Source organism: Pseudomonas sp. PI1, assembly GCF_000812405.1.
Classification (GTDB): Bacteria; Pseudomonadota; Gammaproteobacteria; order Pseudomonadales; family Pseudomonadaceae; genus Pseudomonas; species Pseudomonas citronellolis.
Genome location: NZ_JWMC01000060.1, coordinates 1 through 54,497, shown reverse-complemented (window position 1 = coordinate 54,497; position 54,497 = coordinate 1). Strand labels below are relative to the sequence as shown.

Sequence of the window (54,497 nt, the reverse complement as noted above, 5' to 3'; positions counted from 1 at the left end):
GAACCGCGCGCTGAAGCGCGAGGACTTCAACAACGACCAGGTCGACGCCGGCGAGATCGGCGCCGGGCACACCGTCACCGCGCTCTACGAAATCGTCCCGAAAGGGCAGAAGGGCTGGCTCGAGCCGCTGCGCTACCAGGCCGAGGCCAAGCCCGCCGGCAAGGGCGACGAACTGGCCTGGCTGCGGGTGCGCTGGCAGAAGCCGGAGGGCGGGCCCAGCCAGCTCGTCGAACGCCCAATCGCCGCCAGCGGCGCCGGCGACCTGGCCCGGGCCAGCGACGACCTGCGCTTCGCCGCGGCGGTGGCGGCCTTCGCCCAGCAACTCGACGGCGCGCGCTACACCGGCGGCTTCGACCTGGGCGATACTCTGGCCCTGGCCCGAAGCGCGCGCGGCGAAGACCCGTTCGGCCTGCGCGGCGAATTCCTCCAGCTCGTCGAGCTGGCGCGCAGCCTGCAAACCCCCTTGGCGCGGAACCCCTGACTTGACCACGGACGAAGACGACGCCGCGCTGCTGCGGCGCTACCGCAAAGGCGATGCCGAGGCCTTCGCCACGCTCTACGCGCGCCATCGCCTGGGCCTGTACCGCTTCCTCTGCGGCCTGGGCGGCGACGTTGCCCAGGCCGAGGAAGTGTTCCAGGAAACCTGGCTGAGCCTGATCCGCAGCGACAGCGAGCCCGAGGGCCGGGCCAGCTTTCGCACCTGGCTGTACCGGATCGCCCGCAACCGGCTGATCGACCACTGGCGGCGCAACGGCCGGCGCAGCGCGCAGCACGAGGCCTTCGACGAGCAGTTGCACGGCGAGGCGCTGCCCGGCGAGGCCGAGGACCCGCTGCGGCAACTGAGCCTGAGCCGCGACCGCGAGCGCCTGCAGCAGGCCCTGGAGGCATTGCCCGGCGAGCAGCGCGAAGTGTTCCTGCTGCGCGCCCACGGCGACCTGGAGCTGCAGGAGATCGCCGAACTGACCCGCACGCCTGCCGAGACGGTGAAGAGCCGCCTGCGCTACGCGTTGCAGAAACTGCGCCGGTTGCTCGCCGACCCGGCGGCGACCCAGGAGGTAGCCCCATGACCCGCCATCCGCAGCGGCCGGACGTCGAGGAAGCCGAGCTGCTCGAGCATTTCCGCCGGCACGGCGGCGAGCAGCCCCCGGCGCAGCTGGACGCCCGCATCCTGGCCGCGGCCCGCGCCGCCGTGCAGCCGCGCGCGAGCGCCTGGCAACGCCTGGGCCGCTGGCTGTTCGGCCGGCCACAGCGCTGGTCGGTGGCCCTGGCCGGGGTGGCGACCCTGGGCATCGGCCTGAGCCTGGCTTTGCGCACCTTCGAGGAAGCCCCGCGCTACGACGCCGTCGCGCCGGCCATGGCCCCGGCGCCCAAGGCCGAATCCATGGCCCGCTCCGCCCGCCAGGCCGCCCCGGCGCTGTACTCGGCGCCGGCCGCCCCCGCCGCGGCGCCGACGCCGCAGCTGGAGCAGCGCAAGCAGATGGCGGAAAGCGCGGTAGCCGCCGACGAGGCAGCGCCCATGGCCAAGCGCAGCGCCGAACCGGCCCCGGCGGAACCGCAGGCCAGCCTGCGGCGCCTGGCCGAGCTGCGGCGGCAGGGCGACCAGGCGGCCGCCAAGAGGCTGCGCGAGGACCTGCAGCGGCGTTATCCGCGCTTGGACATAGACGCCGAGCTGCGGCGCCTGGAGGCCCGCCCTTGAGAGCCTGAGCGCGTCTATCGGAATTGCCTTCGGATTGGTCCGAGCCTCTTGTCTTACAGATCAACTAAGGCGAGGATGGCGCGCCCCTGGCCATTTGCCTGCCCCGTGATGTTGCGACGCTTCGTTCTGCTGACCCTCCTGCCGCTGTTGCTGAGCGCCTGCGGCGATGCCGACAAGGCGCCGCCGGCCAAGGCCGAGGCGCCCGCGGTGGCGCCTGCCGCCCCGGCGGAAAAGGCCCCGCCGCCCGAACCCGCGGCGCAGCCCAGGCCGGCGCCCGCCGCCAGCGCGAAGCCGGCCGCGCCCAAGGCGGAACTGGGCAAGCCCCTGGCCCCCGAGCGCCTGCCGGTGGCCGACGCCAAGCCGAAGAAAGCCGCCGAACCCAGCGTGAACAAGCCGCTGCCGCCCTCCAAGCTCGACCTGCGCCTGCCCAGGGACGTGCTGCACGGCCTGGAACCGGGCCGCGCCCTGCGCGAGGACCTGGACAAGCCGCTGCTGCCGCCGATGTTCGAGGAGAAGGAGAGCCCGTTCCAGGTGGGTGGCCGGTTGATCCAGCGGGAGCGCGGGGAGCGTAGCGATCCCAGTGACGACAGCTGGCATTCGGAGATTCGTGGGGCGGAGGTGCAGTTTCAGTTTCGGAATTGAGTTGGGGGGCTCTTCGTAGGAGCGAGTTTGCTCGCGAACAGCCGAGTCAAGCTCGACTCCGGAGCGATGTCGAAGTCCGTCCCCTCTCCCCAGCCCTCTCCCTGAAGGGAGAGGGGGCTTGTTCGTGCCGAGAGAAGGAATGGCCTCAACCTGAAACCACCGGCGTGTCCGGCTAACTCAAGAGCATCCGCACACACCGAACGGTTCCCTCTCCCTTCAGGGAGAGGGTTAGGGAGAGGGCGCTCTTCAGAGCCAGCACCGAAGCCACCCGCAGCCCCCCTTCGCGAGCAAGCTCGCTCCCACGAAAGAAAAGCCTGTCAGAACCGATGTTCCCCGCGCTGGATGGCCCCGAACACCCCCTCATCCAGCAGCCGATAATCCACCTCCCCCGGCAACCGCACGAACAGCGCCTCGCCAACCTGCCGCGGATCGAACCCGGCGCTCTTCAGGTCCGCCTTCTTGTACTTGAAGGTCCCGGTGGTTTCCACCTGCTGCAGCAGGCGCAGGAACAGCGGCACGGCGTAGGCCGGCAGCTCGCGGTCCAGGTGTTCGGCCAGTGCCTGGCCGTCCAGCGCCTGGCCGGGCGCCAGGCGTAGCGCGGCCATGCCGCAGCGGCCGTCGGTGCCGGGGATTTCCACGCCGTAGACCACCGCGTCTTCCACGCCGGGGAAGGCGCCGAGGACGTTTTCCACCTCGGTGGTGGAGACGTTCTCGCCCTTCCAGCGGAAGGTGTCACCCAGGCGGTCGACGAACTGGGTGTGCTTGAAGCCCAGGTCGCGCATCAGGTCGCCGGTGTTGAACCAGGCGTCGCCCTGCTTGAACACGTCGCGGTAGATCACCGCCTGGGTCTTGGCCGGGTCGGTGTAGCCGTCGAACGGCCACTTGTCGCTGATCTCGCTGATCAGCAGGCCCGACTCGCCCTTGCCGACCTTCTCCATGAAGCCCTTGGCATCGCGCAGCGGCCGGTCGTTTTCCAGGTCGTAGCGGACGATGGCGTAGGTGGCCGGGGAGAAGCCCACGGTGTTGTCGAAATTGAACACGTTGGTGAAGCCGATGTTGCCCTCGCTGGCGGCATAGAACTCGGTGATGCGCTCGATGCCGAAGCGCGCCTTGAACTCGCCCCAGATGGACGGGCGCAGGCCGTTGCCGATCATGCAGGTCAGGCTGTTGTCGCGCTCTTCCTCGCAGGGCGGCTGGTTGAGCAGGTAGCGGCACAGTTCGCCGATATAGCCGAAGCAGGTCGCGTTGTAATGGCGCACGTCCTTCCAGAAGGCCTTGGCGGAGAACTTGCGGCGCAGGGCGATGGCCGCGCCGCCGGCCAGCACCGCGCTCCAGCACACGGTGACGGCGTTGTTGTGGTAGCAGGGCAGGGTCAGGTAGAGCACGTCTTCGCGGCCCAGGCCCAGGCCGGAGTGGCCGAAGCCGCCATAGGCCTTGATCCAGCGCCCGTGGCTCATGATCGAGGCCTTCGGCAGGCCGGTGGTGCCGGAGGTGTAGATGTAGAAGCAGGCGTCCTTCAGGCGCACCTGGGTGGTTTCCGCCAGGTTGTCGGAGCTTTGGGCCTGGGCCAGGCGCATCAGGTTGGCCCAGCCCGCCGGGGCCTGGCCGGGGTCGCGCAGGGTGTCGTCGTCGGCCACCCAGTACAGGCGTTCGGCGCCGCCCTGCAGGTTGGCGCGGACTTCGTCGAAGGCCTCGCGCAGTTCTTCGCCGACCACGAAGTGGCCGGGGCTGACCAGGTTCAGGCTGTGGGCCAGCACCTGGCCGCGCTGGGTGGTGTTGATCAGCGCGCCCACGGCGCCGAGCTTGGCCAGGGCGGCGAGGGTCACCAGCAGTTCGGCGCGGTTCTCCAGCATCACCGCGACCACGCTGGCGTGCTTCACGCCCTCGGCCTGGAAGGCGCGGGCCAGGCGGTTGGCCCAGCCGTTGAACAGGGCGTAGGACAGGCGCCGCTGGCCCTCCAGCAGGGCCGGGGCGTCCGGGTACAGGCGCGCCGCGCGCTCCAGGGCCCAGCCCAGGGACAGGTTCTTCTCGCGGTTGCGGATGCCGGTGTAGTAGAGCCCGCGCAGCATGCGCGGCACGCGCCCGAGGGTGGCGGGCAGGTGGGCGATGAAGCGGGTGGGGGTGATCAGGTCGGCATGGCTCATTGACGCGGGCCCTTGTTGTCGTTGTTGTCTGGCGTGTGCACGCCCGTTCGACTCTAGGACGCTGGCGAGGCTGGGGCTATGACTCTGGCGCGTTTTGCGGGGGGCAGTTGGGTCAAGGGGGAGCTGGAAGCTTGAAGCCGGAAGCTGGAAGTCAAAAGCTGCGACGCCTTCAGCCTTTAGCCCAGAAACAGATCCGGCACCAGCGGCCCGCCCTGCGGATCGAAGCGGTATTGCTCGAAGTCGCTCACGCCCTGTTCGCGGAGGATGTCTTCGTCGATCAGCAGGCGCCCGCTGATGCTGCGGCCCGTGCTGCTTAGGATGGCGTGGGCGGCGTCGGCCATGATCGCCGGCGTGCGGGCGCGCTTGAAGGCGTCGCGGCTGCCCAGTTCGAACTCGATGGCGGCGGTGGCGATCATGGTCTTCGGCCACAGGGCGTTGACGCTGATGCCGTACTTCCCGAACTCCTCGTGCATGCCGAGGGTGAGCATGCTCATGCCGTACTTGGTGACCGTGTAGGGGCCGTGCTGGGCGAACCATTTTTCGGCCAGGTTCAGCGGCGGCGACAGGCTGAGGATGTGGCCCTGGCTCTGCTTCAGGTAGGGCAGGGCGGCCTGGCTGCAGACCATCACCGCGCGGGTGTTGATCTGGTACATCAGGTCGAAGCGCTTGGGCTCCAGGCGCTCCACGCCCACCAGCTTGATGGCGCCGGCGTTGTTGACCAGCCCATCGATGCCGCCGAAGTGCTCGGCGGCGCGGGCCATGGCCTCGCGCACGGCGTTCTCGTCGCGCACGTCCAGCTGCAGGGCCAGGGCCTTGCCGCCGGCGGCCTCGACTTCCTCGGCGACGCTGTGGATGGTGCCGGCGAGCTTCGGATGGGGTTCGGCGCTTTTCGCCGCGATCACGACGTTGGCGCCGTCGCGCGCGGCGCGCAGGGCGATCTCGCGGCCGATGCCGCGGCTGGCGCCGGTGATGAAGAGGGTCTTGGCGTTCAGGGACATGGTTCGGCTCCGTGTTCTTGTTGTGTTCGGACTGCACTTCTTGTAGGAGCGAGCTTGCTCGCGAATGGGGTTTCCCGGCGGTTCTGGTGCGTTGGGTTGACTCCGTTCCCTCTCCCTAACCCTCTCCCTGAAGGGAGAGGGTTAGGGAGAGGGCGCTCTTCAGGCCCAGCACCGAAGCCACCAGCAGAACCCCCTTCGCGAGCAAGCCTGCTCCTACGAAAAGCGTTTCAGGCGTCTTCGGCCTCCACCTCCACCAGCAACTGGCGGCTCTTGACCTGTTCGCCCTTGCTCACCTGGATGCGGCGGATAATGCCGTCGACCCCGGCCTTGAGCGGATGTTCCATCTTCATCGCCTCCAGCACGAGCAGCAACTGGCCCTTGCTGACCCGCGCGCCTTCGCTGACCAGCACGTCGACGATGGCGCCGTCCATCGGCGCCTTGACCGTGCCGGACGCCGCGCCGCCCTGGGTGCCGGCGGGCTCGTGGGTGACGTCGCGCAGTTCCAGGTTGCCGCCGGCGCCATACAGCCAGACGCGTTCGCCTTGGGTGTGATGGGCGATGCGTCGGCGGATGCCGTTGACCTCGGCGACCACCCAGCGCTCGTCGATGGCGATCAGGCTCAGCGCCACCACCGATTCGCCGATGTAGGCCAGCAGCTTGGGCTGCGCGCCGGGCTCCAGCACGTCCAGCTCCACCGCGTGCTTCTGCTCGCCGTCGTGCAACTGGTAGCGCCAGGGCAGGCTGCCGGCGTTGCGCCAACCGGCCAGGCCGCCCTGGTGCGCGCGGGCGCTGGCCGAGGCCTGGTAGAGCAGGGCGGCGGCCAGGGCCAGTTCGGCGGGCTGTGGCGCCTGCGGGCGCAGGCTGGGGTCGTCGGCGAAGTGTTCGGCGATGAACGCCGTGGTGGCGTTGCCGGCGGCGAATTCGGGGTGCCGGAGCAGGTTGGCGAGGAAGCGCTGGTTGGCCTTCACCCCGAGCAGCACGCAGTCCTCCACGGCGCGCACGAGCTTGCGCCGGGCCTCGTCGCGGGTGGCGCCGTAGGCGATCACCTTGGCCAGCATGGGGTCGTAGAAGGGCGTCACCGCCTGGCCTTCCACCAGGCCGTGGTCGATGCGGATGCCGTCCAGCAGCGGCGGCTCCCAGCGCAGCACTTCGCCGGTCTGCGGCAGGAATCCGCTGGCGGCGTCCTCGGCGTACAGGCGCACCTCGATGGCATGGCCGCGCAGCGGGATTTCCTCCTGCTTCAGCGGCAGCGGCTGGCCCTCGGCCACGCGGATCTGCCAGGCCACCAGGTCCTGGCCGGTGACCAGCTCGGTGACCGGGTGCTCGACCTGCAGGCGGGTGTTCATCTCCAGGAAGTAGAAGGCGCCGCTGGCGTCCAGCAGGAACTCCACGGTGCCGGCGCCGACGTAGTTCACCCGCGCCGCCGCCTTCACCGCCGCCTCGCCCATGGCCTGGCGCAGTTCGGCGCCGAGCACCGGGCAGGGCGCTTCCTCGATGACCTTCTGGTGGCGGCGCTGCACCGAGCAGTCGCGCTCGCCGAGGTAGACGAGGTTGCCGTGGCTGTCGCCGAACACCTGGATTTCCACGTGGCGCGGGCGGATCACCGCCTTTTCCAGGATCAGCTCGTCGCTGCCGAAGGCGTTCAGCGCTTCGGAGCGCGCGGTGCGCAGTTGCGCGGCCAGCTCGTCGGCCGCCTGCACCAGGCGCATGCCGCGGCCGCCGCCGCCGGCGCTGGCCTTGATCATCAGCGGGTAGCCGATGCGCTCGGCCTCGCGGGCCAGGGTGGCGTCGTCCTGCTCGGCGCCTTCGTAGCCGGGGATGCAGGGCACGCCGGCTTCGAGCATGGCCAGCTTGGACAGGCGCTTGCTGCCCATCAGGTGGATGGCTTCCACGCCGGGGCCGATGAAGACGATGCCGGCGGCCTCGCAGGCGCGGGCGAATCCGGCGTTCTCCGAGAGGAAGCCGTAGCCAGGATGCACGGCGCCGGCGCCGGTGCGCTGAGCTGCGTCGAGGATGGCGGCGGCCTTCAGGTAGGACTGGCCGACCGGCGCCGGGCCGATGCACACGGCCTCGTCGGCCAGTTGCACGTGGCGCGCCTCGGCGTCGGCCTCGCTGTACACCGCCACCGTGCGGTAGCCCAGGGCCTGGGCGGTGCGGATCACCCGGCAGGCGATCTCGCCGCGGTTGGCGATGAGGATCTTGTCGAAGCTGGGCATGCTGGTTTCCCTCTCCCCAACCCTCTCCCTGAAGGGAGAGGGGGCTGTCTGTTGCGGACGGCGGCTACTGCGCCCACTGCGGTTTGCGTTTCTGCACGAAGGCCAGGGTGCCTTCGGCGCCTTCCGCGCCGGTCACGGCGGCGGCGAACTGTTTTGCGGCCTCGTCCAGCAGCGGGCCCAGGGCCTCGGTCTCGCTGGCCAGCAGCAGCGCCTTGGTCTGCGCGTTGGCGCCGGGGGCACAGCGGCGCACTTGTTCCAGGCATTCCGCCAGGCGCTGGCCGAGCGCATCGGCACTGGCCTCGCTGAAGTGCACCAAGCCCAGGCGCAGCGCCTCGCGGCCGTCGAAGCGGGCGGCAGTGAGCGCCAGGCGGCGGGCCTGGGTCAGGCCGATGCGCTTGACCACGAAGGGGGCGATCTGCGCCGGCAGGATGCCCAGGCTGGTTTCCGGCAGGCCGAACTGGGCGCCGTCGGCGGCGATGGCGATGTCCGACACGCAGGCCAGGCCGAAGCCGCCGCCGAGCACCGCGCCTTCCAGCACGGCGACCAGCACCTGCGGCTGCGCCTGGGCCTCTTCCAGCAGGCCGCCGAAGGCGCGGTTCAGCGCGGCGTAGGCGTCCGGGCCGGCGGCGCGGGCGCCGGCCATGTCCTTGATGTCGCCGCCGGCGCAGAAGTGCCCGCCGGCGCCGCGCAGGACGATGGTGCGCACTTCGCGTTCATCGCGCACCGCGGCCAGCACCGCGCGCAGTTCGCCGACCATGGCCAGGCTCATGGCGTTACGGCTGTCCGGGCGGTCGAGGGTGACGTGCAGCACGCCGCCTTCGCGTTCCAGCAGCAGGGTTTCGCAGTTCGGCAATTCGCTCATGCCGCAAATCCTCATACGATCGCTTCAGGCTTCAGGCTTCAGGCTTCAGGCTTCAGGCTTCAGGCTTCAGGCTTCAGGCTTCAGGCCAGGGCGACGCATCGCCTGCCGCCTGTAGCCTGCCGCCGCTCTCAGCCCTTCTTCTTGCCCGGGAGGGTGCCCATCAGCTTGCAGATGATGCCGAGCATGATCTCGTCGGCGCCGCCGCCGATGGACACCAGGCGGGTGTCGCGGTAGGCGCGGGAGATCGGGTTCTCCCACATGAAGCCCTGGCCGCCCCAGTACTGCAGGCAGGCGTCGGTGACCTCGCGGGCCAGGCGGCCGACCTTGAGCTTGGCCATGGAGGCCAGGCGCGTCACGTCCTTGCCGCGGATGTACTGCTCGGTGGCCTGGTAGGTGAGGGCGCGCAGGCACTCGATCTCGGTCATCAGCTCGGCCATGCGGAAGTGGATGACCTGGTTGTCGATCAACGCCTGGCCGAAGGTCTTGCGCTCCTTGCAGTAGTCGATGGTGGCGTTGACGCAGTACTCCATGCCCTTGATCCCGCTGGCCGCGCCGAACAGGCGCTCCTCCTGGAACTGCAGCATCTGCATCATGAAGCCCGCGCCCTCGGCGCCGATGCGGTTGCGCTGCGGCACGCGCACGTCGTCGAAGAACACCTGGGCGGTCTCCGAGCTGCGCATGCCGAGCTTGTCCAGGTGCGGGCTGACGCTGATGCCCTTGCTTTTCATCGGCACCATGATCAGCGACTTGTTGACGTGGGGCTTGTCGTCGGAGGTATTGGCCAGCAGGCAGATGAAGTCGGCCGACGGCGAGTTGGTGATCCACATCTTGCTGCCGTTGATGACGTAGTCGTCGCCATCCTTGCGCGCGGTGGTCTTCAGCCCGGCCACGTCGGAACCGGCGCCGACCTCGGAGACGCCGATGCAGCCGACCATCTCGCCGGCGATGGCCGGGCGCAGGAACTCCTCGCGCAGCTCGTCGGAGCCGAAGCGGGCGAGGGCCGGGGTGCACATGTCGGTCTGCACGCCGATGGACATGGGCACGCCGCCGCAGTGGATGGTGCCGAACTCCTCGGCGGCGACCACCGAGTAGCTGTAGTCCAGGCCCATGCCACCGAACTTCTCCGGCTTGGAGATGCCCAGCAGGCCGAGGGCGCCGGCCTTCCTGAACACTTCGTGGATGGGGAAGCGGCCGTCCTTTTCCCACTGGTCGACGTAGGGGTTGATCTCCTTGTCGACGAAGTTGCGGACGGTGCGGCGGAGTTCTTCGTGTTCCTGGGTGAAGAGCATTTGTTGTTTTCCTCCTGAGCCTTGGGTGTTCACTTCCCTTTCCCCTCTCCCCAACCCTCTCCCTGAAGGGAGAGGGGGCTGTTCGGAGCGGGCGGGAGGTTCGCTTTACGCCGGATCGCTTTGGCACCCTCTCCCCTGGGAGAGGGCGCCTGTATCAGAACCTCGCTACCCCGAAACTGTTGCCCTTGAGCGGCCGTACCGCCGCCTCCGTGCAGATGTCCAGCAGATAGCCCAGCAGCCGGCGGCTGTCGCGCGGGTCGATCAGCCCGTCGTCCCACAGGCTGGCGGTGCCGTAGAGCGCGGTGGACTGGGCGTCGAGCTTCTGCGCGGTCATCTGTTCGAGCATGTCGAGCATCTTCGCGTCGGCCTCCTTGCCCTCCTTGGCGTGCTTTTCCTCGGTGACGATGCGCAGCACCTTGCCGGCCTGGGCGCCGCCCATCACCGCGGTGCGGCTGTTCGGCCAGGCGAAGATGAAGCGCGGGTCCAGGCCGCGGCCGCACATGGCGTAGTTGCCGGCGCCGTAGGAGCCGCCGACGACGAGGGTGAGCTTGGGCACCGTGGCGTTGGCCACCGCCTGGATCATCTTCGAGCCGTGCTTGATCACGCCCAGGCGCTCGGACTCGGTGCCGACCATGAAGCCGGTGGTGTTGTGCAGGAACAGGATGGGCGTGTTGCTCTGCTCGCACAGCTGGATGAACTGCGCCGCCTTGGCCGCGCCCTGCGGGGTGATCGGGCCGTTGTTGCCGATCAGGCCGCAGGCGTGGCCCTCGATGTGCAGGTGGCCGCAGACGGTCTGGGCGTCGAATTCGTTCTTGAAGGCGAGGAAGCGCGAACCGTCGGCGATGCGCGCGATGATCTCGCGCACGTCGTAGGGCTTGCGGGCGTCCGCCGGGACCACCCCGAGCAGTTCCTCGGCCGGGTACAGCGGCTCGTCCCATTGCCTGGCCGGGCGCGCCGGCAGCTGGGCGTTCCACGGCAGCGCGGCGAGAATCTCGCGGGCCAGGCGCACGCCGTCGGCGTCGTTCTCGGCCAGGTACTCGGCGGTGCCGGCGACCTGGGCGTGCAGCTCGGCGCCGCCCAGTTCCTCGTCCGTGGCCACCTCGCCGGTGGCGGCCTTGAGCAGCGGCGGGCCGGCGAGGAACATCTTGGCCTTGCCGCGCACCACCACCACGTAGTCCGACAGCCCCGGCTGGTAGGCGCCGCCGGCGGTGCTGGAGCCGTGCACCACGGTGACCTGCGGGATGCCGGCGGCCGACAGCCGCGCCTGGTTGGCGAAGCCGCGGGCGCCCTCGACGAAGATTTCCGCCGCGTAGTTGAGGTTGGCGCCGCCGCTCTCGGTCAGGGCCACCAGCGGCAGCTTGTTCTCCAGCGCCACCTGCTGCAGGCGCAGGGTCTTCTTCAGCCCGGTGGGCGAGATGGTGCCGCCCTTGATCGCGCTGTTGCTGGCGCTGACCAGGCAGCGCACCCCGGCCACGTAGCCGATGCCGGAGATGATGCCGCCGCCGGCCTGGGTGCCGTCCTTGTCGTCGTGCAACTTGTAGCCGGCCAGGGAGCAGAGTTCGAGGAAGGGCGCGCCGGGGTCGAGCAGCAGGTTCAGGCGTTCGCGCGGCAGCAGCTGGCCGCGCTTGTCGAACTTCGGCTTGGCCTCGGCGGCCTTGTCCAGCACCTTCTGCTCGACTTCGCGGAAGCTCGCCACGGCGGCCAGCATGGCCTCGCGGTTGCGGGCGAAGTCCTCGCTCTGGGTGTCGATTTCCGACTGGATCACCGGCATGGCTTACTCCTGGTCCTTCAGCACGTCGGGCAGGTAGGCGCGGTGGAAGCCGTTGTAGGAGCGGCTCTGCCCGGGCTTGGCCTTGCTCAGCGGGAAGGCGCGGCTGCCCTGGCTGGCGGCGCCGTCGATGCGGATGGTGTTGCCGCTGATGAAGGCGGCGCCGGGGGAGAGCAGGAAGACGATGGCGGAGGCCACTTCCGATTCGGTGCCGATGCGCTTGAGCGGCACGTGCTCGCGCAGGGTGGGGATCACCGCCTTGAACGCGCCCTCGTAGGTGTCCATGCCGCTGGAGGCGATCCAGCCCGGCGCCACGGCGTTGACCCGCACCCCGGCGTGGCCCCACTCGACGGCGGCGGTCTTGGTGAAGTTCTCCATGCCGGCGCGGGCGGCGCCGGAGTGGCCCATGCCGGGCATGCCGCCCCACATGTCGGCGAGCATGTTGACGATGCTGCCGCCGGTCTTGCTCATGCTCTGGTTGAACACTTCGCGGGCCATCAGGAAGCCGCCCACCAGGTTGGTGCGCACCACCGCCTCGAAGCCCTTGAGGTTGATCGAGGCCAGCGGCGCGGGGTACTGGCCGCCGGCGTTGTTGACCAGGTGGTGGATCGGCCCGCGCTCGGCGAGCACCTGCGCCACCAGCGCCTTCACCGCCTCCTCGTCGCGGATGTCGCAGCTGTGCCAGCTGGCGCTGCCGCCGTCCTCGACGATCTCGCCGGCGGTCTTCTCCAGCTTCTCGGCCTTGCGCCCGACCAGCACCACGTGGGCGCCCAGGGCCGCCAGCTCATGGGCGGTGCAGCGGCCGATGCCGCTGCCGCCGCCGGTGACGATTACAGTCTGGCCGGCGAACAGGCCGGGCTTGAAGATCGAGTCGTATGCCATTGTTCTTGTCGTCCTGCTCAAGCGTTCGTTCTTGTCGTAGAAGAGCTGAGTTCATCGGCGATGTGCTGCGGCACCGCCACCGGGAATTCCAGCAGTTGCTGGGCGAAGGCCTTGCCCTGCGGGTCGATGCGCAGGCTGGCCACGCCGCCGCCGCCCAGGGCGTGCTCCAGCAGGAAGTTCAGGCTGTGGCTGGCCGGCAGGTACCAGCGGCTGACGCGGCCCAGCTGCGGGTCCAGCACGTGCTGCATCCACTCGGCCACTGCGCCTTCGCTCAGCGCCTCGGCGATCCACGGCAGGTATTCGGGCTTGCGCGCCATCACGCCGATGTTGCTGTGGTCGCCCTTGTCGCCGGAGCGCGCCACCGCCAGCTTCACCAGCGGCGCGCTGGCCGTGGCCTGGCCGGTGGCGGCAGGGGCTTGCGCGGCCTCGGCCAGGTTCGCCGGGTCGAAGTGCTCCAGCTGCGGCAGGGCGACGGCATGGCTGTCCTCGCCGATGCGCACCGCCAGTTGGCAGCGCGCCTTGTCCACCAGGAAGGAGAACAGGCGGATCACCGGGTAAACCGTGGGCCGCCCGCCGACGATGCCGGTCAGGCCCGGGGCCATGCCGGTGGCGGCCTGGGCGATCTCGCGGGAGAACAGCACCAGCGCCTCCTTGCGGGCGTGGCGCACGGCGAGCTTGACCACGATCTCGCGGCTGTCCTGGCGGCGGCCGTGGGGGCCGTAGGTGGCCTCGCTGCCGAGCAGTTCGATGCTGGTTTCGCGGTAGGGGCCCCAGCCGCGTTCGGCGAACATCTCCTCGGTCCTGGCGATGATCGCCCGGCTCACGCGCTCGGCCTTCTTCACAGCGTCGATGCCGGCGATCAGGCAACTGGCGGTGCAGCGGAAACCGTCGGGGTAGGTGGCGCTGACCTTGTACTGGCCGGTGGGCGGCAGGCCGCGGGCGCCGCTGAGGGCGACGCGGTCGGCGCCGGCCTGGCGCAGTTGCACGCCGGTGAAGTCGCAGACCACGTCGGGCAGCAGGTAGGCGCGCGGGTCGCCGATCTCGTAGAGCATCTGCTCGCCGACGCTCAGCGGGGTGACCAGGCCGCCGGTGCCCTGCGGCTTGGTGACCACGAAGTCGCCGCTGGCCTGCACTTCGACGATGGGGAAGCCGATGTGCTCGTAGTCCGGCACGCTTTCCCAGTCGGTGAAGTTGCCGCCGGTGCACTGCGCGCCGCATTCGATGATGTGCCCGGCCAGCGCGGCCTGGGCCAGTTTGTCGTAGTCGTTCCAGGCCCAGCCGAACTCGTGCACCAGGGCGGCGCTGACCACCGCGCTGTCCACCACGCGGCCGGTGATGACGATGTCCGCGCCCAGCGCCAGTGCTTCGACGATGCCGGGCGCGCCCAGGTAGGCGTTCATCGACACGCACATCGGCGGCAGCGGCGTGCCGCTGAACATTTCCACGGTCCCGGCCCTGGCCAGTTCGCCGGCCTGGGGCAGCAGATTGTCGCCCTCCAACACGGCGATCTTCAGCTGCACCCCGGCCTTCTCGCAGGCGGCCGCCAGGGCCTTGGCGCAGGCCTGCGGGTTGACCCCGCCGGCATTGCTGACGACGCGGACGCGCTTGCCGGCGATCTCGCCCAGCAGCGGCGCCAGCACCTCGACGAAGTCGGTGGCGTAGCCCGCCTCGGGGGTCTTCAGGCGCGCGCCGGCCATGATCGACAGGGTGATTTCGGCCAGGTAGTCGAACACCAGGTAGTCCAGCTCGGCGCCCTTCACCAGCTGGGCGGCGGCGCTGCAGGTGTCGCCCCAGAACGCCGAGGCGCAGCCGATGCGTACGGTCTTGGTCATTGTTCTGCCCGTGACGGTCGAGAGATGTTTCGACATTACCAAGCAAGCGCTTGGTTGAAAAGAGGGCATAAGCGCCAGACAACCCAACCAAGTGATGGCCAAGCGCTTGCTTGGTTGCCGCTGCAGGCATACATTTCACCTGTATGCACAAGTACTTGCGTGGCGATCATGGAATCGCCCTGAACAGTGGTGGCCGGATGGCGGACGAGGGGAGAGCAGAGCGTGGATGACCAGAAAGCGCGCGAAGTGATGCTGGAGCTGGTGGCGAACGGGCAGGTCACCGACCCGGAGAGCGCCCGCGGCAAGCTGCTGCAGACCGCCGCCCACCTGTTCCGCGCCAAGGGCTACGAACGCACCACGGTGCGCGACCTGGCCGGCGCCGTGGGCATCCAGTCCGGCAGCATCTTCCACCACTTCAAGAGCAAGGACGAAATCCTGCGCTCGGTGATGGAGGAGACCATCCTCTACAACACCGCGCTGATGCGCGCCGCCCTGGCCGACGCCGAGGATTTGCGCGAGCGCCTGCTGGCGCTGATCCGCTGCGAGCTGCAATCGATCATGGGCGGCACCGGCGAGGCCATGGCGGTGCTGGTCTACGAGTGGCGCTCGCTGTCGCCGGAGGGCCAGGCCTACATCCTCGGCCTGCGCGACATCTACGAGCAGATGTGGCTGGACGTGCTCGGCGAGGCGCGCGCCGCCGGCTACTGCGAGGGCGACCCGTTCATCCTGCGGCGTTTCCTCACCGGCGCGCTGTCCTGGACCATGACCTGGTTCCGCCAGGACGGCAGCATGACCCTCGACGACCTGGCCGAGCAGGCCCTGCTGCTGGTCTACAAGGTCGCCTGATCAGCCCAGGCCCAGGTGCAGCGGGTAGCTCAGCAGCAGCAGGTGCACGCTGTTGACCACCCCGTGCAGGAGGATGGGCACCAGCATGCGCCCGCTGAAGTGCAGCGCCAGGCCGTAGCCGAGCCCGGCGATGCCGGCCACCACGGCGAACTGGCCGCTGAAGGGCAGGTGCGCCAGGCCGAACAGCAGGCTGCTGACAATGATCCCGGCGGGGGCGCCCAGGCGCTCCACCAGCGAGGTCTGCAACAGGCCGCGGAAGATCAGTTCCTCGGTCAGGGCGATCACCGCGAAATTCACCAATAGCCAGATCCACAGGCCGTCGGGCCATTTCGGCCGCCACACCACCAGGCCCAGGGCGGTGGCCAGCAGCGGCACGGCGAACAGGGTGGCGACCACGGTGATGCCGGCATAGTCCGGCGAGGCCCCTGCCAGCGGCGGCCGGCGCAGCCACCAGGCGAGCAGGGTGACGCCGGCCAGCGCCTTGTCCCAGGACAGGCGCAGCGCGTAGGCCGGGGCGTCGGCGGAGAGCTGCCGCGGCGGCCAGAGCGTCCACGACTGGGTGCCGGGCAGCAGGTGCGCGGCCAGGGCGAAGCTCGCCAGCAGGCACACCGGCCACCAGAGCAGCCAGGGCAGGCGTTGTTCGCCGTAGAGTGTCCAGGCGACGAAGAGTGCGCCTATCAAGAGCCCCAGGGGTTGGACGAATCCGAGGGCGAAACCGCCGAGCAGGAGCAACCCTGGCAGCAGCGGGAGTAGCTTCCTGAGCATCGTGTCCTCCATCCACCGGCCGCAGTCTAGGCAATTCGCCCTGCCTGATCCATGCCTGCGGCGGTGAATGAGGGAAATGACCTCGGGCGCCGGGGCGGCCGGCGGCGCTCAGCGCTTGTCGTCGCGGGCGTCCTGGGCGTCCATTTCGGCGTTGCGCTGATGGATGCGCTTGAGCTGCTCCTCGGTCAGCGGCAGCTTGCGGGCGCTGTCGCGCAGCAGCAACAGGCCGCCGAGGATGGAGCCCAGGGCGAGGGCGATGATCAACCAGGCGTACCAGGGCATGGCGTTCTCCTTGGGATGCGAGCTTTCACCATAAACCCGCGCGCCCGGCTTGTCAGTGTGTGGCGGTGGCCGGACGCAGGCTTGTTGCCGGCGTATGACCTTCCCGTGAAGGATGCGTGGCGCGCGACCGCTGTCACATGATGGCAATCTGGACCTGATTGACTGGCGGACATTTCAGCCAGCGGAGTCCGCCGATGACCACCAGCGCCCTGCACGCACTCCTGCGCGCCGTGGAACCGCTGCAGGCGCAGATGAGCCTCAGCGACGTCGCCGACCGCCTGCTCACCGCCGAGCACCGCGCCTTCCTCTCGCTGCCGGTGGTGGACGGGCAGGGCCGCCCGCTGGGGCTGATCAGCCGCTACACCCTGCAGGACATCTTCATGCAGCGCTTCGGCCGCGACCTCTGGGGCCGCCGCCCGGTCAGCGAGATGATGAACGCAAGCCCCTTGCGGGTGGATATCGAATGGAGCCTGGAACAGGCGGCGCAGCAGGTCACCGCGCAACTGAAGTACCCGATCACCGAGGACTTCATCCTGGTCGACGGCGAAGGCGCCTACCTGGGCCTGGGCACCGTGCTCGACCTGCTCAAGGCCATGGAGGCGCGCATCGCCCAGCGCAACCGCGTGCTGCGCAAGGCCCTGGTCGACCTGCGGGAATCCCAGGCGCAGCTGGTGCAGTCGGAGAAGATGGCCTCCCTGGGGCAGATGGTCGCCGGCGTCGCCCACGAGCTGAACACCCCGCTGGGCTACGTGCGCAACAACCTCGAACTGATCCGCGAACAGCTCCTGCCGCTGCTGCAACTGGCCGAGAGCCAGGCCGAGCTGGCGGACTGCCTGAACGACGCGGCCTGCGACGAGGCGCGCCTGGCCCGCGCGCTGCAAACCGCCGGGCAGGTGCGCGCGGAAGCCGCCCTGGAGCAACTGCTGGGCGACCTCGACCAGCTATTCGGCGACACCACCTACGGCCTGGCGCAGATCGGCGAGCTGGTCGGCGGGCTCAAGGACTTCGCCCGCCTGGACCGCGCCATGAGCGAGGAGGTGGACCTCAACGAGTGCGTGAAGAGCGCGCTGCTGATCGCCCGCAACAGCATCAAGGACAAGGCCGAGATCATCCGCCAGCTCGGCGAGCTGCCGCCCATCGCCTGCGCGCCCTCGCAGATCAACCAGGTGCTGCTCAACCTGTTCACCAACGCCGCCCAGGCCATGGACGGCTACGGTCACATCCACGTCAGGACCTGGGCCGACGAGGCGGCGGTGTACGTCTCGGTGCAGGACAACGGCAAGGGCATGCCCGCCGAGGTGCTGGCGCGCATCTTCGACCCCTTCTTCACCACCAAGCCGCCGGGCCAGGGCACCGGCCTGGGCCTGTCGATCAGCTACAAGATCGTCCAGGACCACGGCGGCAGCATCCGCGTCGCCTCCGAGCCGGGGCGCGGCACGCGATTCCTCATCCGCCTGCCGCGCGCGCAGGCCAGCGACCTGAAACGGAGTGCCTGACATGACCCAGCCGCTCAAGGCCCTGCCGCAGTCCGGCCAGGCCCGGCCCACCGGCCTGACCCGCATCCTCTTCGTCGACGACGAGGAGCGCATCCTGCGCAGCCTGGCCATGCAGTTCCGCCGGCACTACGAGGTGCTCACCGAGAGCGACCCGCGGCGCGCCCTGGAGCGCCTGCGCAGCGAGCCGGTGCAGATCCTCGTCAGCGACCAGCGCATGCCGCAGATGAGCGGCGCCGAGCTGCTGGCCCGGGCCCGCGAGATCGCCCCGGACTGCCTGCGCATCCTGCTCACCGGCTACTCCGACCTGGACGCGGCGGTGGAAGCGCTGAACAACGGCGGCATCTTCCGCTACCTGACCAAGCCCTGGGACCCGCAGGAAATGGCCTTCACCCTGCGCCAGGCGGCGGAGATCGCCGGGCGCCAGGCCGTCGCGCCCGACCTGCAGGCCATCAGCCGGCTGGCCGCGCCGCTCAACGTCTTGCTGCTGGACGACGCCGCCGACACCCTGGCCTGCGTCGGCGACTTCTGCGCCGCCGGCAACCACCAGCTGCACCGCGCGCGCAACCTGGCCGAGGCGCTGTTGCGGCTGAACGCCGAGCCCATCGACATCCTGGTCAGCGACCTGAAGCTCGCCGGCGAGGACACCGCGCCGTTGCTCAAGTCCCTGGCCCAGGCCCATCCGCGCCTGCTCAGCCTGGTGGTGACGCCGTTCCGCGACACCCAGGACCTGCTGGCGCTGATCAACCAGGCGCAGATCTTCCGCTACCTGCCCAAGCCGATCCGCCGCGGCCTCTTCGAAAAGGGCCTGAAGGCCGCCGCCGAACAGGCCCAGCTGTGGCGCGCGCAACCGCAGCCGCAGGTGGCGCGCCTGGCCGAGGCGCCGCGCGAGGAACGCGAGCGGGAGAAGGTCGGCAGCCTGCTGGGCATGCTCGGCCGCCTGCGCGAGCGCCTGAGCGTATAGGACGGGCAATGCGTCGCCGGAAGCTGCCGGCGGCGGCGCTTTCTGCGACAATGCGCGGCGTTTTTCAGAATCCCCCCGCGAGAGAGCCCATGTCCGTCTGCCAGACCCCGATCATCGTCGCCCTGGATTTCCCCACCCGCGAGGCCGCCCTGGCGCTGGCCGACCAGCTCGACCCGAAACTGTGCCGGGTGAAGGTGGGCAAGGAACTCTTCACCAGTTGCGCCGCGGGTATCGTCGAGACGCTGAACGGCCGTGGCTTCGAGGTGTTCCTCGACCTGAAATTCCACGACATCCCCAACACCACCGCGATGGCCGTGCGCGCCGCCGCCGAGATGGGCGTGTGGATGGTCAACGTGCACTGCTCCGGCGGCCTGCGCATGATGGCGGCCTGCCGCGAGACCCTCGACGCCTTCGATGGCCCGAAACCGCTGCTGATTGGCGTGACCGTGCTGACCAGCATGGAGCGCGAGGACCTGGCCGGCATCGGCCTGGACGTCGAGCCCCAGGAGCAGGTGCTGCGGCTTGCCAGTCTCGCGCAAAAGGCGGGCATGGACGGCCTGGTCTGCTCGGCCCAGGAAGCCCCGGCCTTGAAAGCCGCGCACCCGGCCCTGCAACTGGTCACCCCGGGCATCCGCCCGGCCGGCAGCGCCCAGGACGACCAGCGCCGCATCCTCACCCCGCGCCAGGCGCTGGACGCCGGCTCCGACTATCTGGTGATCGGCCGCCCGATCAGCCAGGCCGCCGATCCGGCCGCGGCGCTGGCGGCGATAGTCGCTTCCCTGGCTTGAACGAGGGGGCTGTTCGTGCCACCGGGGTGTCCGGCGTGGTTGATGAACCAATCGCGGACGGAGTCCGCTCCTACGTCCGTGCTTCCCTGAACCCTGGGATGGGTTGAGCGAAACCCATGCTGCCGTGGTGATGGGTATCGCTTCGCTCAACGCCATCCTACGAAAAGCTGTGCTTCCTGGAACCGTAGGAGCGGACTCTGTCCGCGATTCGGACTTCCAGAGAAACCTCCGAGCGCACCGGAACGCCCCTTCAGCAGGCCGATTTGGTTCCTTTTTGCGGGGGTGGCCTTCCACCGATTGACAAAAGGGACTCGCCCGAGGGGGCGAAACAAGACGGTCGGGCAAACCCGGAGCGACGCAGAAACACCCAAGCCAAGGCAGCGCAAGCGCTGTTCGCGGGAATGACGAGGGTGGGAGGATGGCGCCTGACCGACGCATCGCTCAGGACAGCCCCCTCTCCCGCTTGCGGGAGAGGGCTGGGGAGAGGGTGCTCTCGAATTCAGCACCGAAAGTCCCCGGCAAACACCGTTCGCGAGCAAGCCGCCCCTCAACGCACCAATACCTCCCGCGGCCGCTCCACCCACCGCGCCCGCAGCGCGTCATACCCCCAGTTGAAGCCAATGGTGTACGGCAGGAAAAACAGAATCAGCCCGATATCCAGCACGAACGCCTCCACCAGACCGATACCCAGCCACCAGGCCGCCAGCGGCACCAGCATGAAGATCAACCCCAGCTCGAACAGCGAGGCGTGCAGCACGCGCACCGGCAGGGTGCGGGCGAACTGCAGGCGCCGCTGGGCGCGGTCGAACAGGGTGTTGTAGACCATGTTCCACAGCGTGGCGATCAGCGAGAACATCAGCGTCAGGGCGCCCATGTGGCCCAGCGGCTGGTCCATCAGCCAGGCCAGGGTCGGGGCGCAGATGGCCAGGGCGATGAATTCGAAGAGCAGGGCGTGGAACAGCCTTTCCTTCAGCGTCTTTTGCATGCTCATGGGTTTTCTCCAGATAAAGAGGGGCCCTACCGGGCCGGCTGGCGGCTATTCTCATCGGTTGAAGGGTTGTTTCGAAGTTGGCTAGCATCGGCAAAACCGATGGACGAGGCCCCCATGCAATATTCCCCCGAATCCCTCCAGGCCTTTGCCGAGGCCGCCTGCCTGGGTTCCTTCAGCGCCGCCGCGCGCAAGCTGGGCAAGAGCCAGTCCACCGTCAGCGAGGCCATCGCCCGCCTGGAGATCGACCTGGGCCTGGAGCTGTTCGACCGCAGCGCGCGCCAGCCGAAACTGACCGAGGCCGGCAAGGCCCTGCTCGGCCGCGTCGAGGAAGTGCTGATGGCCAACGACCGCCTCGGCCAGTTGGCCGGGCAGCTCTCGGCGGGAATGGAGCCGCGGCTGACCCTGGCGATGTCCGATACCTACCAGTCCGAACCCTTCGAGAAGCGCCTGGCGGAAATCGACCAGCACTTCCCGGACATCGAGTTCGAATGGCTGATCGCCGAGCACGGCGACGTCATCGACCTGGTCGGCCAGGGCCGCGCTTCCCTCGGCCTGCTCGCCGCGCAGCCGAACTACCCGCCGGACATCGGCTCGGCCACCCTCGGCGAATGCGCCGAGTTCGGCCTGTTCGTCAGCCGCGCGCACCCGCTGGCGCAGCTGGAAAAGGTCGAGCGCAGCGACCTGCTGGGCCACCGCAACCTGCGCCTGAACACCTTCATCGACGACGCCGAGCCGCCCCTGGGCGGGCGCTGCTGGTCGGCGCCGACCTACCTGTTGCTGCTGGACATGGCGGTGCTCGGCTTCGGCTGGGTGGAGCTGCCGACCTGGATGAACCAGCGCTTCGCCAACGGCCGCCTGCACCCGCTGCAGGTGCCCGGCTGGCCGCGCAGCGTGGCGGTCGACGTGGTCTGGTCGCGGCAGCGCAGCCTGGGCCCGGCGGCGCGCTGGCTGGTGCAGCGGCTGCTGGCCAGTTGAGCCGGCCCCGTCACAGTTTGTGGCCAAGCGGCCTGTTCGCTGCCGCGGCGGGCCAGTAGGATCGGACTTTTCGTCTGCACGGCACGAGGTGAGGATGCGCGGCAAGCTGGAGCAATGCCTGGAAGCGGTGGACCGGATCCTGCTGGGCAAGCAGGTCCAGGTGCGCCTGGCCATGACCTGCCTGCTGGCCCGCGGGCACCTGCTGATCGAAGACCTGCCGGGGATGGGCAAGACCACCCTCAGCCACGCCCTGGCGCGGGTGCTGGGGCTGAGTTTCCAGCGCATCCAGTTCACCTCCGACCTGCTGCCCGGCGACGTGCTCGGCACCTCGGTGTTCGACAAGGACACCGGGCAGTTCGTCTTCCACCCCGGGCCGATCTTCGCCGAGCTGGTGCTGGCAGACGAGATCAACCGCGCCACGCCCAAGGCGCAGAGCGCGCTGCTGGAGGCCATGGAAGAGGGCCAGGTGACCATCGAGGGCGCCACCCGGCCGCTGCCCGAGCCCTTCTTCGTGATCGCCACGCAGAACCCGGTGACCCAGGGCGGCACCTTCGCCCTGCCCGAATCCCAGCTTGACCGCTTCCTCATGCGCCTGTCCCTGGGCTACCCGGGGCGCGCGGCGGAGAAGGCCCTGCTGCTGGGCGAGGCGCGCCGCGACCTGCTGCCGCGGCTGGAGCCGATCCTCACCCCCGCCGAGCTGGCGGCGCTGCAGGCCGAGGTGCCGAAGGTCCACGTCAGCGACGCCCTGGTCGACTACGTGCTGCGCCTGGCCGAGGCCACCCGCAGCCAGCCGGCCTTCGCCCTCGGCCTGTCGCCGCGCGGCAGCCTGGCGCTGCTGGCCGCGGCGCGCGCCTGGGCCCTGCTGGCCGGGCGCGACTACGCCATCCCCGAGGACGTCCAGGCGGTGCTGCCGTCGGTGGCCGGGCACCGCCTGCGCGACCAGGCCGACCCTTCCGGGCACGGCGGCGGCGCCCTGGTGCAGTGGCTGCAGCGCGAAGTCCCGGCGCTGTGAGCGGGGCCAGGCCATGCTGGTGAAGGTCCGCCCGCTGTGGCAGAGCTGGATCGCCCGGCGCATCCCGCCGTCGCCCTCGCTGCAACTGAACCAGCGGCGCATCTTCATCATTCCCTCGGGGCAGGGCGTGGCCTTCGGCGTCGCCGTGGTCCTGCTGCTGCTCACCGCCATCAACTACCAGAACAGCCTGGCCTACGGCCTGACCTTCCTGCTGCTGTCGCTGTTCATCGTCGCCATCCTGCACACCTACCGTAACCTCGGCGGCCTGCGCCTGACCGCGCTGGGCGCGCTGCCGGTGTTCGTCGGCGAGCAGGTCTGCTTCCGCGTGCGCCTGGAAGGCGAAGGCCGCGAACGCCGGGCCATCGGCCTCGGCTGGTCGGAACAGGCGCTGCAGTACGCCGACGTGCGCGCCAATGGCGCCGAGGAACTGCTGCTGACGCAGCCAGCCGAGCGCCGCGGCTGGCTGCGCCCGGGCCGCCTGCGGGTGGAGAGCCGCTTCCCCCTGGGCCTGCTGGTGGCCTGGAGCTGGCTCGACCTGGACCAGGCCGGCCTGGTCTACCCGCGTCCGCTGCCCGCCGACCTGCCCCTGGAAGGCGGCCGCGCCGACGAGCACGACGAGGGCCTGCGCGCCAGCGGCAGCGGCGCCGACGACTTCCAGGGCCTGCGCCCCTACCAGAGCGGCGACTCGCGCCGGCGTCTGCACTGGAAGGCCTACTCCCGCGGCCAGGGCCTGTTGGTGAAGGACTTCGCCGCGCTCAGCGGGCGCGACCTCTGGCTGGACTTCGAGCTGCTCGGCGGCGACGTCGAGACGCGCCTGTCCTGCCTCTGCCACTGGGTGCTGCAGCTGTCCCTGCGCGGCCAGAGCTTCGGCCTGCGCCTGCCCGGCGTGCAGCTGCCGCTGGCCAGCGGCGACGCCCACCGCGGCGCCTGCCTGCGCGAACTGGCGCTGTTCGGAGTACGGCCGTGAGCCAGCAGCCGATCCCGCGTATCGCCCTGACCTGGCTGCTGGTGGCCCAGGCCCTGGTGATACTGCCGCACCTGGAGCACCTGCCGTTCTGGGTGGTGGGCTTCTGGCTCGGCTGCGCGGCCTGGCGCGTGCAGGTCTACCGCATGCGCGCGCGCTACCCCAACGGCCTGGCCAAACTGGCCCTGGTGATCGCCGCGGGCATCGGCGTGTGGCTGTCGCGTGGCTCGCTGATCGGCCTGGACGCCGGCGTGGTGCTGCTGATCGCCGCTTTCGTCATCAAGCTGGTGGAGCTGAAGACGCGCCGCGACGCCCTGGTGCTGATCCTGCTCGGCTTCTTCGCCGTGGCCACCAGCTACCTGTTCGACGCCAGCCTGCTGGCCGCGGCCTTCAGCCTGCTGCCGGTCACCGCGCTGCTGGCGGCGCTGATCGGCCTGCAGCAGAGCAGCTTCGCCGAAGGCCCCTGGCGCACCCTGCGCCTGGCCGGCGGCCTGCTGCTGCAGGCGCTGCCGCTGATGCTCCTGCTGTTCCTGCTGTTCCCGCGGCTGGGCCCGCTGTGGTCGCTGCCGCTGCCCGGCGGCCAGGCCACCACCGGGCTCAGCGACTCGATGATGCCCGGCGACTTCGTCGAGCTGAGCCAGTCCACCGAACTGGCCTTCCGCGTCAAGTTCGACGACGCCGCGCCGCCCCAGGACCAGCTCTACTGGCGCGCCCTGACCCTGGAGAATTTCGACGGCCAGCGCTGGACGCAGTCCTGGCAGGGGCGCAGCGAACGGGCGCCGGACTGGCGCAGGCAGGGGCCATCGCTGAGCTACCAGGTGATCATGCAGCCCAGCTCGCGGCCCTGGCTGTTCACCCTCGACGTCGCCGAGGGCGGCCCGGACGATGCGCGCATGATGAGCGACTTCCGCCTGGAGCGGCGGCGTCCGGTGCAGGACGTGCTGATGTACCGCGCCAGCTCCTGGCCCCGGGCCCTGCGCGAGCCGGACAGCAGCGCCACGGCGCTGCGCCGCGACCTGCAGTTGCCGGCCCGCGGCAACCCGCGCGCGCGAGCCTGGGCCGCAGAGCTGCGCGAGCGCTACCCGCAGCCCGAGGCGCTGGTGCAGGCGGTGCTGCGCCACTTCCACGACCAGCCCTACGCCTACACCCTGCGTCCGCCGGCCACCGGCGAGGAGCGCATCGACGGCTTCCTCTTCGACACCCGCCGCGGCTTCTGCGAGCACTACGCCGGGGCCATGACCTTCGTCCTGCGCGCGGCGGGCATCCCGGCGCGGGTGGTCACCGGCTACCAGGGCGGCGAGCTGAACCCGGCCGGCGACTACCTGCTGGTGCATCAGTTCGACGCCCACGCCTGGGTCGAGTACTGGTCGCCGGGCGCGGGCTGGCGCAGCGTCGACCCGACCTTCCAGGTCGCCCCCTCGCGCATCGAGCGCGGCCTGCAGGCGGCGCTGGCGGAGGAGGGCAGCTTCCTCGCCGACTCGCCCTTCGCCCGCCTGCGCTATGGCGGTTTCGGCCTGCTCAGCCAACTGCGCCTGAGCTGGGACAACCTCAACTACGACTGGCAGCGCTGGGTGCTGGGCTACCAGGGCGAGCAGCAGGCGGGCCTGCTGCGGGCCTGGTTCGGCGAGCGCGACAGCCTCTGGACCGGCGTGCTGCTGGTGGGCGGCGGGGCGCTGTCGCTGGGCCTGCTGGCGCTGCTGCTGTTCAAGCCCTGGCTGCGGACGCGGGATGCGCAGTTGCGCAGCTTCGAGCGCTTCGAACAGCTTCTGGCTGCCCAGGGCCTGCAGCGCCACGCCGGCGAAGGGCCGCGCGCCTTCGCCGAGCGGGCGATGGTTGCGCTGCCGGCCCAGGCCGCGAGCATCCAGGCCTACCTGGCGGCGTTCGAACGCCAGCGCTACGCCGGCGCCGCTTCCGCGCCGCAGGAACTGCGCGGGCAACTGGCGCGGCTGCGCCGGCAACTGCCCTGGCGGCTGACCCGGCGTGGCCGCTGAAACGCCTTGCGACCATCGGCCACGGGCGGCGGCTTGCCGCCGATGCGCCGCCAGCTAACCTCATAGATTCCAGGCCCCGACGGACGGAGTTCGCCGTGTCATCCTTCAGCGACTATCTGGTTTCCCATGTGATCGAGCAGGAGGTGGCCCTGTTCGCGGCCTCCGAGCGCCTGCGCGCGCGCTCCGACAGCGAGGCGTTGCACGACCTGCGCATCGCCGTGCGGCGCCTGCGCAGCCTGCTGCATCCGGCCCAGGGCATGCCCGGCATCGACGAGATCGAGGCGGCGCTGAGCGAACTGGGCCGCCTGAGCGGGCCGCTGCGCGACCTCGAAGTGCTGCTGCCGGTGCTGGAAGCCGAAGGCCTGGAAAAGGCCGCCGCATTGCGCCGGCCGGCACTGACCTCCGGCTACCTGGCGCTGCTCGCCAGCCCGCAGTGGGACCGGCTGATGCGCCTGCTCGACGGCTGGCCGATGCTCTGGCGCACCGCCGAACGCCACGGCGTGCTCGAAGGCCTGCACGCCCAGGTGCGCAAGCGCCTGGCCAAGCAGTGGCACAAGCTGCGCGAAGCCCTGAAGGACCCGGCCCACGACCGCCATCGCCTGCGCCTGCTGATCAAGCGCGTGCGCTACGCCCTGGAGGCCTACCCGAAGGATTCGCCGCTGCCGCAGAAGGTGCTGGCGCCGCTGAAGGAGGCCCAGTCCACCCTGGGCACCTGGCACGACTACGAGCAGTGGCTGATCCGCAGCGAGCGCGAACTCGACCTGATGCCCCTGCAGCCGCACTGGAACGCCCTGCACGACCTGGCCGAGCGGGATGCGGACGAGAGCCTGGAGCGGTTGCTCAAGGCGCTGGGCTGAGCGCCATCCGCCGTTTTCAGCGACGGATGATCGCGGACGGAGTCCTACCTTGCGCGGAGGTGCTCTTCGTAGGATGGGTTGAGCTTGCGATACCCATGCTGCCGTGGTGATGGGTATCGCTTCGCTCAACGCCATCCTACGAAAAGCCGTGCTTCCTGGAACCGTAGGCGCGGACTCCGTCCGCGATTGGTTCATCAACCACGCCGTTTGACCATGGCATCCGGCCGCTCCGGGCTCAGCCTTGGCGCGGTTCATGGCTTGGGTATCTCGGCGGATAACCGCCACAGGGTCATGCCTCACTCCCATGTATGAACGAACATTCGCCCCTTGAGTGGACCCGCGTTCAGCCCTAAGGATGGTTGCCAGCCCCGCCGCCTTTCCCCCTAAGATGCCCCCTGACCCAGTCAGCAGGAGGCGACGATGACCTTTCCCGAACTCATCCAGGCGGTGCGCAATGCGCCCGAAAAAGTGGTGATCCCCGCGCAGTGGGGCCAGGGCCGCGCCAGTTTCGGCGGCCTGGTGGCGGCCATGGCCTACGAGGCGATGGCCGCCGTTGCCGAGGCCGGGCGGCCATTGCGTTCGCTGGCCGTTACCTTTGTCGGCCCCGTCGAGCCGGAGGTGCCGGTGAGCTTCCAGGCCGAAGTGCTGCGCGAGGGCAAAGCGGTCAGCCAGGTGTTCTGCCGCGCCGTGCAGAACGGCCAGGTGCTGACCCTGGCCCAGGCCAGCTTCGGCCTGCCGCGCGAATCGGTGGTGCAGGTCGAGGGCCTGCCGGCGCCGGCCTTCAAGGCGGTGGACGACTGCCAGGAGCTGCCCTTCATCCGCAAGCTGATGCCCGAGTTCACCCGCCACATCGCCATGCGCTGGGCCGTGGGCGGCATGCCCTTTTCGTCGAGCACTTCACGGGAAATGGGCGGCTGGATGCGCTTTCGCGGCGACGGCGTGGGCGACGAGCCGATGGAGGTCAGCCACCTGCTGGCGTTGATCGATGCCTGGCCGCCGGCGACCCTGCCGATGCTCAAGACGCCGGCGCCGTCCAGCTCGCTGACCTGGACCATCGAATTCGTTCAGCCGCAACCGGCCCTGCCGGCCAACGGCTGGTGCCAGTACCTGGCGACCATCGAACATGCCCGCGACGGCTACGGGCACATCGCCGCCCAGTGCTGGACGGCGGACGGCCAGTTGCTGGCGATCTCGCGGCAGACCGCGACCATCTTCGGCTAGGGCTCAGCGCCGGCGGTTGCGCCAGGCGCGCCACCAGGCGCCGCTGAGGACGAAGCGCGGGAAGGTGACGAACTGCTCGGCGAGCAGGCGGCCCACGGCGTCCTTGCGGTCGCTGAACGGCTCGGGGGCCTGTTCCTCCAGCTTGTGTCCGCGGCCCTGGATGGCCAGCGCCGCGACCATGCCGATGATGCCCAGCAGGATGCTGCCCAGGCTCAGCTTGAACAGCCCGCCCAGCAGCACCAGGGCGGCGACCACGAACAGCGGCACCGCCACCAGGTGCAACGCCAGGTTGGTCGGGTTGCGGTGGTTGGCGGCGTAGCCTTGCCATTGCCAGGCGAACAGGTTGGGATGACGTTTGCCCATAGGCGGACTCCTTTTCCGGTCTTGCCCGTTTTCACGGACGCTTGCACAAAGTCTAGGTCTCTGGCGGGCGCGCGGCGAGTGACTATCGCCTATGGCTTCGATAGCCGGAAACGGCGCGGCCCGGACAATGCCGGGCCGCGTGGGGCAGGGCGGGGCGATTACAGGCGCAGCTGGCGGATCGCCCGGCTCAGCTCGCCGGCCAGCTCGGCCAACTGGTGGCTGGTGCCGGCCGAATCCACCGTCTGCTGCACGGTCAGCTCGGTGACGTCGCGGATGCCCACCACCGAGCGCGTCATCTCCTCGGCCACCTGGCTCTGCTGCTCGGCGGCCACGGCGATCTGCGTGTTGCTCTCGCGCATCAGCGCCACCGCCCCGGCGATGGCCGCCAGCGCCTCGCCGGCCTCCTGGGCCTGCTCGACGCAGCCGTCGGCCTTGATCGAGCTTTCCTGCATGAATTCCACGGCGTCGCGGGTGCCGGACTGCAGGGCGTTGATCATCTGGGTGATCTCGTCGGTGGAGTCCTGCACGCGCTTGGCCAGGTTGCGCACCTCGTCGGCCACCACGGCGAAGCCGCGGCCCATCTCGCCGGCGCGGGCGGCCTCGATGGCGGCGTTGAGGGCGAGCAGGTTGGTCTGCTCGGCGATGCCATGGATGACGCTGACCACGCTGCTGATCTTCTGGCTGTCCTCGGCCAACTGCTGGATCATCTGCGCGGTCTGTTGCACACCCTGGGACAGCCCGGCGATGGACTCGCCGACGCGGCCCACCACCTGTTGGCCGGCGCCGGCCAGGCGGTCGGCTTCCTGCGACTGGTCGCGGGTGTCGGCGGCGTGCTGGGCGATGTGGTGCACGGTGGTGGACATCTCGTTGATCGCGGTGGCGGCCTGGTCGGTCTCGCTCTGCTGGCCGAGCATGCCCTGGCGCACCTGGCCCATGCTCTGGGCGAGGGTGCGCGCGCCTTCGTCGAGGCGCCCGGCGGCCTGGGCCACGGTGCCGACCACGCGCTGGTAGCCGGCCTGCATGGCGTTGAAGGCAGTGGCCATCTGGCCCACCTCGTCGCGGCTGTCCAGCGGCACGCGGGCGGAAAGGTCGCCGCTGCGCTCCACGTGCTGCATCACATCGCGCAGCTTCAGCAGGTGGGTGAGGATGAAGCGGATCAGCAACTGCGAGGCGGCCAGCAGGGCCATCATCAGCACCAGCACCGCGCCGGCGTAAGCCAGGGCGCGCTCGCCGAACACCTGCCAGAGATCGGCCCCGGGGGCCAGCACCGCGATGCGCTGGCCGTCGCCGGCATCCCGCACCCAGGCGCCGGCCAGCGGGCCGAGGCGGCTGGAGGCGCCGCCCAGGTCGACCCAGCCGTTGCCGCGAGCCAGCGCGCCGGTGTCCACGCCCGGCAGTTGCGGGGCGCTGCCGCTGGCGAAGCTCAGCAGGTTGTCGGCGCTGGGCAGCGCCGTGCCGGCCGGCCAGTTCTGCAGCAGCCGGGCCTGGACCTCGGCGCCCTGGCGGGCGGCCTGGTTGCGTGCGTCCACCTCCTGGTGCATGGCGAACAGCACGAGCAGCAAGGTGGTGAAGAAGGCGACCGCGTTCACGGCCCAGAACTTGTACTTCAGAGAGATATCGCGGATCCAGGCGCCCATGGGGATGCTTCTTGTAGTGGGAATGATGGCTTTTGGCCTTCATTCTCGTTGAAGAGAAGAAGTCTGTCTTGATGAGGGTCAAGACAGCTTCGCCTCCCAGGTTAGCGTCGCTTTCCGGACATTCTTGAGGGGTATTCGTCAGCCTTGTTCGGCAATTTCCGACAGGCCAAAGAAGCGCCGGGCGCAGGCCGTGGTATGGGCCGCCAGGCCGTCTTCCGTCTCGCCGCGATGCAGGGCGGTGACGCGCAACACCTCGGGGAGGAAGGCCGGCTCGTTCTGCCCGTGCTTCGGCTTTGGCCGCAGGCTGCGCGGCAGCAGGTAGGGGGCGTCGCTCTCCAGCATCAGGCGGCCGCGGGGGATTTCCCGCACCAGCTCCTGCAGGTGGGTGCCGCGGCGCTCGTCGCAGATCCAGCCGGTGATGCCGATGTGCAGGCCGAGATCGAGATAGTTGTAGAGCGTGCGCCGCTCGCCGGTGAAACAATGCACCACGGCGGCCGGCAACTGGTCGCGGAAGCCCTTGAGGATGGCCAGCAGGCGCTCGCCGGCGTCGCGCTCGTGGATGAACACCGGGCGCTGCAGTTCCACGGCCAGGGCCAACTGCTCCTCGAAAGCCTTTTCCTGTTGCTGCCGTGGCGAGAAATCCCGATTGAAGTCAAGGCCGCACTCGCCGACCGCGCGTACCCTGTCTTCCGCCAGCAGGCCCCGCAGGGTGGCGGCGCTGGCGCTGTTCCACTGCGAAGCATCGTGCGGGTGGACGCCGGCAGTGCAGAACAGCCGTTGGCCGCTTTCGTCGTGTTCGCGGCACAGGCGCAGGGCGGCTTCGCTCTCGTCGAGGCTGGTGCCGGTCAGCACCATCTGCACCACGCCGGCGCCGATGGCCTGCTCGATGACCGCCGGCAACCGGTTGGCGAAAGTCGGATGAGTGAGGTTGACGCCAATGTCGATCAGTTGCATGTTTCTTCCCTTCGGGCGGGCAGCATAGCAGAATCTTCTGTTTTCTTAAGAAAGCCTTAAAAAACAGCCTGTTGAATGCACTTGTGAAAGTGCTTCGGGAATTTTGGATTGGCATCGATCTCCGCTTGTGAGACGCTCGCGCCCCTTTTTTCGGGGCCGGGAACTTGTAAGGGACGCCGGTTTCTCAGGACCGCCGGCGAATCACCAATCCTTGGAGACCTGGATGACGCGACTGCTGCTGCTCACTCTCTGCTTGCTGGCATGGCTGCCGCAGCCGGCGGCCGCGCGCCTGACCAGCCAGCCGGACAACTGGCAGCGCGAGAGCGCCGACACCCGAGACCTGGCCAGCATCCGCAGCAGCGGCGTGCTGCGCGTGCTGGTCAACCAGAGCCGCAACAGCTCCGGCGAGATCAAGGGCGAGCCCATCGGCGTCGAGTACAACCGCCTGCGCGCCTTCGAGCAATACCTCAACGACAACGCCCCCGGGCGCAAGCCGCTCACCCTGAAGTTCATTCCCAAGGCCAAGGATCAACTGCTGGCCGCGCTGCTGCGTGGCGAAGGCGACCTGGTCGCCCCCGGCGAGGTGCTGGTGGCCCGCGATGGCCAGGATGTCGCCGCCAGCCTGCCGTGGCGCCAGGATGTGCCGCTGGTGCTGGTCTCGCGCCAGGGCAACAAGCGCTACGCGCGCCTGGAGCAGCTGGCCGGCAAGCGCATCGCCCTGGCCCCCGGCAGCGCCGCCGGCGAGGCTATCGGGCAGGTCAACGAGCACCTCGCGCAACGCCGCCTGGCGCCCATCGGCATCGACTGGGTGGACCCGTCCCTGGCGGTGGAAGACGTGCTGGAGATGGTCCAGGCCGGCATCTACCCCTGCACCGTGGTGGAACAGCCGATCGCCGAGCGCTGGGCCAAGGTGTTCAAGAAGATCCGCATCGACCGCCACCTGGTGCTCGACAACCGCCAGAACATGACCTGGTACGTGCGCCGCGACGCCTCCATGCTGCACGCCAGCGTCGACCGCTTCCTCAAGGACTACCACGCCCCGGCGGAGCAGGACGGCAACTTCCAGCGCCTGTACCGCCACGCCTACCAGGTGCGCAACCCGCTGGAGAAGGGCGACCGCAAGAAGCTCGAAGCGGTGCGCCCGACCCTGCAGCGCTTCGCCGAGCAGTACCGCCTCGACTGGCTGGCCCTGGCCGCGGTGGCCTACAAGGAATCCAACCTCACCCCCGGCGCCCGCGGCGCGTCCGGCGCCACCGGGCTGATGCAGGTCACCCCGGCGGCGGCGCGCAGCGTCGGCCTCAGCTCGGTGGAAGGCAAGGAGAACAACGTGCAGGCCGCCAGCAAGTACCTGGCCATGCTGCGCCGCGACTACTTCAACAGCCCGCGCATGGACGAGCACGAGCGCCTGGGCTTCATCCTCGCCGCCTACAACGTCGGCGCCGAGCGCGTCCAGGGCCTGCGCGCCGAGGCCCGCCGCCAGGGCCTGAACCCGGACCGCTGGTTCTTCCAGGTGGAACGCGTGGCGGCCCAGGAAGTGGGCATGGGCGTGGTGAACTACGTCAGCAGCGTCAACAAGTACTATCTTGCCTATCAGCGGGAGCGCGATGGGTTGGAGTCCCGGCAGCGGGTAGCTTCCGTCCAGAAGTGATCTGTAGTTTCGATATGTTTTAGCGTGTTTTTGCGCTTTTTATATCGAATCAATGATCTATATTGCTGCTCAAGCAACGACGGTTGCCTCACCCACTCCCTCTGCACAAGGACGCACCATGAACGCTCTCGTCAAATCCATCCTCTCCACCAACGCCGGCGTCGGCCTGGCCGTGCTGCGCATCACCACCGGCCTGACCTTCATGGCCCACGGCTCGCAGAAGCTCTTCGGCCTGTTCGGCGGCCCGGGCCTGTCGGGCATGGCCCAGTGGCTGGAATCCCTCGGCGTGACCCCCGGTTACCTGATGGCCACCCTGGCGGGCAGCGCGGAGTTCTTCGGTGGGCTGTTCCTGGTGCTCGGCCTGCTGGTGCGCCTGGCCAGCATCCCGCTGATCGTCGCCATGCTGGTGGCCGTGTTCAGCGTGCACATCGCCAACGGCTTCTTCATCACCAGCAACGGCTTCGAATACGCCTTCACCCTGATCATGATCAGCGTGGCCCTGCTCATCAGCGGCGCCGGTCCCTTCTCCCTGGACCGCAAGCTCTCCAGCTGAGCGATTGCGAGCCCATGAAAAAGGCGGATGCCCAGCGGCATCCGCCTTTTTCGTTGCCTGCGCTTCAGCCCAGCAGGTGTTGCACGCCGCTATTGATCAGGCCGCCGCCCAGCAGCAGGAAGACGAACAGCCCGGCGCCCAGCAGCAGCGGTTTGGGGCCTTCGCGGCGCAGGTCGCCGAGGCGGGTGGCCAGGCCCAGGGCGGCCATGGCCATGCCCAGCAGCACGTCGTCCAGCTGTTGCAGCGGCGCCAGCCAGGCGTGCGGCACCAGGCCCAGCGAACGCAGGCCGGTGACCAGCAGGAAGGCCACGGCGAAGCCGGGGATGTGCAGGCGGCGCTTGCCTTCGCCGGCTGCTTCCTCGCCGGCGGCGAAGCGCCCCAGGCAGAGCAGGGCCGGGGCCAGCAGCAGGACGCGGAGCATCTTGCTGATCAGCGCGGCGTCGGCGGCGGCCGGGTCCATGGCGCGGCCGGCGGCGACCACCTGGGCCACCTCGTGGATGGTCGAGCCGCTGAAGATGCCGAAGGCCTTGGCGCTGCCGAACAGGTGCGGCAGGTGGGCGAACAGCAGTGGGTGCAGGAGCATGGCCAGGGTGCCGAACAGCACCACGGTGGCCACCGCCACGGCGGTGTGCTCGGCGCGGGCGCGCAGCACCGGGCTGCTCGCCATGACCGCGGCGGCGCCGCAGATGGCGCTGCCGGCGCCGATCAGCAGGGCGCTTTCGCGCGGCAGCTTGAGCCAGCGCACGCCGACCCAGCCGGCGACCAGCAGGGTGCTGGCGACCATCAGCACGTCGATCACCAGCGCCGCCGGGCCGAGGGCGGCGATGTCCTGGAAGGTCAGGCGCAGGCCGTAGAGCACCACGCCCAGGCGCAGCAGCTGCTGGCGCGACAGCTCGACGCCGGGGCGCAGGCCGCCGAAGCGGGCCAGGCCGAGGTTGCCCAGCAGCAGGCCGAGGAGGATGGCCAGGGTCAGGCTGCCCAGGCCGAGGTGACTGATGGCGGGGATGCGCACCAGCAGGTTGGCGGCGCCGGCGATCAGCAGGCAGAGCAGGGCGCCGGGGACCAGGTAGGGCGTGCGGCGCAGGCGGGTAAGCATGACGGGCTCCTTGTGTAAGGTGCTGCCATGGTGTGCGCTGCCTGCTTAGTGTAAAAACGGATTGTTCTTATTGGATCAAACGGTTTTATCGATATGGCCCCGCGAATCACCCTGCGCCAGTTGGCCACCTTCACCGCCATCGCCGAGCACGGCAATGTGACCCAGGCGGCCGCCGCCATCGCGCTTTCGCAATCGGCGGCCAGCCAGGCGTTGCAGGAGCTGGAGCGCACCCTGCAGACGCGCCTGTTCGACCGCAGCGGCAAGCGCCTGGCGCTCAACGACAACGGCCGCGCCCTGTATCCCCGGGCCTGCGCCCTGCTGGCCCAGGGCGCCGAGCTGGAGACGCTGTTCCAGCACGCGCCGGTGCAACTGGCCCTGGGCGCCAGCCGCAGCATCGGCGGCTACCTGCTGCCGCGGGTGATGGCCGGGTTCCTCGCCGAACTGCCGGACAGCCGCCTGCAACTGCAGGTGGCCAACAGCCGCGAGATCCTGGCCGCGCTCTGCGAGTTCCGCCTGGACGTGGCCTACATCGAGTCGCCCATCCAGCATCCGCAGGTGCAATTGTTGCCCTGGGTCGAGGACGAGTTGCTGCTGGTCGCGGCGCCCGAGCATCCGCTGGCACGGGCGGCGCAGGTGACCTTCGAACAGTTGGCGGCGACACGCTGGATCCTCCGCGAGGCCGGCTCCGGCACCCGGGTGACCTTCGAGCAGCAGGTGCTGCCGCGCCTGGGCAGCCTGGCGGCGCCGCTGGAGGTGAGCAACGCCGAGGCGATCAAGCACCTGGTGGCCAGCGGGGCCGGCATCAGCTGCCTGTCGCGGCGGGTGGTGGCCGACGAGCTGGCCAGCGGCGAGCTGGTCGCCCTGGACAATCCCCTGGGGCCGCTGCGGCGCACCTTCTTCCGCGCACTGCACGTGGACAAGTACCCGACCCAGGGGCTACGCCGCTTCCTCGATTACGCCGAGGCGTGGGCGGCGCTCAATCGCTGAGCGCCCGTTCGCCGTCCAGGGGCCAGCGGCCGATGGCCCGGTAATGCACGCCGTGGGGGCCGTTCTCCGAGCTGTACAGCACCAGCTCGCGGGCCGGCCAGGCGAACTGCGCCATGGCGTCGGGTGTCTGGCGGCAGTGACGGGCCAGGGTCAGGTGCGGGCGGAAGGGCCGCCGCTCGATCTCGAAGCCGCTGAGCTGCAGGGCATCTTGCAGGGCCTGGACCAGGCCGGGCAGCGCTGGCGGGATGGCCGTCGGCGCCAGGTGCAGGATGCCGTTGCGCCAGCGTTCCAGGCGATCCAGCAGCAGTTCGAAGGGTGCGCGCGGCAGGCTCGCGCCCAGGGCCAGCAGCTCGGCCTTGCGGGCGCGCGGCACCGCGCCGAGGAAGGCCAGGGTGAGGTGCAGGTTGGCCGCCGCCACCGGCTGGCCGTCGATGGCCAGGCCGTCGCGCCAGGCGGCCAGGGGCGCGCGGATTTCCTCCGGGCAGGGCAGGGCGAAGAACAGGCGCAGGGGTGGGGTGCTCATCGGGGCTCTCTCGTCGGCCGGAAGTCGCCTTGACAGTATCGCCGGGGCTTCTCTAGGATGCCGCACAGCGCCGATTTAAGTAGCAACTTGCGGGGCGCTGATGCCTCAGGGGCATCGAAATACCGCTAAAGCGCTGGTTCGGTGCGCCTCTCGCCGCGTCCAGCAGGACCCCAGAGGCGGAGACATGACACCATGACCTGTCCCAATCCCCAGGTGCGCCTGGCCCCCATCACCACCGGCCTTTTGCGGCGCAACCCACGCATCCTGCTGTGCGGCCACCACCAGCCCACCCTGGTTCGCTACCTTGAAGGCTGGCCGAAGCGCTGGCAGGGCTCGCGCACCTTCCTCATCCAGTTCGCCGCCGACCTCGCGGAAATCGCCCGCTTCCCCCGCGACCATTTCGACTTCGCGGTGATCCAGTCGCCGCGCGCCGAGGAACTGCAGCCGCTGGTCCACGAGCTGACCCGCGTCGCCCGCCAGGGGCTGATCACCCGCCGGCCGCCGGTGTTCTGAGGGGGCGATAGCCGGATCCACCGGCGCGATTCGTGGATGAGATCCGCTCCTACGCTGCCCCGCCCGCGCCATTCCCATGTAGGAGCGCGCCCTGCGCGCGAAATCGCGGGCAGGCCTGCGGCCCCCTCACCCTAACCCTCTCCCGGAGGGAGAGGGGACCGTTCGGAGTGCGTTGGTGTTTCGGCGTTAGCCGGCTAGTACAGGGATTGCCGGCTGAAACCCGGCCGTCTCTCGGCACGGCCTAGCCCCCTCTCCCTCCGGGAGAGGGCTGGGGTGAGGGGAAAGCCCGCTCCTACAGGTTGCACGGCATTCCCCCGTAGGAGCGGACCTTGTCCGCGATAGCCGGAACCACTGGCGCGATTCGCGGATGAGATCCGCTCCTACGCTGCCCCGCCCGCGCCATTCCCTTGTAGGAGCGCGCCCTGCGCGCGAAATTGCGGGCAGGCCTGTGGCCCCCTCACCCTAACCCTCTCCCGGAGGGAGAGGGGACCGTTCGGAGTGCGTTGGTGTTTCGGCGTTAGCCGGCACAGGGATCGCCGGTGAACCAGGCCTCCTCTCGGCACGGCCTAGCTCCCTCTCCCTCCGGGAGGGGACCGTTCGGAGTGTATTGGTGTTTCGGCGTTAGCCGGCTAGTACAGGGATTGCCGGCTGAAACCAGGCCCTCTCTCGGCACGGACTAGCTCCCTCTCCCTCCGGGAGAGGGCTGGGGTGAGGGGAAAGCCCGTGCGCCGATGTCATTTCCCTGTAGGAGCGCGCCCTGCGCGCGATTCGCGGGCAGGGCCCGCTACAGGTTGCACGGTATTCCTCCCCCCGTAGGAGCAACTGTCTTGCGCCGAGGTGCTCTTCGTAGGATGGGTTGAGCTTGCGAAACCCATGCGGTTGCGCTGATGGGTATCGCTTCGCTCAACGCCATCCTACGAAAAGCCGTGCTTCCTGGGACCGTAGGAGGGGGCCTTGTCAGCGATTACACCGCGGGGCTTCGCTCAGGGATAGTCGATCTCGACCACGAACCAGAGCTTCTCGCCCGCCGGCGTCCGCACCACTACCTCGGCGTCCAGTTCCTTGCCCACCAGGGCGCGGGCCAGGGGCGAGTCGATGCTGATCTGGTTGCTGCGCAGGTCCAGTTCGTCCGGGCCGACGATGCGGTAGCGGGCCTGTTCGCCGTCCTCGTCCTCCAGCGTCACCCAGGCGCCGAAGTAGACCTTGTTCGGGTCGCCCGGGCGGTCGCGCACCACCTTGAGGTTCTCCAGGCGCTTGCGCAGGAAGCGCACGCGGCTGTCGATCTCGCGCAGCATCTTCTTGCCGTAGATGTACTCGGCGTTCTCCGAGCGGTCGCCGAGCGCGGCCGCCTCGCTCACCGCCTGGGTCACCTGGGGGCGGCGCACGTTCCACAGTTCGTGCAGTTCGGCGCGCAGGCGCGCCTCGCCTTCGGGGGTGATCAACGGGGTTCCGGCGGTGCGCGGCGGGCGATAGCGGCTCATGGGGTTCCGGCTGTGGCTGGGCAAGCCTGGAAGTCTATCAGCCTTCGCGGAGCAGGCGCAGCGGGCTCAGGGTCAGCGCCCGGCGCGTGCCGAACAGCCCGGCGCCGCCCACCAGCAACGCGCCCAGCAGCGGCAGGCCGAGCAGCCAGGGGTGCGGATGCCAGGGCAACTGGAACACCAGGCTGTAGAGCAGGTAGCTGATCAGCTCGCAGCCCAGGGCCGCCAGCACGCCGCTGACCGCGCCGAGCAGGGCGAACTCGCTGCGCCGGGTGCGTTGCAGCAGCTCGCGCTCGGCGCCCAGGGCGCGCAGCAGGGCGCCCTGGCGCAGGCGCTCGTCGAGGGTGGCCTGCAGGCCGGCGAAGAGCACTACGAAGCCGGCGGCGAGGACGAACACCAGCACGTATTCCACCGCCAGGGTGACCTGGTCGAGGATGCTGCGCAGCTGCGCCAGCAGCACGTCCACCGGCAGCAGGGTGACGGTGGGGAAGGCTCGGGCCAGCTCGATGGCGCTGCGCTGGTCGCTGCCGGGCAGGTAGAAGCTGGTCAGGTAGGTCACCGGCAGGTCGGCGAGAGTGCCGGGCTGGAAGACCATGAAGAAGTTCGGCTGGAAGTTGTCCCACTTCACCGAGCGCAGGCTCTGCACCTGCACCTCGCGGGTCTGCCCGGCGACGTTGAAGCTCAGGCGGTCGCCGAGCTTGATGCCGAGGTTGCCGGCGAGTTTTTCCTCCACCGAGACGCCGGGCAGTTCGCCGGCCGGCGCGTCGCCCCACCAGCGCCCGGCCACCAGCTGGTTGCCGGCGGGCAGCTTCTGCGACCAGGTCAGGCCGAGGTCGCGCTGCAGGGCGCGCTCGCTGCGCACGTCTTCGCTGAGCGTCTGCACCGGCTGGCCGTTCACCGCCACCAGGCGCCCGGGGACCATGGGGAACAGCCCTTCGGCGTTGGGCGAGACCTGGCGCACGCGGGCTTCGAAGGCGTCCTTTTCCGCCGGCAGGATGTTCAGGGCGAAATAGTTGGGCGCGTTGGCCGGCAACTGGGCGTGCCAGGTGTCCAGCAGTTCGCCGCGCAGCAGGGCGATCAGCGCCATGGCCAGCAGGATCAGGCCGAAGGCCAGGCTTTGCCCGGCGGCGGCCAGCGGGTGGCGCAGCAACTGGCCCAGGCCCAGGCGCCAGGGCAGGCTGGCGCGCGACAGCAGGCGGCGCAGGCCGTTCAGGGCGAGCAGCAGCAGGGCGCCGAGGATGGCTGCGGCGACCACGCCGCCGCCCAGCAGGGCCAGGGTCAGGCGCAGGTCCAGGCTCAGCCGCCACATGATCAGGCCCAGCGCCAGCAGCGCGCAGCCGTAGGCCAGCCAACTGCGCATGGGTACTGGCAGCAGGTCGCTGCGCAGCACCCGCAGCGGCGGCACCCGGCCCAGGGCGGCCAGCGGCGGCAGGGCGAAACCGGCGAGGGCGACCAGGCCGGTGGCCACGCCGGCCAGCGCCGGCACTGGCCCGGCCGGCGGAATCTGTGGCGGCAGCAGGTCGCCCAGCAGCGTCACCAGGCCGAGCTGCGCCAGGTAGCCGAGCAGCGCGCCGAGCAGGCTGGCGGCCAGGCCCAGGCTGAACAGCTGCAGGCCATAGAGCAGCAGCGCTTCGCGGCGCGTCAGGCCCAGGCAGCGGAGCAGGGCGCTGGCGTCGAAGCGGCGGGCGGCGAAGCGGTTGGCCGAGAGCGCCACCGCCACGCCGGCGAGGAGGATGGCCGCCAGGCTGGCCAGGTTCAGGTAGCGCTCGGCGCGCTCCAGGGCGTCGCCGATCTGGCGGTTGCCGTGGTGCGCGTCGAGCAGCCGCTGGTTCGCCGCAAGCCCCGGTTCCACCGCGCGGCGGTAAGCCTGCAGGGCCTGGCCGTCGCCTTCCCAGAGGTCGCGGTAGCGCACCCGGCTGCCGGGCTGGACCACGCCGGTGGCCTCCAGGTCGTGCAGGTTCATCAGCACCCGCGGGGTGAGGCTGTAGAAGTCGCCGGCGCGGTCCGGCTCGTAGGTCAGCACGCGGGCGATGCGCAGGGCCTGGCGGCCGATCTCGATGCTGTCGCCGACCTTCAGGTCGAGGCTGGTGAGCAGCCGCGACTCCACCCAGACCTCGCCGGGTTGCGGCCGGCCGCCGGCGCGTTCCGGCTCCAGGGGCGCCGCCGCGCTCTTCAGCTCGCCGCGCAGCGGGTAGCTGTCGTCCACCGCCTTGACGCTGCTGAGCTGGATGCCCTGGTCGGTGGCGATGACGCTGGAGAACTCGACGCTGTAGGCGTGCTTCAGGCCCAGGCGATTGCCGCTGTCGATCTGCTCCGGCGCGGCCGGCTGGGTGCCGCTGAGGACCAGGTCGGCGCCGAGGAATTCCGAGGCGCGCACCAGCATGGCGCCGTTCAATCGCGCGCTGAAATAGCCGATGGCGGAGCTGGCGGCCACCGCCACCAGCAGGGCGAAGAACAGCACGCGCAGCTCGCCGCTGCTCCACTCGCGCAGCAATTGGCGCAGGGCCAGGCCGAACAGACGCGACAGCGGCAGCGATTTCATCGGCTCAGGGCTCCGCGTGGTCGATCAGGTGGCCGCTTTCCAGGCGGATCTGCCGCTGGCAGCGGTGCGCCAGGCGCTCGTCGTGGGTGACCAGGACCAGGGTGGTGCGGCGCTCGCGGTTGAGCTCGAAGAGCAGGTCGCTGATGCGCTCGCCGGTGGTGCTGTCGAGGTTGCCGGTGGGCTCGTCGGCGAACAGCACGTCGGGTTCGGCGGCGAAGGCGCGGGCGATGGCGACGCGCTGCTGCTCGCCGCCGGAGAGCTGGCGCGGGTAGTGGGTCAGGCGCTGGCCCAGGCCGACGCGCTCGAGCAGGGTGCGGGCGCGCTCGCGGGCGTCGCTGCGGCCCTCCAGCTCCAGGGGTAGCATGACGTTTTCCAGGGCGTCGAGGCTGTCGAGCAGCTGGAACGACTGGAAGACGAAGCCGACGTGGGCGGCGCGCACCCGCGCGCGCTGGTCCTCGTCGAGCTCGCCCAGGTGGTGCCCGGCCAGTTCCACGCTGCCGCCGCTGGGCTCGTCGAGCCCGGCCAGCAGGCCGAGCAGGGTGGACTTGCCGGAGCCGGAACTGCCGACGATGGCCAGGCTGTCGCCGCGCTGCAGGGCCAGGGAGAGGTCGTGGAGGATGGTCAGCTCGCCTTCCGCGCTGGGAACGACCTTGCTAAGGTTGCGCGCGGTGAGAATGCTTTCGCTCATGGAGGGTCCGATGCGTGCATGGCTATCGAGCGTCTGCCTGGCGTTGCTGCTGGTCGCCCAGCAAGCCGCGGCGCAGACGCTGCTGGTCGTCGGCGATAGTATCAGCGCCGGTTTGGGGGTGGATACCGGCCGCGGCTGGGTCAGCCTGCTGGAACAGCGGCTGAAGGACGAGGGTTTCGACTACCGGGTGGTCAATGCCTCGGTCAGCGGCGACACCAGCGCCGGTGGCCTGGCGCGCCTGCCGGCGCTGCTTTCCGGGGAGAAACCCAGCGTCGTTGTGATCGAGCTGGGCGGCAACGACGGCCTGCGCGGGCAGGCGCCGCAGCAATTGCAACAGAATCTTGCTTCGATGGTCGCGGCCTCGCGCCAGGCCGGGGCCAAGGTGCTGCTGCTGGGCATGCGCCTGCCGCCCAACTACGGTGAACGCTATACCCAGGCTTTCGCCCGGGTGTTCCAGCAGGTCGCCGAGCAGGGCGGGGTGCCGCTGGTGCCGTTCTTCCTCGATGGCGTGGGCGGCGTGCCGCAGATGATGCAGGCCGACGGCATCCATCCGGCCGTGGTCGCGCAGCCGCGCCTGCTGGAGAACGTCTGGCCGCAGCTCAAGCCGCTGCTCTGATCGCCGGGCTGTCGGAAGGCTTCCCCGCGCGGGAGCTTTCCGCTATGTTTGCGCACCCTTCAGGAGCCGCCATGTCCCGCCCCGCCTGGACCCTCTTCGCCTACCAGCTGATCGAACCCGATTCCCAGCTCGATCTGTTCGCCTGCCGCGAGGTGCGCGTGCATCTCGTCGCCCGGCAGCTGGAGCTCGGCTCCCCCGCGGACCGCACCCTGTGCGGCGGCCTGCTGCCGGCGCAACCGCTCTGGCGCGAGGCCCGGCGACCGCAGCTGCGCGACCGGCGGCTGTGCCCGGAATGCCTGAAACGCCTGGAACAGGAAAAACGCGGGCAACGATTTTCCTGGGTATTGTGAACTCTCCCGGAAAATAGGGTCTGAGTGGTACACTACCGCCCCCTCTGTCAACTGTGCTCTCGCCAAGGATCTCCGGATGTTGTCGCGTGTTATCGCCGCCTGCTCGCTGTCTTTTGCCGCGCTGCTCTCGGCCGGCCCCGTTTCCGCCCTCGAGCTGCCGCTGCCGGCGCCCGGCGAGGATATCGTCGGCCAGGTGCAGGTCATCAAGGCCAAGTACGAAGACACCTTCGCCGACCTCGGCCAGACCTATGACCTGGGCTACCAGGAGATGCTCGCCGCCAACCCGGGCGTCGACGCCTGGCTGCCCGGCGTGGGCACCGAGGTCATCATCCCGACGCGCTTCATCCTGCCGCCGGGCCCGCGCGAAGGCATCGTGATCAACATCGCCGAGTACCGCCTGTACTACTTCCCCAAAGGCAAGAACGTGGTCTACACCTACCCGCTGGGTATCGGCCGCGAGGGCTGGGGCTCGCCCATCGCCCACACCAGCATCGTCGCCAAGACCAAGGACCCGGCCTGGTACCCGCCGGCGTCGATCCGCGCCGAGCACGCCGCCGACGGCGACCCGCTGCCGACCGTGGTGCCGCCGGGGCCGGACAACCCGCTGGGCCCGTTCAAGATGTCGCTGGGCGTTCCCGGCTACCTGATCCACGGCTCGAACAAGAAGTTCGGCATCGGCACCCGCACCAGCCACGGTTGCTTCCGCATGTACAACGGCGACGTGACCGAGCTGTTCCCGATGGTGCCGGTGGGCACTTCGGTGCGCATCATCAACGAGCCGTACAAGTTCGGCCGCAGTGAAGGCAAGATCTACCTCGAGGCCCATACGCCGATCGACGACCACGGCAATCCCTCGGTCGTGGACAAGCACACCGCGGTGATCAACGCGCTGCTCAAGCGCGAAGACATCGCCAACCAGATGCAGATGGACTGGAACGTGGTGCGCGAAGTGGTGGCCGCCGAAGACGGCCTGCCAGTGGCCATCGCCATGCCGCAGCAGCCCGGTTCCTCGGTGGCTGCCAGCGAGAACACCACCGTGCAGATGCCCTGACGCCTGCGCCGTTGTGCCGAGCCCGCCGACCGCAAGGTCCGCGGGCTTTTCATTGCCTAGGAGAAAGTCCGGGCAATAAAAAAGCCGACCTCGAGAGGTCGGCTTTTCGAACAGATCCGAGGATCTATTACTTGCGGCTGGCTTTGTCCAGCATACGCAGAGCGCGCTCGTTAGCCTCGTCAGCAGTCTGCTGGGCTTTCTGAGCAGCGGCCAGAGCTTCGTCAGCGTGACGATAGGCTTCGTCAGCGCGGGCTTGGGCACGGGCAGCGGCGTCTTCAGTAGCGGTCAGACGGGCTTCGGTTTCTTTCGAGTGGCTGCTGCAACCGGTGGCCAGAACAGCAGCCAGAGCCAGAGCAGAGAATTTCAGAACGTTGTTCATCGTGTTCCCCTTAAGGTGGACATTTCCATTAAAGCAATTCCCCATGGGACTGGGAAATTAGCCGGACTACATAGTACTCATTACTTGTAGTAAGTAAACTGACCAAGCGCAAGTACGGCACTTTTTTTTCATGCCGGGCCTGCTTGAACTCTTAATTGCCCGGTAGTTGTGCAAAAAATGTGCAAGTGTCCGCGACTGCCCTACAGCGGGGCTGTTGGGAGGAGCCGAGGCGAGGGCGGAATATCCGAGTATAGACGTCCGAAGTAATGCTAAAACGCGATAGGACGAAAGTCTGCTGGGAACTAATGGCGACTAACTGTGTCGCCAATTGCAAGGGTGCATTGCGAGTGCAACGCGCTGGAACGAAAAAGCCCGGCTAACTTCATCAGTCAGCCGGGCTTTTTGATCTGGCGGTGAGGGAGGGATTCGAACCCTCGATACGGTTTCCCGTATACACACTTTCCAGGCGTGCTCCTTCAACCGCTCGGACACCTCACCAGGGTTTCGACAGCGCTGTGTCTGTCGAGGCGCGCACTTTACTCAAAGGTTTTCCGAAAGGCAAATGTTTTTTCAACGGATTCATCGGCTTAAGGACGTCGAGGGGAAACCGGGGCGGCCCGCCTTGCTAAACTGGCGGCTTCCTTCCAAAGGCGAGTGCGATGGCGAGCTGGGACATCTTCTGCTGCGTGGTGGACAACTATGGCGACATCGGCGTGACCTGGCGCCTGGCGCGCCAGCTCGCCGGCGAGCATGGCCAGGCGGTGCGCCTGTGGGTGGACGACCTGAATGCCTTCGCGCGGCTGTGCCCCGGGGCCGATCCGGCGCTGCCCGGCCAGCGCCAGGCGGGCGTCGAAGTCCGCCACTGGCCTGCGCTGTGGGAAGACACGCCGGCCGCCGACGTGGTCATCGAGGCATTCGCCTGCCCGTTGCCGCCGGCTTATGTGGAGGCCATGCGCGAGCGCGCCGTGCCACCGCTGTGGCTGAACCTGGAATACCTCAGCGCCGAGGACTGGGTGGCTGCCTGCCACGGCCTGCCTTCGCTGCAGGCCAACGGCCTGCAGAAGTACTTCTATTTCCCCGGGGTGCAGCCGGGCGTCGGCGGCCTGCTGCGGGAGGCGGGGCTGATCGAGCGGCGCCGGGCCTTCCAGGCGGACGACGCCAGCCGCCGGGCATTCCTGGCCTCCCTTGGCGTGGAAGTGGAGGGTAGGGAGCGTCTGATTTCCCTGTTCGCCTACGAGAACCCGGCGCTGGCGTCCTGGCTGGACGCGCTGGCGCAAGACGCGCAGCCGACGCTGCTGCTGGTGCCGGAAGGGCGGGTGCTGGGTGATGTCGCCGACTGGCTGGGCCTGCCGGGGCTGGCGCCGGGCGACCGCCATCGGCGCGGCAACCTGCGCCTGCAGGTCTTGCCGTTCGTCCGCCAGGAGGACTACGACCTGCTGCTGTGGAGCTGCGACCTCAATGCGGTGCGCGGCGAGGATTCCTTCGTTCGTGCGCTCTGGGCGGGGCGGCCATTCGTCTGGCACATCTATGAGCAGGAGGAGGGCGTGCACCTGGAGAAGCTGGACGCCTTCCTCTCTATCTATACCCAGGGCATGGAGCCCGGGCTCGAGGCTGACCTGCTGGCCTACTGGCACGCCTGGAACGGCCTTGGCAATGCGGCGACGGCCTGGGCGACGCTGCAGAAACGGGCCGGAGCCTGGCGGGAATGGGCGCTGCGCTGGAGCGAAAAGCATGCCGCACAGCCGGATCTCGCCGCGGGGCTGGTGCGTTTTTATACAAATTGGCTATGATACGTCCCCTGTTTTTTGTCTCCAATCCAAATCGGATATTCGTATGAAAACCGCTCAAGAGTTCCGCGCAGGCCAGGTTGCCAACATCAACGGCGCCCCCTGGGTCATCCAGAAGGCCGAGTTCAACAAGTCCGGCCGTAACAGCGCCGTCGTCAAGATGAAGCTGAAGAACCTGCTGACCGGCGCCGGCACCGAGACCGTGTTCAAGGCCGATGACAAGCTGGAACCGATCATCCTCGACCGCAAGGAAGTGACCTACTCCTACTTCGCGGACCCGCTGTACGTCTTCATGGACAACGAGTTCAACCAGTACGAGATCGAGAAGGGCGACCTGGAAGGCGTGCTGACCTTCATCGAAGACGGCATGACCGACGTCTGCGAAGCGGTTTTCTACAACGACAAGGTGATCTCCGTCGAACTGCCGACCACCATCGTTCGTGAAATCGTCTACACCGAGCCGGCTGTCCGTGGCGATACTTCTGGCAAGGTCATGAAGACCGCTCGCCTGAAGAACGGTGCCGAGCTGCAGGTTTCCGCGTTCTGCGAAATCGGCGACTCCATCGAGATCGATACCCGCACCGGCGAGTACAAGTCCCGCGTCAAGGCCTGAGCCTTCGCGTGATGTGAAAAGCCCGGCAGATGCCGTAGAGCTTTTCACTCAAGAAAGAATGCCGTTTCTCTTTCTGGGAGAAACGGCATTTTTTCATTCGCGAACTCCCCGCCACGCAGGCCCGAACCAGGCGCCCCCGGGCGTAGGAGCAACTGTCTTGCCGGCTGCGCCAAGGTGCGCCTCAACGCATGGGTTGAGCCTTGGCGAAACCCATGCGGTCCAGGTGATGGGTATCGCTTCGCTCAACGCCATCCTACGGGTCTTGTGTTTGCCGGAGGGGGTAGGAGCGGGCCTTGTCCGCGATAGCCGGACGTATCGGCGCGTTTCGCGGATGAGATCCGCCCCAGCCGCGCCACTCCCCTGTAGGAGCGCGCCCTGCGCGCGAATCGCGGGCAGGGCCCGCTCCTACAAGTTGCTGGGAAGGACTCCGTCCGCGATTGGAACCACCGGCCACGCCGGACGCCCCGGTGGCACGAACTGCCCCCTCTCCCTTCGGGAGAAGGCTGGGGTGAGGGGGCAGATGCCGGGCTTCTTCGTTTCTGGCGTCCGTTACTTAAGGTGCGCCTTCAACTCCTCGCCGGCCTGGCGCATGGCGGCCTGCACGGCGGGCACCTTGGCCAGCGGGTTGAGCAGGCCGTAGTCGTGGATCATGCCGTTGTAGCGCGTGGCGGCGACGGCCACGCCGGCGGCGTCCAGCTTGCGGGCGTAGGCTTCGCCTTCGTCGCGCAGCACGTCGAACTCGGCGGTCTGCACCAGTGCCGGCGGCAGGCCTTTCAGTTGCTCGGTGCTGGCGCGCAGCGGCGAGGCGTAGATTTCGGCGCGCTGCTTGGCGTCGGTGGTGTAGCTGTCCCAGAACCACTGCATCATCGGCTTGGTGAGGAAGTGCCCCTGGGCGAACTGGCCGTATGAGCCGGTCTCGAAGCTGGCGTCGGTCACCGGCCACAGCAGGGCCTGGAAGCGCAGCTTCGGTGTGCCCTTGTCCTTGGCCATCAGTGCGACCACCGCGGCCATGTTGCCGCCGACGCTGTTGCCGGCCACCGCCAGGCGCGCGCCGTCGACGTCGATTTCCTTGCCGTGCTCGGCTACCCACCTGGTGGCGGCGTAGGCCTGGTTGATCGCCACCGGGTAATGGGCCTCGGGGGAGGGCGTGTAGTCGACGTACACCGCCACCGCGCCGGAGTTCACCACCAGGTCGCGGATCAGCCGGGCGTGGGTCGGGTAGTCGCCCAGCACCCAGCCGCCGCCGTGGAAGAACATGAAAGCGGGCAGGGTGCCCTTGGCGCCTGCCGGGCGCACGATGGTCAGCTTGATGCGCTGGCCGTCTGCCTGGATGGTCTTCTCGCTGACGTTGGTGCCGGAAAGGTCGACCTTCACCGAGGCCTGGGCGCCGCTCAGCACCGCGCGGGCGTCTTTCGGCGACAGGGTTTCCAGAGGTTTGCCGCCGCCGGCCTGCAGGGCTTCGAGGAAGGCCTGGGTGTCGTGCTGCACGCCGGGGCTGCCGGCGGCGAAGGCGTTGCCGATGGCCAGGGCGAGCAGGCCGCCTGCGAGGGTTTTGCTGAGCGCTTTCATGTTCGGGTCTCCTTGGGCTGGGTGGGGTCAGACGGCGATGTTCAGGCGCACGTCGATGTTGCCGCGGGTGGCGTTGGAGTACGGGCAGACCTGGTGGGCCGCGGCCACCAATTCCTCGGCGACGGCGCGTTCCAGGCCCGGCAGGGCGATGTTCAGTTCCACTTCCAGGCCGAAGCCGCCGGGGATCTGGCCGATGCCGACCTTGCCGGTGATGGAGGCGTCGGCGGGCAACTGGCGCTTGCTCTGGCTGGCGACGAACTTCAGCGCGCCGATGAAGCAGGCCGAGTAGCCGGCGGCGAAGAGCTGTTCGGGGTTGGTCGCGGCGCCGCCCTGGCCGCCCAGTTCGCGCGGGGTGGTCAGTTTCACGTCGAGGTTGCCGTCGGAGGAGACGGCGCGGCCGTCGCGGCCTCCGGTCGCGGTGGCAGTGGCGGTGTAGAGGGCTTTGATGGTTTGCATGGCGGTGTCTCCGGATGTCTGTTTGTTCGTTAAAATTTTGCGCACTAACTAAGTGCGTGAGGCAGAAGTTAGTCCTGTGTTATTTTGCGTGCAATATATTTATTGGAAGAATTCGCGATAAGGTATTCGCGATCCTGGAATAAGCGCCTAGTCCGAGCCTTGCAGGCTGCCGCGCAGGTCCACCAGTTCGTTCTTCAGCCTGCCCAGTTCTTCGAGGGACAGGCCGCTGGCGGCGAGGATGCAGGCCGGGATGCTCTCGGCCTGCTGGCGCAGCTCCCGGCCCTTGTCGGTCAGGCGCAGTTCGACCACCCGCTCGTCGCTGGCGCTGCGCTTGCGGGTGATCAGGCCTTCGCCTTCCAGGCGCTTGAGCAGCGGGGTGAGGGAGCCGGGGTCGGTGAGCATGCGCGCGCTGATCTCGCCGACGGTGATGCCGTCCTGTTCCCAGAGCACCAGCATGGCGATGTACTGCGGGTAGGTCAGGCCCAGTTGCTGGAGCAGGGGCTTGTACACCTTGGTCATCTGCAGCGAGGTGGAGTAGAGGGCGAAGCACAGCTGGTTGTCGAGCTTGAGCGATTCGCAGGCGTCCTTGGGTTGGCTCATGACGGGCCTCCGAATAGATGATTGCGCCTTAATTTAGCGCGCTGGCTATTATTTCGCCAGTTCGTTGCCTGCCAGGTGCGCGGCGAGGGCGCTGTCCCAGGGCGGCGGGAAGCCGAAGCGCTCGACGAGGAAGGCCAGCAGGCGCTGGCTGCGCGGGTGGGTGCCGCGCTCCAGGCGCAGGGCGTGGATGCCGCCCGGTTCGGCTTCCGGCAGGCCCGGCTCGCAGAACAGCGGCTGCAGTTCGCCGTGCACCAGGTATTCGCTGCACAGCCAGGTCGGCAGGTGGGCCAGGCCGAGCCCCTGCAGGGCGCCTTCGACCAGGGTTTCCGCGTTGTTGGCGGTCAGCCGCAGGCGTCGTGGGCGCAGGTGCTGCAGGCGCCCGTCGACGGCGAAGCGCCAGGCCAGCGGCGGCGCCAGGCCTTCCCAGTCCAGGCCGACGTGCTCGGGCAACTGCAGCGGCGAGGTCGGCCGGCCGTGGCGGGCCAGGTAGTCGGCGCTGGCGCAGACGATGCGGCGCATGGGCGCCAGCGGCGTGGCCACCAGGCGGCTGTCCGGCAGCGGGCCGATGCGCAGCACCAGGTCGACCTGGCCGAGGTTGTCGCCCTGCAGGTCGGTGAAGCTGTCGATCAGGCGCAGCTGCACGTCCAGGCCGGGGTTGGCCTTGAGGAAGTCGGCGATGGCCGGTGCCAGGTGGCGGCGGCCGAAGGGCACGGGCGCGTCTATGCGGATCAGGCCTTCGGGCGCGGTGCTCAGCGACACCGCCTCGGCGCGGGCCTGGCGCAGTTCCTCGACTATGCGCCGGGCGCGCTCGGCGAAGGCCAGGCCCGCCGGCGTGGCGCGCACCACGTGGGTGCTGCGGGCCAGCAGCGGGCTGCCGAGGCCGCGTTCGAGGGCATCCATGCGCCGCGCCACCGCCGAGGGCGTGAGCTGGCGCAGGCGCGCGGCGGCGGAAAAGCTGCCGCTGTCGAGCACGTCGAGGAACAGGTCCAACTGGTCTTCCAGGACGGTGGGAGTCATGGTGCTTGCCTATGCGTAAAGCGCAAAGCCATTGTGCTGGGCTTTGCGTTTCCCATCCAGCGGCGGTTTTCTAGCATGGCCTCGACGTATTTGGAGGTTCGCATGCTGGAGATGGGGCTGGATTTCGTCCTGGGGTTGGTCCTGGGTTGCCTGGGCGGGTTGTTCGGCATCGGCGGCGGCCTGCTGGCGATCCCGGCGCTGGGCGTGCTGTTCGGCCTCGACCAGCAACTGGCCCAGGGCACGGCATTGGTGATGGTGGTGCCCAACGTGCTGCTGGCGCTGCGCCGTTATCACCAGCGCAATCGCATCGATCCCGGCCAGGCGGCGGTGCTCGCGGTGACCGGTCTGTTCTGCGCCTTTCTCGCCTCCAGCCTGGCGCTGCGCATCGACGCAGCGCATATGCGCACGGCCTTCGTGGTGTTCCTGCTGACTCTGGCCGGCTATCTGCTGCTGCGCCAGCGTGGCGAGGCGCAGCCGCGCGAGGAAACGCCGGGCCTGCCCTGGTTCGCCGCCCTCGGCCTGGGCGCGGGTTCCCTGGGCGGGCTGTTCGGGGTGGGCGGCGGCGTGCTGGCCACGCCGGTGCTGACCTCGCTGTTCGGCTTCACCCAGGTGGTGGCCCAGGGGCTGGCCCTGGCGTTGGCCGCGCCGAGCACGGCGGTGGCGCTGGGCACCTATGCGCTGCATGGCCACGTCGACTGGCGCATGGGCGCTTGCCTCGCGGCCGGCGGCCTGCTGAGCATCTCCTGGGGCGTGAAGCTGGCCCACGCGCTGCCCGAGCGCGCCCTGCGCTTCGCCTTCAGCCTGTTCCTGGTGGTTTGCGCGCTGCTCCTGCTGCGCCAGTGAGCCGGTTCAGGCGGCGAAGCCTTCGACGATGTAGTCGGCCAGCTTGTCGGTGACCGGCGACTGCCGCGCCGGGTTGCGCAGCAGCACGATGCTCGCCGAGGGCAGGGCCGGCAGGCCTTCCTCCTCGCCGATGATGCGCAGGTTGCCGGTGAGCAGGCTGCGCAGCTGGGCGGTGACCGCCAGGCCCGCGCTGGCCACGGCGAACAGCGCGGAGAGGCTGGGGCTGCTGTAGGCGATGCGGTAGTCGATCTCCAGCGCTTCCAGGGCATTGCAGGCCCAGGCGCGGCAGAAGCAGGTGGTGTTGAACATCGCCAGCGGCAGCGGGCGCTGTTCCTGCGGGCAGAAGCTTTCCGCGGCCATCCAGACGAAGGGCTCCTGGCGCAGCAACTGGCCGATCTCGGTGCCCGGCTCGCGGGTGACTATGGTCAGGTCCAGGTCCTTGCGGGTGAGCAGTTGCGAGGAGCTCTCGCAATGCACTTCCACCTGCACCAGCGGGTAGGCCTGGGCGAAGCGCGAGAGGATTTCCGGGAGGAAGCGCATCACGTAGTCGTCCGGCGTGCCGATGCGCACCGCGCCGACCATGTGCGGCTGGCGCAGGGTGTTGAACACCTCGCCCTGCAGCCGCAGGATGCGCCGCGCGTAGCCCAGCAGCACCTGGCCTTCGGGCGTCAGGCGCACCTGGCGGCCGTCGCGCTCGAACAGGGTGCGTTCCAGCACGTCTTCCTCCAGGCGCTTCATCTGCATGCTCACCGCCGACTGGGTGCGGTTGACCACCTCGGCGGCGCGGGTGAAGCCGCCGTGGTCGGCGATGGCGACGAAGGTGCGCAGCAGTTCGCTGTCGATGCTGGGGAAGGCGCTCATACATCAATCTCCAAGATGGGATGCATAAGAATGATTCGTTGGATTGATCTTATGCCCGGCGCGAGACTGGCGCCAACCCCACAGGGAGGACGACACGATGAAAGCGCAATTCGGTTTCGTGATGACACCCTCGGCCTTCACCCGCCGGCACGCCGGCGCGGCCTTCTGGCAGCGCCTGCTGGGCCGCATCCGGCGCTGGCGGGAACTGGCCCGGCAGCGCGAGCAGTTGGCCAGGCTCAGCGATGCGGCGCTCAAGGACATCGGCCTGAGCCGCGCCGACATCCTGCAGGAGGCGGAAAAGCCCTTCTGGATCGACCACCTGCGTCGCTGAACCCCTTCTATATTGCACGAGCACAAGGAAAGGCCCATGCCGCACCGCTACCACCTGGCCCAGGTCAACATCGCCCGGGCCAGGGCCCCTCTCGACCACCCGCTGATGCAGGATTTCGTCGACCAGCTGGCGCCCATCAACGCCCTGGCCGAAGCCAGCCCCGGCTTCGTCTGGCGCCTGCAGGACGAGGCGGGCGACGCCACCGGCGTCCAGGCCTTCGACGACCCGTGGATCATCGTCAACCTGTCGCTCTGGGAATCCCTGGATGCGTTGCGCGACTATGTCTATGGCGGCGAGCACCTGAGCGTGCTGCGCCGGCGCAAGGAATGGATGGAGAAGCTGCCGGGGCCGAGCCTGGCGCTCTGGTGGCTGCCGGCCGGGCAACTGCCGACCTTGGCCCAGGCCCGTGCGGCATTGCAGCGTCTGGCCGAACATGGGCCGAGCGCCGAGGCTTTCAGCATCGCCCGGCCGTTCCCCGCGCCCAGCGCGCAGGCCCTGCCGGCCTGATGTCGGTGCTGGCGGCTTTGGCGTAGGATCGGGGGCTTCGATCCAGCCAGCAGGAAGCGCCCATGACCGACAGCCTGTCCCTCAAGCAAGCCCGCCGCCTGGCCCTGGCGGCCCAGGGCTTCGCCAGCCGGCGCCCGCGCGCCCAGGTGCAGCGCCGGCACCTGCAACAGGTGCTGGAACGCCTGGGCGTGCTGCAGATCGACTCGGTCAACGCCCTGACCCGCTCGCACTACCTGCCGCTGTTCTCGCGCCTGGGCAGCTACCCGCAGGCCCTGCTGGACGAGGCGGCCTGGAGCGCCGGGCGGCATCGGCGGATGTTCGAGTACTGGGGGCACGAGGCGTCCCTGCTGCCGCTGGAGCTCTATCCGCTGATGCGCTGGCGCATGCGTCGCGCGGCCGTGGGGCAGGGCATCTACAAGCAGTTGGCGCGCTTCGGCGAGGAACGCCGCGAGGTGATCGAGCGCGTGCTGCAGGCGGTGCGCGAGCAGGGCGCCCTGGGCGCCGGCAGCCTGACCACCCGCAGCGAGCGGGCCGGCCCCTGGTGGGACTGGAGCGACGAGAAGCACGCCCTGGAATGGCTGTTCGCCGCCGGCGAGGTGACGGTGGCCGGGCGCCGTGGCTTCGAGCGGCTGTATGACCTGCCGGAGCGGGTGCTGCCTGCTGCTGTGCTGGATGCGCCCGAGCTGGATGCCGAGCAGGCCCAGCGCGGCCTCCTGTTGCATGCCGCCAACGCCCTGGGCGTGGCCAGCGAGACCGACCTGCGCGACTACTTCCGCCTGGAGCCGGCGGACAGCAAGGCGCGCCTGGCCGAACTGGTCGAGGCCGGCGCGCTGCGCCAGGTGCGCGTGCAGGGCTGGCCGCAGGCGGCCTACGTCGCCGGCGAGCCGGTCATTCCGCGCAAGGTGGCGGCCAGCGCGCTGCTGTCGCCCTTCGACTCCCTGGTGTGGGAGCGCGCCCGCACCGAGCGGCTGTTCGACTTCCGCTACCGCCTGGAGATCTACACCCCGCAGCACAAGCGGGTCTACGGCTACTACGTGCTGCCCTTCCTGTTCGGCGAACGCCTGGCGGCGCGCATCGACCTGCGCGCCGAGCGGGCGGCGGGGCGCCTGGCGGTCCATGCCGTGCACGAGGAGCGGCGGCCGCTGGGCGAGGAGGGGATGCTGGCGCTGGCCGGCCAGTTGCGCGAAATGGCCACCTGGCTGGGCCTGGAGGATGTGCATGTGAACTGCCGCAAGGCGGAGGGCGTCCGCCTGCGGGCGATGCTTGGCGCCGGGGCTGGCGCCTAGCTATCAGGCCTTGGCCGCCAGCTCGTCGAGGTGGGCGATGACTTCGTCCGGCTTGAGCACCAGCACGTCACTTTCCAGGGCGTCGAGCACCACCTCGGCGGTGTTGCCGATCAGCGCGCCGGAGAAGCCGGTGCGCGCCACGGTGCCGATCACCGTCACCGCCGCGTCCAACTGGTGCGCGGTACGCGGGATGAGCACGTCGGCCGGGCCTTCCTCGATGTGCAGATGCTGGTCGTCCACCCCGTACTCGGCCTGGAACGCCTTGCAGGCCTCGCGGTAGCGGGCCTCGATGGTCTCGCTGAGCTGGAAGGTCGGGTCGGCGGCGGACAGCATCGGCGAGGGGTGGGCGCTGATCACGTGCAACTGGCCGTGGGTCAGCCCAGCGATGTCGTAGGCGTGGCTGACGATATTGGCGTGCAGCGCGTGGTGCTCGGCATCGTTGTTGCCGACGTCGACCGCGGCGAGGATGTTGCGCCCGGCCCAGGGCGTGGCGCTCTTCACCAGCAGCACGGGGGCGGGGCAGTAGCGCAGCAGCTTCCAGTCGTCGGGGGTGAGCAGCGCCTTCTTCAGCGGGCTGTCGGGGTGGTGCTGCTTGACCACCAGGCCGCAGCCTTCGGCCTGCTGCTCGGCGATGATGGTGGCGTGCAGGCTGTCGTGCCAGGCCTGCCGGCAACTGCTGCTGTAGCCTTCCTCGCGCAGGCTGGCGGTCAGCTCCTCCAGCCGGGCGCCGGCGTCGCCTTGCTTGCTGCAGGCCAGCAGGTGCAGGTGGGATTGAGTGACGCTGGCGATCAGCTTGGCGCGCTTGAGCGCCAGGCCGTCGGGCTGGTCGGGGGCCACTACTACGAGAATGCTGCGGATGGCTTGCATGGTCGTCTCCCTTGGCACTTGCCGTTGCTTTGCAGCAACTGTAGACGCGATCCGGCCGAGCGGTTCTTGAGGTGCATCAAGTGTGGCGCTGGCCGTGCGCCGCTGCATTCGTATAATGCTCCGCCTTTGGCCGCCGGCGAACCCTTTTGCGCGGCGGCGATGAGTGACTGGAGCCCGTCATGTTGTCCGAAATCCGCGAATTCCTCGGTTGCGCCACGCCCGATGCCTGGGTCGAGGCCGCGTTGCGGGACCAGGAAGTGCTGCTGATCGACCACAAGAACAACGAGTTCAAGGCCGCCAGCACCGCCCTGGCGCTGATCGCCAAGTACAGCGCCTACGAGGAGCTGGTGAACTTCATGTCGCGCCTGGCGCGCGAGGAACTGCGCCACCACGAGCAGGTGCTGGCGATCCTCAAGAAGCGCGGCATTCCCCTGCGGCCGATCTCCGCCGGCCGCTACGCCTCGGGCCTGCGCGCGGCGGTGCGCAACCACGAGCCGCACAAGCTGGTCGACACCCTGATCGTCGGCGCCTTCATCGAATGCCGCAGCTGCGAGCGCTTCGCCGCCCTGGTCGACCACCTGGATGCGGACCTGGCGAAGTTCTATGGTTCGCTGCTCAAGTCCGAGGCGCGGCACTTCCAGGGATACCTGGCATTGGCGCGGCGCTATGGCGACGAGGCCGATATCCAGCGGCGGGTGGCGGATATTCGTGAGGTCGAGGCGGCTCTCATCAGTTCGCCGGACGAGGAGTTCCGCTTTCATAGCGGTGTGCCGCGGGTGGCTTGAGGCTTTTGGCTTTTGGCTTTTTTGTAATTGGATGGACTCACCCTCACCGAGGCGTCGAGGCGCCACGGTGGCGGTCTAAGAAGCCACCGACAGTGAGGGTGAGTCCATGAAAAAGCATA

54 protein-coding genes and 1 tRNA gene (1 of these 55 running past the window's edge) are annotated in these 54,497 nt (G+C 69.1%); 28 read left to right on the top strand and 27 right to left on the bottom strand.

All coding sequences use genetic code 11. The features are described 5' to 3' along the window. From RN02_RS19770 to RN02_RS19755, 4 genes are all read left to right on the top strand, one after another. Positions 1-481: the final stretch of a vWA domain-containing protein gene (locus tag RN02_RS19770; RefSeq protein ID WP_043316132.1), read on the top strand. Its footprint begins 1,181 nt before the window's first position; the window shows 481 of its 1,662 coding nt (coding positions 1,182-1,662); its start codon lies beyond the left edge, outside the window; its stop codon occupies positions 479-481. 1 nt (position 482) lies between these two features. Next, complete coding sequence (locus RN02_RS19765) at positions 483-1,067, top strand: RNA polymerase sigma factor (RefSeq protein WP_043267225.1); 585 nt, start codon at positions 483-485, stop codon at positions 1,065-1,067. Further along, complete coding sequence (locus tag RN02_RS19760) at positions 1,064-1,696, top strand: hypothetical protein (RefSeq protein WP_043316131.1); 633 nt, start codon at positions 1,064-1,066, stop codon at positions 1,694-1,696. The genes RN02_RS19765 and RN02_RS19760 overlap by 4 nt, the downstream gene beginning before the upstream one ends. Before the next feature lie 108 nt (positions 1,697-1,804). Beyond that, positions 1,805-2,338, top strand: coding sequence for a hypothetical protein (locus RN02_RS19755; RefSeq protein ID WP_052267770.1), 534 nt, complete (start codon positions 1,805-1,807; stop codon positions 2,336-2,338). Between the two features lie 317 nt (positions 2,339-2,655). Here RN02_RS19755 and RN02_RS19750 read toward each other — a convergent pair whose 3' ends face one another. From RN02_RS19750 to RN02_RS19715, 8 genes are all read right to left on the bottom strand, one after another. Then, positions 2,656-4,482, bottom strand: a complete 1,827-nt coding sequence (locus tag RN02_RS19750) for a long-chain-acyl-CoA synthetase (RefSeq protein ID WP_043316129.1) — start codon at positions 4,480-4,482, stop codon at positions 2,656-2,658. Positions 4,483-4,658: 176 nt separating this feature from the next. After that, positions 4,659-5,480 (bottom strand): SDR family oxidoreductase, encoded by an 822-nt coding sequence (locus RN02_RS19745; RefSeq protein WP_043316126.1) that lies wholly within the window; start codon positions 5,478-5,480, stop codon positions 4,659-4,661. A gap of 227 nt (positions 5,481-5,707) precedes the next feature. Continuing rightward, on the bottom strand, positions 5,708-7,696 hold the full coding sequence (gene atuF, locus RN02_RS19740) for a geranyl-CoA carboxylase subunit apha (RefSeq protein WP_043316124.1): 1,989 nt from the start codon (positions 7,694-7,696) through the stop codon (positions 5,708-5,710). Between the two features lie 64 nt (positions 7,697-7,760). Further along, positions 7,761-8,558 (bottom strand): isohexenylglutaconyl-CoA hydratase, encoded by a 798-nt coding sequence (gene atuE, locus RN02_RS19735; protein ID WP_043316122.1) that lies wholly within the window; start codon positions 8,556-8,558, stop codon positions 7,761-7,763. A 128-nt stretch (positions 8,559-8,686) separates the two neighbouring features. Continuing rightward, a complete protein-coding gene (gene atuD, locus RN02_RS19730) occupies positions 8,687-9,847 on the bottom strand; it encodes a citronellyl-CoA dehydrogenase (RefSeq protein WP_043316120.1) in 1,161 nt (386 codons plus the stop codon). A 154-nt stretch (positions 9,848-10,001) separates the two neighbouring features. Further along, positions 10,002-11,618 carry a geranyl-CoA carboxylase subunit beta gene (atuC, locus tag RN02_RS19725; protein ID WP_043316118.1) on the bottom strand — a complete coding sequence of 539 codons (1,617 nt, stop codon included), beginning with the start codon at positions 11,616-11,618 and terminating at the stop codon, positions 10,002-10,004. A gap of 3 nt (positions 11,619-11,621) precedes the next feature. Beyond that, the gene (locus tag RN02_RS19720) at positions 11,622-12,497 is read right to left on the bottom strand and encodes an SDR family oxidoreductase (protein WP_043316116.1); all 876 of its coding nucleotides are present in this window, start codon (positions 12,495-12,497) and stop codon (positions 11,622-11,624) included. Between the two features lie 17 nt (positions 12,498-12,514). Further along, positions 12,515-14,329 (bottom strand): acyclic terpene utilization AtuA family protein, encoded by a 1,815-nt coding sequence (locus RN02_RS19715; RefSeq protein WP_043316115.1) that lies wholly within the window; start codon positions 14,327-14,329, stop codon positions 12,515-12,517. Positions 14,330-14,551: 222 nt separating this feature from the next. Here RN02_RS19715 and RN02_RS19710 point away from each other — a divergent pair, with 222 nt between their 5' ends. Beyond that, positions 14,552-15,175, top strand: a complete 624-nt coding sequence (locus RN02_RS19710) for a TetR/AcrR family transcriptional regulator (protein ID WP_043267206.1) — start codon at positions 14,552-14,554, stop codon at positions 15,173-15,175. On the opposite strand, the gene RN02_RS19705 is transcribed toward RN02_RS19710, so the two are convergent. Both RN02_RS19705 and RN02_RS32590 read right to left on the bottom strand, forming a co-directional pair. Beyond that, the gene (locus tag RN02_RS19705) at positions 15,176-15,940 is read right to left on the bottom strand and encodes a CPBP family intramembrane glutamic endopeptidase (protein ID WP_009621524.1); all 765 of its coding nucleotides are present in this window, start codon (positions 15,938-15,940) and stop codon (positions 15,176-15,178) included. It lies immediately after the preceding gene. A 108-nt stretch (positions 15,941-16,048) separates the two neighbouring features. Next, the gene (locus tag RN02_RS32590; protein ID WP_009621525.1) at positions 16,049-16,222 is read right to left on the bottom strand and encodes a DUF2897 family protein; all 174 of its coding nucleotides are present in this window, start codon (positions 16,220-16,222) and stop codon (positions 16,049-16,051) included. Positions 16,223-16,416: 194 nt separating this feature from the next. On the opposite strand from RN02_RS32590, the gene RN02_RS19700 reads away from it, so the two are divergent. The 3 genes from RN02_RS19700 (at position 16,417) to pyrF (ending at position 19,467) form a co-directional block, all read left to right on the top strand. Next, complete coding sequence (locus RN02_RS19700; RefSeq protein ID WP_043316113.1) at positions 16,417-17,718, top strand: sensor histidine kinase; 1,302 nt, start codon at positions 16,417-16,419, stop codon at positions 17,716-17,718. 1 nt (position 17,719) lies between these two features. Further along, complete coding sequence (locus RN02_RS19695; RefSeq protein ID WP_052267769.1) at positions 17,720-18,679, top strand: response regulator; 960 nt, start codon at positions 17,720-17,722, stop codon at positions 18,677-18,679. A gap of 89 nt (positions 18,680-18,768) precedes the next feature. Continuing rightward, on the top strand, positions 18,769-19,467 hold the full coding sequence (gene pyrF / locus RN02_RS19690; protein WP_043316111.1) for an orotidine-5'-phosphate decarboxylase: 699 nt from the start codon (positions 18,769-18,771) through the stop codon (positions 19,465-19,467). A 547-nt stretch (positions 19,468-20,014) separates the two neighbouring features. On the opposite strand, the gene RN02_RS19685 is transcribed toward pyrF, so the two are convergent. Continuing rightward, a complete protein-coding gene (locus RN02_RS19685) occupies positions 20,015-20,458 on the bottom strand; it encodes a multidrug/biocide efflux PACE transporter (RefSeq protein WP_043316109.1) in 444 nt (147 codons plus the stop codon). 114 nt (positions 20,459-20,572) lie between these two features. Here RN02_RS19685 and RN02_RS19680 point away from each other — a divergent pair, with 114 nt between their 5' ends. From RN02_RS19680 to RN02_RS19655, 6 genes are all read left to right on the top strand, one after another. After that, positions 20,573-21,433 carry a LysR family transcriptional regulator gene (locus RN02_RS19680; RefSeq protein ID WP_009621535.1) on the top strand — a complete coding sequence of 287 codons (861 nt, stop codon included), beginning with the start codon at positions 20,573-20,575 and terminating at the stop codon, positions 21,431-21,433. Between the two features lie 94 nt (positions 21,434-21,527). Further along, on the top strand, positions 21,528-22,445 hold the full coding sequence (locus RN02_RS19675) for an AAA family ATPase (protein WP_043267198.1): 918 nt from the start codon (positions 21,528-21,530) through the stop codon (positions 22,443-22,445). 13 nt (positions 22,446-22,458) lie between these two features. After that, the gene (locus RN02_RS19670) at positions 22,459-23,412 is read left to right on the top strand and encodes a DUF58 domain-containing protein (protein WP_043316107.1); all 954 of its coding nucleotides are present in this window, start codon (positions 22,459-22,461) and stop codon (positions 23,410-23,412) included. Next, positions 23,409-25,400, top strand: coding sequence for a transglutaminase TgpA family protein (locus RN02_RS19665; protein WP_043316105.1), 1,992 nt, complete (start codon positions 23,409-23,411; stop codon positions 25,398-25,400). The genes RN02_RS19670 and RN02_RS19665 overlap by 4 nt, the downstream gene beginning before the upstream one ends. Before the next feature lie 95 nt (positions 25,401-25,495). Continuing rightward, entirely contained in the window at positions 25,496-26,257 is a 762-nt protein-coding gene (locus RN02_RS19660; protein WP_009621543.1) for a CHAD domain-containing protein, read from the top strand. A 420-nt stretch (positions 26,258-26,677) separates the two neighbouring features. Next, positions 26,678-27,478: an acyl-CoA thioesterase gene (locus RN02_RS19655; protein WP_043316103.1), complete on the top strand. Its 801-nt coding sequence runs from the start codon at positions 26,678-26,680 to the stop codon at positions 27,476-27,478. 3 nt (positions 27,479-27,481) lie between these two features. On the opposite strand, the gene RN02_RS19650 is transcribed toward RN02_RS19655, so the two are convergent. The 3 genes from RN02_RS19650 to RN02_RS19640 all read right to left on the bottom strand — a co-directional run bounded on the left by RN02_RS19650 (position 27,482) and on the right by RN02_RS19640 (position 30,432). Next, positions 27,482-27,841, bottom strand: coding sequence for an Mpo1-like protein (locus tag RN02_RS19650; RefSeq protein ID WP_043316101.1), 360 nt, complete (start codon positions 27,839-27,841; stop codon positions 27,482-27,484). Between the two features lie 158 nt (positions 27,842-27,999). Continuing rightward, positions 28,000-29,478, bottom strand: a complete 1,479-nt coding sequence (locus RN02_RS19645) for a methyl-accepting chemotaxis protein (RefSeq protein WP_043316099.1) — start codon at positions 29,476-29,478, stop codon at positions 28,000-28,002. Positions 29,479-29,616: 138 nt separating this feature from the next. Then, complete coding sequence (locus RN02_RS19640) at positions 29,617-30,432, bottom strand: TatD family hydrolase (RefSeq protein WP_043316096.1); 816 nt, start codon at positions 30,430-30,432, stop codon at positions 29,617-29,619. A 223-nt stretch (positions 30,433-30,655) separates the two neighbouring features. Between RN02_RS19640 and RN02_RS19635 the strand changes: the two genes are divergently transcribed. After that, on the top strand, positions 30,656-32,080 hold the full coding sequence (locus RN02_RS19635) for a transglycosylase SLT domain-containing protein (protein ID WP_043316094.1): 1,425 nt from the start codon (positions 30,656-30,658) through the stop codon (positions 32,078-32,080). A gap of 118 nt (positions 32,081-32,198) precedes the next feature. After that, positions 32,199-32,633, top strand: coding sequence for a DoxX family protein (locus RN02_RS19630; protein ID WP_043316092.1), 435 nt, complete (start codon positions 32,199-32,201; stop codon positions 32,631-32,633). 64 nt (positions 32,634-32,697) lie between these two features. On the opposite strand, the gene RN02_RS19625 is transcribed toward RN02_RS19630, so the two are convergent. Further along, positions 32,698-33,729 (bottom strand): YeiH family protein, encoded by a 1,032-nt coding sequence (locus RN02_RS19625; RefSeq protein WP_043316090.1) that lies wholly within the window; start codon positions 33,727-33,729, stop codon positions 32,698-32,700. Positions 33,730-33,822: 93 nt separating this feature from the next. Between RN02_RS19625 and RN02_RS19620 the strand changes: the two genes are divergently transcribed. Continuing rightward, complete coding sequence (locus RN02_RS19620) at positions 33,823-34,716, top strand: LysR family transcriptional regulator (RefSeq protein ID WP_043316088.1); 894 nt, start codon at positions 33,823-33,825, stop codon at positions 34,714-34,716. Here the strand turns inward: RN02_RS19620 and thpR are convergent. Then, positions 34,706-35,239, bottom strand: coding sequence for an RNA 2',3'-cyclic phosphodiesterase (gene thpR / locus RN02_RS19615; protein WP_043316086.1), 534 nt, complete (start codon positions 35,237-35,239; stop codon positions 34,706-34,708). The two genes, RN02_RS19620 and thpR, sit on opposite strands and share 11 nt — an antisense overlap. Positions 35,240-35,431: 192 nt before the next feature. On the opposite strand from thpR, the gene RN02_RS19610 reads away from it, so the two are divergent. Next, positions 35,432-35,752: a hypothetical protein gene (locus tag RN02_RS19610; protein ID WP_009621564.1), complete on the top strand. Its 321-nt coding sequence runs from the start codon at positions 35,432-35,434 to the stop codon at positions 35,750-35,752. Between the two features lie 983 nt (positions 35,753-36,735). On the opposite strand, the gene greB is transcribed toward RN02_RS19610, so the two are convergent. The 3 genes from greB to RN02_RS19595 are packed head-to-tail and all read right to left on the bottom strand — an operon-like array spanning position 36,736 to position 40,460. Further along, complete coding sequence (gene greB, locus RN02_RS19605) at positions 36,736-37,233, bottom strand: transcription elongation factor GreB (protein WP_009623511.1); 498 nt, start codon at positions 37,231-37,233, stop codon at positions 36,736-36,738. 37 nt (positions 37,234-37,270) lie between these two features. Beyond that, complete coding sequence (locus RN02_RS19600) at positions 37,271-39,763, bottom strand: ABC transporter permease (protein WP_152623786.1); 2,493 nt, start codon at positions 39,761-39,763, stop codon at positions 37,271-37,273. 13 nt (positions 39,764-39,776) lie between these two features. After that, a complete protein-coding gene (locus RN02_RS19595; RefSeq protein ID WP_043316082.1) occupies positions 39,777-40,460 on the bottom strand; it encodes an ABC transporter ATP-binding protein in 684 nt (227 codons plus the stop codon). A 10-nt stretch (positions 40,461-40,470) separates the two neighbouring features. Between RN02_RS19595 and RN02_RS19590 the strand changes: the two genes are divergently transcribed. The 3 genes from RN02_RS19590 (at position 40,471) to RN02_RS19580 (ending at position 42,477) form a co-directional block, all read left to right on the top strand. Continuing rightward, entirely contained in the window at positions 40,471-41,076 is a 606-nt protein-coding gene (locus RN02_RS19590) for an arylesterase (protein ID WP_043316080.1), read from the top strand. A gap of 71 nt (positions 41,077-41,147) precedes the next feature. Next, on the top strand, positions 41,148-41,426 hold the full coding sequence (locus RN02_RS19585; RefSeq protein WP_009623507.1) for a hypothetical protein: 279 nt from the start codon (positions 41,148-41,150) through the stop codon (positions 41,424-41,426). Positions 41,427-41,502: 76 nt separating this feature from the next. Continuing rightward, a complete protein-coding gene (locus RN02_RS19580; RefSeq protein ID WP_009623505.1) occupies positions 41,503-42,477 on the top strand; it encodes a L,D-transpeptidase family protein in 975 nt (324 codons plus the stop codon). 127 nt (positions 42,478-42,604) lie between these two features. Here the strand turns inward: RN02_RS19580 and oprI are convergent, their stop codons facing one another. Further along, entirely contained in the window at positions 42,605-42,856 is a 252-nt protein-coding gene (gene oprI / locus RN02_RS19575) for an outer membrane lipoprotei OprI (protein WP_024128796.1), read from the bottom strand. Between the two features lie 408 nt (positions 42,857-43,264). Continuing rightward, positions 43,265-43,354, bottom strand: a tRNA-Ser gene (locus RN02_RS19570). A gap of 161 nt (positions 43,355-43,515) precedes the next feature. On the opposite strand from RN02_RS19570, the gene earP reads away from it, so the two are divergent. Both earP and efp read left to right on the top strand, forming a co-directional pair. Then, complete coding sequence (gene earP / locus RN02_RS19565) at positions 43,516-44,646, top strand: elongation factor P maturation arginine rhamnosyltransferase EarP (protein ID WP_043316079.1); 1,131 nt, start codon at positions 43,516-43,518, stop codon at positions 44,644-44,646. Positions 44,647-44,689: 43 nt separating this feature from the next. After that, positions 44,690-45,256: an elongation factor P gene (efp, locus tag RN02_RS19560; RefSeq protein ID WP_009623501.1), complete on the top strand. Its 567-nt coding sequence runs from the start codon at positions 44,690-44,692 to the stop codon at positions 45,254-45,256. Between the two features lie 549 nt (positions 45,257-45,805). Here the strand turns inward: efp and RN02_RS19555 are convergent. From RN02_RS19555 to RN02_RS19540, 4 genes are all read right to left on the bottom strand, one after another. Further along, positions 45,806-46,825: an alpha/beta hydrolase gene (locus RN02_RS19555; RefSeq protein ID WP_043316077.1), complete on the bottom strand. Its 1,020-nt coding sequence runs from the start codon at positions 46,823-46,825 to the stop codon at positions 45,806-45,808. A gap of 27 nt (positions 46,826-46,852) precedes the next feature. Further along, positions 46,853-47,281, bottom strand: a complete 429-nt coding sequence (locus tag RN02_RS19550) for an organic hydroperoxide resistance protein (RefSeq protein WP_009623499.1) — start codon at positions 47,279-47,281, stop codon at positions 46,853-46,855. A 147-nt stretch (positions 47,282-47,428) separates the two neighbouring features. After that, positions 47,429-47,881, bottom strand: a complete 453-nt coding sequence (locus RN02_RS19545) for a MarR family winged helix-turn-helix transcriptional regulator (protein ID WP_043316076.1) — start codon at positions 47,879-47,881, stop codon at positions 47,429-47,431. Positions 47,882-47,929: 48 nt separating this feature from the next. Continuing rightward, a complete protein-coding gene (locus RN02_RS19540; protein WP_043316074.1) occupies positions 47,930-48,898 on the bottom strand; it encodes a LysR family transcriptional regulator in 969 nt (322 codons plus the stop codon). 102 nt (positions 48,899-49,000) lie between these two features. On the opposite strand from RN02_RS19540, the gene RN02_RS19535 reads away from it, so the two are divergent. Then, entirely contained in the window at positions 49,001-49,741 is a 741-nt protein-coding gene (locus RN02_RS19535; protein ID WP_043316072.1) for a sulfite exporter TauE/SafE family protein, read from the top strand. 6 nt (positions 49,742-49,747) lie between these two features. Here RN02_RS19535 and RN02_RS19530 read toward each other — a convergent pair whose 3' ends face one another. Next, positions 49,748-50,602 carry a LysR substrate-binding domain-containing protein gene (locus tag RN02_RS19530; protein ID WP_009623491.1) on the bottom strand — a complete coding sequence of 285 codons (855 nt, stop codon included), beginning with the start codon at positions 50,600-50,602 and terminating at the stop codon, positions 49,748-49,750. Between the two features lie 97 nt (positions 50,603-50,699). Here RN02_RS19530 and RN02_RS19525 point away from each other — a divergent pair, with 97 nt between their 5' ends. The 3 genes from RN02_RS19525 to RN02_RS19515 all read left to right on the top strand — a co-directional run bounded on the left by RN02_RS19525 (position 50,700) and on the right by RN02_RS19515 (position 52,726). Beyond that, positions 50,700-50,933, top strand: a complete 234-nt coding sequence (locus RN02_RS19525; protein WP_009623489.1) for a DUF1127 domain-containing protein — start codon at positions 50,700-50,702, stop codon at positions 50,931-50,933. A 36-nt stretch (positions 50,934-50,969) separates the two neighbouring features. Then, the gene (locus RN02_RS19520; protein ID WP_043316069.1) at positions 50,970-51,440 is read left to right on the top strand and encodes a DUF3291 domain-containing protein; all 471 of its coding nucleotides are present in this window, start codon (positions 50,970-50,972) and stop codon (positions 51,438-51,440) included. A gap of 62 nt (positions 51,441-51,502) precedes the next feature. Further along, complete coding sequence (locus RN02_RS19515) at positions 51,503-52,726, top strand: winged helix-turn-helix domain-containing protein (protein ID WP_043316068.1); 1,224 nt, start codon at positions 51,503-51,505, stop codon at positions 52,724-52,726. Between the two features lie 3 nt (positions 52,727-52,729). On the opposite strand, the gene RN02_RS19510 is transcribed toward RN02_RS19515, so the two are convergent. After that, positions 52,730-53,593: a universal stress protein gene (locus RN02_RS19510; RefSeq protein ID WP_009623480.1), complete on the bottom strand. Its 864-nt coding sequence runs from the start codon at positions 53,591-53,593 to the stop codon at positions 52,730-52,732. Between the two features lie 179 nt (positions 53,594-53,772). Here RN02_RS19510 and RN02_RS19505 point away from each other — a divergent pair, with 179 nt between their 5' ends. Continuing rightward, positions 53,773-54,378 (top strand): tRNA-(ms[2]io[6]A)-hydroxylase, encoded by a 606-nt coding sequence (locus RN02_RS19505; RefSeq protein WP_043316066.1) that lies wholly within the window; start codon positions 53,773-53,775, stop codon positions 54,376-54,378. Positions 54,379-54,497: the final 119 nt, after the last annotated feature.

Coding starts and splice junctions, on each gene's coding strand:
- RN02_RS19760 (WP_043316131.1), top strand. CDS start 1,064: ATGACCCGCCATCCGCAGCGGCCGGACGTCGAGGAAGCCGAGCTGCTC.
- RN02_RS19755 (WP_052267770.1), top strand. CDS start 1,805: ATGTTGCGACGCTTCGTTCTGCTGACCCTCCTGCCGCTGTTGCTGAGC.
- RN02_RS19750 (WP_043316129.1), bottom strand. CDS start 4,482: ATGAGCCATGCCGACCTGATCACCCCCACCCGCTTCATCGCCCACCTG.
- RN02_RS19745 (WP_043316126.1), bottom strand. CDS start 5,480: ATGTCCCTGAACGCCAAGACCCTCTTCATCACCGGCGCCAGCCGCGGC.
- atuF (WP_043316124.1), bottom strand. CDS start 7,696: ATGCCCAGCTTCGACAAGATCCTCATCGCCAACCGCGGCGAGATCGCC.
- atuE (WP_043316122.1), bottom strand. CDS start 8,558: ATGAGCGAATTGCCGAACTGCGAAACCCTGCTGCTGGAACGCGAAGGC.
- atuD (WP_043316120.1), bottom strand. CDS start 9,847: ATGCTCTTCACCCAGGAACACGAAGAACTCCGCCGCACCGTCCGCAAC.
- atuC (WP_043316118.1), bottom strand. CDS start 11,618: ATGCCGGTGATCCAGTCGGAAATCGACACCCAGAGCGAGGACTTCGCC.
- RN02_RS19720 (WP_043316116.1), bottom strand. CDS start 12,497: ATGGCATACGACTCGATCTTCAAGCCCGGCCTGTTCGCCGGCCAGACT.
- RN02_RS19715 (WP_043316115.1), bottom strand. CDS start 14,329: ATGACCAAGACCGTACGCATCGGCTGCGCCTCGGCGTTCTGGGGCGAC.
- RN02_RS19705 (WP_009621524.1), bottom strand. CDS start 15,940: ATGCTCAGGAAGCTACTCCCGCTGCTGCCAGGGTTGCTCCTGCTCGGC.
- RN02_RS32590 (WP_009621525.1), bottom strand. CDS start 16,222: ATGCCCTGGTACGCCTGGTTGATCATCGCCCTCGCCCTGGGCTCCATC.
- RN02_RS19700 (WP_043316113.1), top strand. CDS start 16,417: ATGACCACCAGCGCCCTGCACGCACTCCTGCGCGCCGTGGAACCGCTG.
- RN02_RS19695 (WP_052267769.1), top strand. CDS start 17,720: ATGACCCAGCCGCTCAAGGCCCTGCCGCAGTCCGGCCAGGCCCGGCCC.
- pyrF (WP_043316111.1), top strand. CDS start 18,769: ATGTCCGTCTGCCAGACCCCGATCATCGTCGCCCTGGATTTCCCCACC.
- RN02_RS19685 (WP_043316109.1), bottom strand. CDS start 20,458: ATGAGCATGCAAAAGACGCTGAAGGAAAGGCTGTTCCACGCCCTGCTC.
- RN02_RS19680 (WP_009621535.1), top strand. CDS start 20,573: ATGCAATATTCCCCCGAATCCCTCCAGGCCTTTGCCGAGGCCGCCTGC.
- RN02_RS19675 (WP_043267198.1), top strand. CDS start 21,528: ATGCGCGGCAAGCTGGAGCAATGCCTGGAAGCGGTGGACCGGATCCTG.
- RN02_RS19670 (WP_043316107.1), top strand. CDS start 22,459: ATGCTGGTGAAGGTCCGCCCGCTGTGGCAGAGCTGGATCGCCCGGCGC.
- RN02_RS19655 (WP_043316103.1), top strand. CDS start 26,678: ATGACCTTTCCCGAACTCATCCAGGCGGTGCGCAATGCGCCCGAAAAA.
- RN02_RS19650 (WP_043316101.1), bottom strand. CDS start 27,841: ATGGGCAAACGTCATCCCAACCTGTTCGCCTGGCAATGGCAAGGCTAC.
- RN02_RS19645 (WP_043316099.1), bottom strand. CDS start 29,478: ATGGGCGCCTGGATCCGCGATATCTCTCTGAAGTACAAGTTCTGGGCC.
- RN02_RS19640 (WP_043316096.1), bottom strand. CDS start 30,432: ATGCAACTGATCGACATTGGCGTCAACCTCACTCATCCGACTTTCGCC.
- RN02_RS19635 (WP_043316094.1), top strand. CDS start 30,656: ATGACGCGACTGCTGCTGCTCACTCTCTGCTTGCTGGCATGGCTGCCG.
- RN02_RS19630 (WP_043316092.1), top strand. CDS start 32,199: ATGAACGCTCTCGTCAAATCCATCCTCTCCACCAACGCCGGCGTCGGC.
- RN02_RS19625 (WP_043316090.1), bottom strand. CDS start 33,729: ATGCTTACCCGCCTGCGCCGCACGCCCTACCTGGTCCCCGGCGCCCTG.
- RN02_RS19620 (WP_043316088.1), top strand. CDS start 33,823: ATGGCCCCGCGAATCACCCTGCGCCAGTTGGCCACCTTCACCGCCATC.
- thpR (WP_043316086.1), bottom strand. CDS start 35,239: ATGAGCACCCCACCCCTGCGCCTGTTCTTCGCCCTGCCCTGCCCGGAG.
- RN02_RS19610 (WP_009621564.1), top strand. CDS start 35,432: ATGACCTGTCCCAATCCCCAGGTGCGCCTGGCCCCCATCACCACCGGC.
- greB (WP_009623511.1), bottom strand. CDS start 37,233: ATGAGCCGCTATCGCCCGCCGCGCACCGCCGGAACCCCGTTGATCACC.
- RN02_RS19595 (WP_043316082.1), bottom strand. CDS start 40,460: ATGAGCGAAAGCATTCTCACCGCGCGCAACCTTAGCAAGGTCGTTCCC.
- RN02_RS19590 (WP_043316080.1), top strand. CDS start 40,471: ATGCGTGCATGGCTATCGAGCGTCTGCCTGGCGTTGCTGCTGGTCGCC.
- RN02_RS19585 (WP_009623507.1), top strand. CDS start 41,148: ATGTCCCGCCCCGCCTGGACCCTCTTCGCCTACCAGCTGATCGAACCC.
- RN02_RS19580 (WP_009623505.1), top strand. CDS start 41,503: ATGTTGTCGCGTGTTATCGCCGCCTGCTCGCTGTCTTTTGCCGCGCTG.
- oprI (WP_024128796.1), bottom strand. CDS start 42,856: ATGAACAACGTTCTGAAATTCTCTGCTCTGGCTCTGGCTGCTGTTCTG.
- earP (WP_043316079.1), top strand. CDS start 43,516: ATGGCGAGCTGGGACATCTTCTGCTGCGTGGTGGACAACTATGGCGAC.
- efp (WP_009623501.1), top strand. CDS start 44,690: ATGAAAACCGCTCAAGAGTTCCGCGCAGGCCAGGTTGCCAACATCAAC.
- RN02_RS19555 (WP_043316077.1), bottom strand. CDS start 46,825: ATGAAAGCGCTCAGCAAAACCCTCGCAGGCGGCCTGCTCGCCCTGGCC.
- RN02_RS19550 (WP_009623499.1), bottom strand. CDS start 47,281: ATGCAAACCATCAAAGCCCTCTACACCGCCACTGCCACCGCGACCGGA.
- RN02_RS19545 (WP_043316076.1), bottom strand. CDS start 47,881: ATGAGCCAACCCAAGGACGCCTGCGAATCGCTCAAGCTCGACAACCAG.
- RN02_RS19540 (WP_043316074.1), bottom strand. CDS start 48,898: ATGACTCCCACCGTCCTGGAAGACCAGTTGGACCTGTTCCTCGACGTG.
- RN02_RS19535 (WP_043316072.1), top strand. CDS start 49,001: ATGCTGGAGATGGGGCTGGATTTCGTCCTGGGGTTGGTCCTGGGTTGC.
- RN02_RS19530 (WP_009623491.1), bottom strand. CDS start 50,602: ATGAGCGCCTTCCCCAGCATCGACAGCGAACTGCTGCGCACCTTCGTC.
- RN02_RS19525 (WP_009623489.1), top strand. CDS start 50,700: ATGAAAGCGCAATTCGGTTTCGTGATGACACCCTCGGCCTTCACCCGC.
- RN02_RS19520 (WP_043316069.1), top strand. CDS start 50,970: ATGCCGCACCGCTACCACCTGGCCCAGGTCAACATCGCCCGGGCCAGG.
- RN02_RS19515 (WP_043316068.1), top strand. CDS start 51,503: ATGACCGACAGCCTGTCCCTCAAGCAAGCCCGCCGCCTGGCCCTGGCG.
- RN02_RS19510 (WP_009623480.1), bottom strand. CDS start 53,593: ATGCAAGCCATCCGCAGCATTCTCGTAGTAGTGGCCCCCGACCAGCCC.
- RN02_RS19505 (WP_043316066.1), top strand. CDS start 53,773: ATGTTGTCCGAAATCCGCGAATTCCTCGGTTGCGCCACGCCCGATGCC.